52 protein-coding genes and 1 tRNA gene (1 of these 53 running past the window's edge) are annotated in these 57,671 nt (G+C 32.5%); 29 read left to right on the plus strand and 24 right to left on the minus strand.

The window, feature by feature from the left end; genetic code table 11:
* The 3 genes from Z053_RS29915 to Z053_RS0106825 form a co-directional block, all read right to left on the minus strand.
* A partial coding sequence (locus Z053_RS29915; protein ID WP_025664290.1) for a M43 family zinc metalloprotease occupies positions 1 to 1,971 on the minus strand: 1,971 nt, incomplete at its 3' end.
* A gap of 266 nt (positions 1,972 to 2,237) precedes the next feature.
* Positions 2,238 to 3,836, minus strand: a complete 1,599-nt coding sequence (locus Z053_RS0106820; RefSeq protein WP_025664291.1) for a hypothetical protein — start codon at positions 3,834 to 3,836, stop codon at positions 2,238 to 2,240.
* A gap of 420 nt (positions 3,837 to 4,256) precedes the next feature.
* The gene (locus tag Z053_RS0106825) at positions 4,257 to 5,645 is read right to left on the minus strand and encodes a dipeptidase (RefSeq protein WP_025664292.1); all 1,389 of its coding nucleotides are present in this window, start codon (positions 5,643 to 5,645) and stop codon (positions 4,257 to 4,259) included.
* Between the two features lie 78 nt (positions 5,646 to 5,723).
* On the opposite strand from Z053_RS0106825, the gene Z053_RS0106830 reads away from it, so the two are divergent.
* On the plus strand, positions 5,724 to 6,413 hold the full coding sequence (locus Z053_RS0106830) for an aspartyl/asparaginyl beta-hydroxylase domain-containing protein (protein ID WP_025664293.1): 690 nt from the start codon (positions 5,724 to 5,726) through the stop codon (positions 6,411 to 6,413).
* 171 nt (positions 6,414 to 6,584) lie between these two features.
* A tRNA-Leu gene (locus Z053_RS0106835) sits at positions 6,585 to 6,666 on the plus strand.
* Positions 6,667 to 6,818: 152 nt separating this feature from the next.
* Here Z053_RS0106835 and Z053_RS0106840 read toward each other — a convergent pair.
* Together Z053_RS0106840 and Z053_RS0106845 are read right to left on the minus strand one after the other, a co-directional pair.
* Positions 6,819 to 7,655, minus strand: a complete 837-nt coding sequence (locus Z053_RS0106840; RefSeq protein ID WP_025664294.1) for a tetratricopeptide repeat protein — start codon at positions 7,653 to 7,655, stop codon at positions 6,819 to 6,821.
* Positions 7,645 to 8,211, minus strand: a complete 567-nt coding sequence (locus Z053_RS0106845) for an RNA polymerase sigma factor (RefSeq protein ID WP_025664295.1) — start codon at positions 8,209 to 8,211, stop codon at positions 7,645 to 7,647. Before Z053_RS0106845 ends, Z053_RS0106840 begins: the two co-directional genes overlap by 11 nt.
* A gap of 246 nt (positions 8,212 to 8,457) precedes the next feature.
* Between Z053_RS0106845 and Z053_RS0106850 the strand changes: the two genes are divergently transcribed.
* Both Z053_RS0106850 and Z053_RS0106855 read left to right on the plus strand, forming a co-directional pair.
* Positions 8,458 to 9,669 (plus strand): S8 family peptidase, encoded by a 1,212-nt coding sequence (locus Z053_RS0106850; RefSeq protein WP_025664296.1) that lies wholly within the window; start codon positions 8,458 to 8,460, stop codon positions 9,667 to 9,669.
* Positions 9,670 to 9,803: 134 nt separating this feature from the next.
* The gene (locus Z053_RS0106855; protein WP_035095401.1) at positions 9,804 to 12,587 is read left to right on the plus strand and encodes a CHAT domain-containing protein; all 2,784 of its coding nucleotides are present in this window, start codon (positions 9,804 to 9,806) and stop codon (positions 12,585 to 12,587) included.
* 106 nt (positions 12,588 to 12,693) lie between these two features.
* Here the strand turns inward: Z053_RS0106855 and Z053_RS0106860 are convergent, their stop codons facing one another.
* Positions 12,694 to 14,025 (minus strand): T9SS type A sorting domain-containing protein, encoded by a 1,332-nt coding sequence (locus Z053_RS0106860; protein ID WP_025664298.1) that lies wholly within the window; start codon positions 14,023 to 14,025, stop codon positions 12,694 to 12,696.
* A gap of 278 nt (positions 14,026 to 14,303) precedes the next feature.
* Here Z053_RS0106860 and Z053_RS0106865 point away from each other — a divergent pair, with 278 nt between their 5' ends.
* The 6 genes from Z053_RS0106865 (at position 14,304) to Z053_RS0106890 (ending at position 22,944) form a co-directional block, all read left to right on the plus strand.
* Positions 14,304 to 14,651: a hypothetical protein gene (locus tag Z053_RS0106865; RefSeq protein WP_025664299.1), complete on the plus strand. Its 348-nt coding sequence runs from the start codon at positions 14,304 to 14,306 to the stop codon at positions 14,649 to 14,651.
* Between the two features lie 671 nt (positions 14,652 to 15,322).
* Entirely contained in the window at positions 15,323 to 16,228 is a 906-nt protein-coding gene (locus Z053_RS0106870) for a DUF6607 family protein (protein WP_025664300.1), read from the plus strand.
* Between the two features lie 48 nt (positions 16,229 to 16,276).
* Complete coding sequence (locus Z053_RS0106875; RefSeq protein ID WP_035095404.1) at positions 16,277 to 18,730, plus strand: TonB-dependent receptor; 2,454 nt, start codon at positions 16,277 to 16,279, stop codon at positions 18,728 to 18,730.
* Positions 18,731 to 18,740: 10 nt separating this feature from the next.
* Entirely contained in the window at positions 18,741 to 20,234 is a 1,494-nt protein-coding gene (locus Z053_RS0106880; protein WP_025664302.1) for an ankyrin repeat domain-containing protein, read from the plus strand.
* Between the two features lies 1 nt (position 20,235).
* A complete protein-coding gene (locus Z053_RS0106885; RefSeq protein WP_025664303.1) occupies positions 20,236 to 20,730 on the plus strand; it encodes a DUF2271 domain-containing protein in 495 nt (164 codons plus the stop codon).
* Between the two features lie 12 nt (positions 20,731 to 20,742).
* On the plus strand, positions 20,743 to 22,944 hold the full coding sequence (locus Z053_RS0106890) for a PepSY domain-containing protein (protein WP_025664304.1): 2,202 nt from the start codon (positions 20,743 to 20,745) through the stop codon (positions 22,942 to 22,944).
* A 181-nt stretch (positions 22,945 to 23,125) separates the two neighbouring features.
* Here the strand turns inward: Z053_RS0106890 and Z053_RS0106895 are convergent, their stop codons facing one another.
* Both Z053_RS0106895 and Z053_RS0106900 read right to left on the minus strand, forming a co-directional pair.
* The gene (locus tag Z053_RS0106895) at positions 23,126 to 23,581 is read right to left on the minus strand and encodes a DUF6438 domain-containing protein (RefSeq protein WP_025664305.1); all 456 of its coding nucleotides are present in this window, start codon (positions 23,579 to 23,581) and stop codon (positions 23,126 to 23,128) included.
* A 63-nt stretch (positions 23,582 to 23,644) separates the two neighbouring features.
* Entirely contained in the window at positions 23,645 to 24,637 is a 993-nt protein-coding gene (locus Z053_RS0106900) for a zinc-binding metallopeptidase (RefSeq protein WP_025664306.1), read from the minus strand.
* 267 nt (positions 24,638 to 24,904) lie between these two features.
* Here Z053_RS0106900 and Z053_RS0106905 point away from each other — a divergent pair, with 267 nt between their 5' ends.
* From Z053_RS0106905 to Z053_RS0106915, 3 genes are read left to right on the plus strand one after another with little or no spacing between them, the layout of a single operon-like run.
* Complete coding sequence (locus Z053_RS0106905) at positions 24,905 to 25,423, plus strand: RNA polymerase sigma factor (RefSeq protein WP_025664307.1); 519 nt, start codon at positions 24,905 to 24,907, stop codon at positions 25,421 to 25,423.
* 15 nt (positions 25,424 to 25,438) lie between these two features.
* The gene (locus Z053_RS0106910; RefSeq protein WP_025664308.1) at positions 25,439 to 26,347 is read left to right on the plus strand and encodes a FecR family protein; all 909 of its coding nucleotides are present in this window, start codon (positions 25,439 to 25,441) and stop codon (positions 26,345 to 26,347) included.
* Positions 26,348 to 28,906 carry a TonB-dependent receptor gene (locus tag Z053_RS0106915; protein ID WP_025664309.1) on the plus strand — a complete coding sequence of 853 codons (2,559 nt, stop codon included), beginning with the start codon at positions 26,348 to 26,350 and terminating at the stop codon, positions 28,904 to 28,906.
* Positions 28,907 to 29,016: 110 nt separating this feature from the next.
* On the opposite strand, the gene Z053_RS0106920 is transcribed toward Z053_RS0106915, so the two are convergent.
* From Z053_RS0106920 to Z053_RS31390, 5 genes are all read right to left on the minus strand, one after another.
* Entirely contained in the window at positions 29,017 to 29,634 is a 618-nt protein-coding gene (locus Z053_RS0106920; protein ID WP_025664310.1) for an HmuY family protein, read from the minus strand.
* Positions 29,635 to 29,653: 19 nt separating this feature from the next.
* Positions 29,654 to 31,738 (minus strand): TonB-dependent receptor plug domain-containing protein, encoded by a 2,085-nt coding sequence (locus Z053_RS0106925; protein ID WP_025664311.1) that lies wholly within the window; start codon positions 31,736 to 31,738, stop codon positions 29,654 to 29,656.
* A gap of 1,443 nt (positions 31,739 to 33,181) precedes the next feature.
* On the minus strand, positions 33,182 to 33,850 hold the full coding sequence (locus tag Z053_RS0106930; RefSeq protein WP_025664313.1) for a response regulator: 669 nt from the start codon (positions 33,848 to 33,850) through the stop codon (positions 33,182 to 33,184).
* Positions 33,851 to 33,866: 16 nt separating this feature from the next.
* Positions 33,867 to 35,822, minus strand: a complete 1,956-nt coding sequence (locus tag Z053_RS0106935) for an ATP-binding protein (RefSeq protein WP_025664314.1) — start codon at positions 35,820 to 35,822, stop codon at positions 33,867 to 33,869.
* Between the two features lie 90 nt (positions 35,823 to 35,912).
* The gene (locus Z053_RS31390; RefSeq protein WP_160170062.1) at positions 35,913 to 36,074 is read right to left on the minus strand and encodes a hypothetical protein; all 162 of its coding nucleotides are present in this window, start codon (positions 36,072 to 36,074) and stop codon (positions 35,913 to 35,915) included.
* 334 nt (positions 36,075 to 36,408) lie between these two features.
* Here Z053_RS31390 and Z053_RS29920 point away from each other — a divergent pair, with 334 nt between their 5' ends.
* From Z053_RS29920 to moaA, 9 genes are all read left to right on the plus strand, one after another.
* The gene (locus Z053_RS29920; protein WP_051476001.1) at positions 36,409 to 36,957 is read left to right on the plus strand and encodes a hypothetical protein; all 549 of its coding nucleotides are present in this window, start codon (positions 36,409 to 36,411) and stop codon (positions 36,955 to 36,957) included.
* A 484-nt stretch (positions 36,958 to 37,441) separates the two neighbouring features.
* On the plus strand, positions 37,442 to 38,617 hold the full coding sequence (locus tag Z053_RS0106950) for a molybdopterin molybdotransferase MoeA (RefSeq protein WP_025664316.1): 1,176 nt from the start codon (positions 37,442 to 37,444) through the stop codon (positions 38,615 to 38,617).
* Between the two features lie 159 nt (positions 38,618 to 38,776).
* A complete protein-coding gene (locus tag Z053_RS0106955; RefSeq protein WP_025664317.1) occupies positions 38,777 to 39,112 on the plus strand; it encodes a winged helix-turn-helix domain-containing protein in 336 nt (111 codons plus the stop codon).
* A 16-nt stretch (positions 39,113 to 39,128) separates the two neighbouring features.
* A complete protein-coding gene (gene mobA, locus Z053_RS28050) occupies positions 39,129 to 39,713 on the plus strand; it encodes a molybdenum cofactor guanylyltransferase (protein ID WP_025664318.1) in 585 nt (194 codons plus the stop codon).
* Entirely contained in the window at positions 39,697 to 39,933 is a 237-nt protein-coding gene (locus tag Z053_RS0106965) for a MoaD/ThiS family protein (protein WP_025664319.1), read from the plus strand. The genes mobA and Z053_RS0106965 overlap by 17 nt, the downstream gene beginning before the upstream one ends.
* A gap of 23 nt (positions 39,934 to 39,956) precedes the next feature.
* On the plus strand, positions 39,957 to 41,063 hold the full coding sequence (moeB, locus tag Z053_RS0106970) for a HesA/MoeB/ThiF family protein (RefSeq protein ID WP_035095409.1): 1,107 nt from the start codon (positions 39,957 to 39,959) through the stop codon (positions 41,061 to 41,063).
* 41 nt (positions 41,064 to 41,104) lie between these two features.
* Entirely contained in the window at positions 41,105 to 41,548 is a 444-nt protein-coding gene (locus tag Z053_RS0106975; protein ID WP_025664321.1) for a molybdenum cofactor biosynthesis protein MoaE, read from the plus strand.
* Between the two features lie 338 nt (positions 41,549 to 41,886).
* Positions 41,887 to 42,798, plus strand: coding sequence for a bifunctional molybdenum cofactor biosynthesis protein MoaC/MoaB (gene moaCB, locus Z053_RS0106980; protein ID WP_025664322.1), 912 nt, complete (start codon positions 41,887 to 41,889; stop codon positions 42,796 to 42,798).
* On the plus strand, positions 42,791 to 43,795 hold the full coding sequence (gene moaA / locus Z053_RS0106985; protein WP_025664323.1) for a GTP 3',8-cyclase MoaA: 1,005 nt from the start codon (positions 42,791 to 42,793) through the stop codon (positions 43,793 to 43,795). The genes moaCB and moaA overlap by 8 nt, the downstream gene beginning before the upstream one ends.
* Before the next feature lie 3 nt (positions 43,796 to 43,798).
* On the opposite strand, the gene Z053_RS0106990 is transcribed toward moaA, so the two are convergent.
* Complete coding sequence (locus Z053_RS0106990) at positions 43,799 to 44,764, minus strand: glycogen-binding domain-containing protein (RefSeq protein ID WP_025664324.1); 966 nt, start codon at positions 44,762 to 44,764, stop codon at positions 43,799 to 43,801.
* A complete protein-coding gene (locus tag Z053_RS0106995; RefSeq protein ID WP_025664326.1) occupies positions 44,761 to 45,744 on the minus strand; it encodes a hypothetical protein in 984 nt (327 codons plus the stop codon). Before Z053_RS0106995 ends, Z053_RS0106990 begins: the two co-directional genes overlap by 4 nt.
* Before the next feature lie 161 nt (positions 45,745 to 45,905).
* Between Z053_RS0106995 and Z053_RS0107000 the strand changes: the two genes are divergently transcribed.
* The 7 genes from Z053_RS0107000 to Z053_RS0107030 all read left to right on the plus strand — a co-directional run bounded on the left by Z053_RS0107000 (position 45,906) and on the right by Z053_RS0107030 (position 52,228).
* The gene (locus Z053_RS0107000; protein WP_025664327.1) at positions 45,906 to 46,742 is read left to right on the plus strand and encodes a universal stress protein; all 837 of its coding nucleotides are present in this window, start codon (positions 45,906 to 45,908) and stop codon (positions 46,740 to 46,742) included.
* Between the two features lie 26 nt (positions 46,743 to 46,768).
* Positions 46,769 to 48,190, plus strand: coding sequence for a cardiolipin synthase (gene cls / locus Z053_RS0107005; protein WP_025664328.1), 1,422 nt, complete (start codon positions 46,769 to 46,771; stop codon positions 48,188 to 48,190).
* Between the two features lie 14 nt (positions 48,191 to 48,204).
* Entirely contained in the window at positions 48,205 to 48,984 is a 780-nt protein-coding gene (locus tag Z053_RS0107010) for a patatin-like phospholipase family protein (RefSeq protein ID WP_035095413.1), read from the plus strand.
* The gene (locus Z053_RS0107015) at positions 48,981 to 49,613 is read left to right on the plus strand and encodes a Crp/Fnr family transcriptional regulator (RefSeq protein WP_025664330.1); all 633 of its coding nucleotides are present in this window, start codon (positions 48,981 to 48,983) and stop codon (positions 49,611 to 49,613) included. Before Z053_RS0107010 ends, Z053_RS0107015 begins: the two co-directional genes overlap by 4 nt.
* Before the next feature lie 152 nt (positions 49,614 to 49,765).
* Positions 49,766 to 51,178, plus strand: coding sequence for an MBL fold metallo-hydrolase (locus tag Z053_RS0107020; RefSeq protein ID WP_025664331.1), 1,413 nt, complete (start codon positions 49,766 to 49,768; stop codon positions 51,176 to 51,178).
* A 74-nt stretch (positions 51,179 to 51,252) separates the two neighbouring features.
* Positions 51,253 to 51,810 carry a YeeE/YedE family protein gene (locus Z053_RS0107025; protein WP_025664333.1) on the plus strand — a complete coding sequence of 186 codons (558 nt, stop codon included), beginning with the start codon at positions 51,253 to 51,255 and terminating at the stop codon, positions 51,808 to 51,810.
* Between the two features lie 4 nt (positions 51,811 to 51,814).
* Positions 51,815 to 52,228, plus strand: a complete 414-nt coding sequence (locus Z053_RS0107030; protein WP_025664334.1) for a DUF6691 family protein — start codon at positions 51,815 to 51,817, stop codon at positions 52,226 to 52,228.
* On the opposite strand, the gene Z053_RS0107035 is transcribed toward Z053_RS0107030, so the two are convergent.
* From Z053_RS0107035 to Z053_RS0107075, 9 genes are all read right to left on the minus strand, one after another.
* Positions 52,217 to 53,221, minus strand: a complete 1,005-nt coding sequence (locus tag Z053_RS0107035; RefSeq protein ID WP_025664335.1) for a 2-hydroxyacid dehydrogenase — start codon at positions 53,219 to 53,221, stop codon at positions 52,217 to 52,219. The genes Z053_RS0107030 and Z053_RS0107035 overlap by 12 nt on opposite strands.
* Complete coding sequence (locus Z053_RS0107040; RefSeq protein ID WP_025664336.1) at positions 53,202 to 53,867, minus strand: hypothetical protein; 666 nt, start codon at positions 53,865 to 53,867, stop codon at positions 53,202 to 53,204. The genes Z053_RS0107035 and Z053_RS0107040 overlap by 20 nt, the downstream gene beginning before the upstream one ends.
* A 19-nt stretch (positions 53,868 to 53,886) precedes the next feature.
* Positions 53,887 to 54,408 carry a hypothetical protein gene (locus tag Z053_RS0107045; protein WP_035095417.1) on the minus strand — a complete coding sequence of 174 codons (522 nt, stop codon included), beginning with the start codon at positions 54,406 to 54,408 and terminating at the stop codon, positions 53,887 to 53,889.
* Between the two features lie 42 nt (positions 54,409 to 54,450).
* Positions 54,451 to 54,894: a hypothetical protein gene (locus tag Z053_RS0107050; RefSeq protein ID WP_025664339.1), complete on the minus strand. Its 444-nt coding sequence runs from the start codon at positions 54,892 to 54,894 to the stop codon at positions 54,451 to 54,453.
* Positions 54,895 to 54,976: 82 nt separating this feature from the next.
* Positions 54,977 to 55,420 carry an Hsp20/alpha crystallin family protein gene (locus Z053_RS0107055; RefSeq protein ID WP_025664340.1) on the minus strand — a complete coding sequence of 148 codons (444 nt, stop codon included), beginning with the start codon at positions 55,418 to 55,420 and terminating at the stop codon, positions 54,977 to 54,979.
* A 105-nt stretch (positions 55,421 to 55,525) separates the two neighbouring features.
* A complete protein-coding gene (locus Z053_RS0107060) occupies positions 55,526 to 55,942 on the minus strand; it encodes a hypothetical protein (protein ID WP_025664341.1) in 417 nt (138 codons plus the stop codon).
* A gap of 25 nt (positions 55,943 to 55,967) precedes the next feature.
* Positions 55,968 to 56,387, minus strand: a complete 420-nt coding sequence (locus tag Z053_RS0107065; protein WP_025664342.1) for a hypothetical protein — start codon at positions 56,385 to 56,387, stop codon at positions 55,968 to 55,970.
* A 74-nt stretch (positions 56,388 to 56,461) separates the two neighbouring features.
* Positions 56,462 to 57,313: a universal stress protein gene (locus Z053_RS0107070; RefSeq protein WP_025664343.1), complete on the minus strand. Its 852-nt coding sequence runs from the start codon at positions 57,311 to 57,313 to the stop codon at positions 56,462 to 56,464.
* Positions 57,314 to 57,379: 66 nt separating this feature from the next.
* Positions 57,380 to 57,671, minus strand: partial view of a universal stress protein gene (locus Z053_RS0107075; protein ID WP_025664345.1) — the 3' portion only. Its footprint extends 557 nt past the window's final position; 292 of the gene's 849 nt are visible here — the last part of the coding sequence; its start codon lies off the right edge, out of view; the stop codon is at positions 57,380 to 57,382.

Here is a 57,671-nt window from a genome sequence, read left to right on the forward strand (position 1 = left end):
ATATTCGTCTGATACACTTTTTCCGTTAGAATCACAGTATGTTATCGGTGTACTACAAGGCTCACATGATCCACCACAATCTACTCCCGTCTCATCTCCATTTTGGATACCATCATTACAGGTAGGGGTTGCTCCTAATTCTTTACTTCCTGCCTTAATAGTACCATAAGGCTCTGTACTATATGCATAATCTAATAATGAATATGAGTTTCCGCTAGCATTTACCTGAAATCGAAGCCAACCGTGGTATTCTTTAGCATTTTTAATAAATCTAAATCCTGCATACCCAATTTGCCCATCCCAATTGGTATATGAATTTGTTCTAATCTCATGTAAATCAGGGTATGCTCCTCCATCTACCCAATTACTAGTAGTACTAATTGGTGTATCTGCTGGTAAATTTGCAACCCTTTTTGTACTTCCTACAGTAATCATTGCAGCTTTATAGGTTTCGAACTGTAACGCAGGTTGACCACTTGGGTGCCCAGAAGCATTGTAAAATAATCCTCCGTAATTTGTTCCTCCACCCAAGGATGGAATATTAGCATCTGTAAATGGTTTCCATACCGTATTAGCATCAACTGTAAGATCACTATTATCTACATAAACTACTTTAAAAGGATCATAAAATGAGAAATTAAACACTACTTTATCAGAATTTAATGTACTTGTCCCTCCTGAAATAATAGCATTTTTAAGAGTAATTGTACCTGAAGTATTATCAGCAGATCCATGATTATTAGTGCTTCCACTATATTTTACTCTTAATTTCTTATTGTTTATTACCGTTATACTAGCTGAAAATCCTTGAGGAAGGCTTGATGTAAAGTGCGTTCCTGGTGTTAATGTTCCAGAACTTAATGAAAAAGTACCTCCTTGTATATCTATATCATAAGAATCATCTACTAAGGTTCCATTATTAGATAATGATTCTTCAACCGTATTATTATTTACCACTAATGAAGCCCCAGTAAGATTTACCCCTGTAGCTGTCAGGTTAGCTGGTTGCCATAATGGTTTTCTTGTTGGGTGTTGTAATGCCGCGAGCATTCTGTCAATCTGTCCTTGTGTATACATTTTTGCACAACCTGCTGCTGCATCATACCCCATATAATTTTCATAGTTAATCAAATTTCCACAATCACTGGCTCCGACAACGCATCCATCGTCCCCAGAATCCGTATCTTCTTTTGGTGTATCACTAACATAATCTCCATTAGGGTCATCACATCCACCTTCAAAAGTATGTATTAAATTAAGCCAATGCCCAAACTCATGTGTAAATACAGATGCAAACTCTTTATTAGTATTACCATGTAAATATTGTCCGTTATAAACTACTCTTGCAATATTTGCATCAGACATTGTTGTATTTGGATACCATGCTACCCCAGAATTGTTCGAAACTCCATCACCATACAAATCACCTGTGATATACACATTCATATATTTATAATTGTCCCATCCATCTGAAGCAACAACAGGACTACTATAATTTCCCATTCCAGAAGCTACAGGATGAATAATTACTCCATTGGTACTACCTCCATCAGGATCAATTTTAGCCAATGCAAATCGTATACTTAGTGTTGATTTACGACCATCAAAAACGGGGTCAATTGAATTAAAATCATCATTGAGTCCGTTAAAATCTTTATTTAACGCATCAAGAGCTCCTTTTATCTTATCATAATCAACGGTCTTCCCATGTTGAGTAGTACCATATACATGAACCACTACAGGTATAGTATACGTTTCTGCTGCTTTTTGAGAAAAAGCTTTACTCTGAACATAATTTTTGGTAAACTTATTGAAGTTTTCATATTCGGCTTTTGCTTTAGGATTTGCCGAAAAAATATACGCATTGGCATTACTTGCCTCACATCTTTTTGCATCTACTGGTTGTTGCGCCAGAAGAGACGAAACATAAGTAAATAGCATAGCTGCTAAAATAATAATTTTAGTTTTCATAATCGTATTGATTTTGTGTTATAGTTAATTACGAAAATTAAAACTATTGAAGCATTTAGGGTTATACTATTATAACCAAACACTATACTATGTTATCTGTTTCACACTATTTTAACATTTATACTGTCAAAAATACAAGGCTAAAGCATAATTACTGTTGATTTTTAACAAAAAAAAAGAATGTAAATAGGCACCCAATAATAAAGGTGCCTATTTGTTTTATTAGCTTGCTAATTATTGATAAAGTGAATCTAATTTGTAATAAATCATTGTGAAATAACCGAGCTATTACCATTTCCTTCTTGAATTATCGTTACCGATAACGAAGTACCTTCTTGAGAAGCAGTTAAGCTATTAGCATCGCCAATTTGTTTTGTATTAAGAGTATTAGAATTTCCGATCTGAGTAGCATATGTAGTATTAAATGATCCATCCTGAGCAGAAATTACTCCATTCTCTTTTCCTTGTTGTAATTGGGATAAGAAATTTTGTTCACCATCTTGAGTGGCAATAGCACTGTTAAAGTGTCCCCCATCCAGAGTTTGCTCTACAGTATTAAAAAAACCATTTTGTGTACTCGTCATTTCATGAGCACCTCCCCAATTATTAGCAGTAGCTATGACACTATTTCCTTCTCCTTTCTGGGTTTGGGTGCTCCTAATACCATCTCCTTCTATTAGCACTTCACCCCTATTAAAAGCCCCTTCTTGATATTGCTCAACGTTGGATTCATACTCACCATATACGGTAGCGGTAGACTTGTTATAATTTCCCGTTTGTCGTTGGGATACGGTAGTGTTAAAACTATAAACAATAGTAGTAGAAGCATCATTTCCTATACCTTCTTGCCTTTGATTCACATAGCTTCTAATCTCCAGATTTGCATAAACATAATTACTTTCTCCTACCTGATTCTGAGAAATACTGCCGGGGATTGCACCTCCTTCAGGCATTCCATCATTAAAAGCCTGTGCTATATTTCCTATCCCATTCTGATGTTGACGAATAATCGTGGGTTTTGTATTTCCTTGATAAGCAAAAGCTTGATTAAATTCTCCCGTTTGACTTTGCTCAATACGATATATATTATATTGGATTGCGGTGGCTGTATTGTAATTACCATTTTGAAACTGAGTGATTTTACGTTCTCCAAAACTGAAACTCGAAGATTGGTGATTAGCAATCAATGTATTTCCTAATCCAATTTGTTCTTGAAAAATACTATTTTGACTAAAATCTTCTTCTTGAGTTGCTATAGCACTATTATTCTCTCCATATTGGTACTGCTCAATACTATTTTGACCAAAACCTTCTTTTTGAGTTGCTATAGCATTATTTAATATCCCTTGTTGATCTTGTATAATCTGGCCACCTTCAGTTTGAGATTGATTTGCCTGTGCTATATTATAGTTTCCATTCTGGGATTGAGTAATAGTACTGTTTACACCATATCCATTTTTTCCTATAGATGCGATCACCATGTTATTATTCCCTATCTGTATTTGTTCGATTCTACTTTCTGAAGAATAACTACCTATTTCTGCTTCTGCATTATTTGATACCCCTAATTGATTTTGATACACTTCATTAAAGTCTCCTTGCTCAATAGCATATGCCTTATTTTGATCGCCGGTTTGGATTTGACGAATAATACCATTACCCATTATTTCATTTTCTATACCTTGCTCTACTCTTGCACTATTATAATTACCATCCTGAACTATTGTTAAAGTATTGTTTACTCCTTTTTGGGAAATTTCTGTTTCATTTCCTTTTCCTGTTTGATCGACATCTATAACATTGTTTTGAGCAAAAGTGAATGCTACACTTAATAAAGCCGAAAAACCTAATATTGTTTTTTTCATCGTACTATTTTTTAATATTAAAAATTGATTTTAAGAATCTGTATTAATCAAATCAATGTTTACGATAAAACTTTAAAAATAGAAGTTAAGGGGATTTTGTTACCTTAAATTTACGATTAAAAAAAAGTAGAAAAAACAGATATTTTATGTTTTCGACAAAAGGTGTTAAAACATGAAGGTTATAATTTTTGCGTAAGTTATTTCATTCATTATCATTAACTTACAAAATATCAAAGATTACATAATTTGGATTTAACAGGACCTTCTTTTACACGTTAGGGATAGTAGTGGCATCCTTTTTTGTTATCCTTAAATCTCTAAAAAAAACACTCTAGTGATTACAAAAAAGATATAACGAATAGCCCGACCCTGATTAAAAACCAGGGTAACGCCATCATTATTTTAATATATGCAAGAACCTTACTTACTTAGTTCTGTAAAATATTTATAGAAATACGGAATCGTTTCTATTCCTTTTAGGTAATTCCATACTCCAAAATGTTCATTAGGAGAATGTATTGCATCACTATCTAAGCCAAATCCCATTAGGATTGTTTTACTTTTTAATTCTTTTTCGAATAAAGAAACAATAGGAATACTACCCCCGCTACGTTGTGGTATTGGTGTTTTACCAAAGGTATCCTGATATGCTTTACTAGCTGCTTTATATCCAGTGTTATCTATTGGGGTTACATATCCTTGCCCACCATGATGCGGAGTTACTTTTACTGTTACTGCGTCTGGTGCTATGTTTTCAAAATGATTTTTAAACAATTCTGTAATTTCTTCCCAATCTTGATTAGGAACCAAACGCATAGAAATTTTGGCATAGGCTTTACTGGCAATTACTGTCTTTGCTCCTTCTCCTGTATAGCCACCCCAGATTCCGTTTACATCTAATGTAGGTCGAATAGAATTGCGTTCATTGGTTGTATATCCTTCTTCTCCATACACTGCATTGATATCTAATGATTTTTTATAGGCATCAAGAGAAAAAGGTGCTTTTGCCATTTCGGCTCTTTCTTCTGTAGAAAGATTTTCGACTTTATCATAAAAGCCAGGAATGGTAATATGATTATTTTCATCATGCAAAGAAGCAATCATTTTGGTTAATATATTGATTGGATTTGCTACTGCGCCACCATATAAACCACTATGTAAATCTCTATTGGGTCCTGTTACTTCGACTTCGACATAACTTAACCCTCTTAATCCGGTAGTAATAGAAGGAACATCTTTGGCGATCATTCCTGTATCACTAATTAAGATTACATCATTAGCTAGTTTATCCTGATTACGTTCTACAAACCAACTTAAACTTTTACTTCCTACTTCTTCTTCTCCTTCGATCATAAATTTTACATTACACGGCAACTGATTCGTCTTGGTCATAATTTCTAATGCCTTTACGTGCATATACATCTGCCCTTTATCATCACAAGATCCTCTGGCAAAAATGGCTCCCTCGGGATGGATCTCTGTCTTTTTAATTACTGGCTCGAAAGGAGGATTATCCCATAAATCTATCGGGTCTGGTGGTTGTACATCATAATGCCCATAAACCAATACTGTCGGAAGGTTTTTATCTATAATTTTTTCTCCATACACTATCGGATATCCAGGAGTTTCGCATATTTCTACAGCATCACATCCAGCATCTTTAAGGCTTTTGCTAATTTCTGATGCTGTTTTGATCACATCATCTTTATATGCTGTATCTGCACTAACAGATGGAATTTTAAGTAGCTCGAAAAGCTCATTTATAAATCGATCTTTATGTTCTTGAACGTAAGATTGTATGTTTTGCATGAATCTGAGTTTATTTTCGCCTAAAAGTAGTAAAAATGAAGTAAATTAGTTGTTCTCTATTTAAGTATATCTGCTAATATGAATGCATTTTTGAAGCTTCCCTTTTTATTTTCTGAAAATCGCCTTCTGAAAGACTTAAAACATTGTCAATCCTATTCTTTTACTTCTCATTTCAATACTGATGATTATTCTGGTAATTGGAAATCTATTGCTCTTAGATCTCTTAATGGGGATATGAATCAAATTTACGCGCACTCGTCTGGTGCTCATAATTACAAAAACACTCCTCTATTGGATCATTGTCCTTATTTTAAGGAAATAACTACGCTTTTTGAGTGCGAAAAAGAATCTATTCGTCTACTCAATCTTTCACCTAATAGTAACATAAAAGAACATACAGATCATAATTTGGGATATGAAGATAGAAGTTTTAGAGTTCATATTCCGATCACAACAAATCGGGATGTTCATTTTTATATACATCATCAAGAAGTAACTATGGCTGTTGGCGAATGTTGGTACGGAAACTTTAATCTACCACATCGGGTAGAAAACAAAGGAGCAACCGATCGTATTCATTTAATTATAGATTGCATTCGTAATAAATGGTCGGATCAATTATTTGCTGAAGCTGGTTATGATTTTACGGCAGAAAATCAACCTCATCAATATTCTAAAGCAACTAAACTGAAAATGATCGAAGAATTAAAAACCATGAATACCGAAAGATCAAAAGCATTGATCGATCACCTAAAATCAGAATTGTAGAGATCAAAAAAGTGAGAAGATTTTAAAGAAAACATCCTGGTTTCTTAAATTGTTACTTATTACTTTTCATATTCTTCAAAAAAAATAATTTAAGTTCTTTGAGATTTATAAGGAATATGTATATTTGCACTCGCTTTTACAGAAAGTCCTAAGTGTTGTAAAAGTTTTAATGCGGGCGTGGTGGAATTGGTAGACACGCTAGACTTAGGATCTAGTGCCGCGAGGTGTGAGAGTTCGAGTCTCTCCGCCCGCACAGCAAAAAAAGCTTCTCTTAATCGAGAAGCTTTTTTATTTGAGCACAATTTTTTTGCTGCTTTTTGACCCTTAATTGGAATTGCAATCAAATATTATCTCATGATTTTTAGTTGAATTAAATAATTAGCTATTTCTTCTAAAATTTACTTTCTATAATAACTTTTCCAAAACCTCTTTTGCCTTCTCATAATTATAGTTTTTATCATCTTTGAGAATTAATATTAACTGTTCTTTTGCTTTTAAAACATCTGATTTTTTAATGTACAACAATGCCTTATACCAATATGCTCTAGAATAATCAACCATTCCGCTTTGCTGCAACTGGTCGAAGTACTCTAATGCTTTTTGATAATTTTCTAATTCGAGATGCGAAATCCCTAGATAAGAAAAAACATAAGGATTCATTTCGGTATTACCTTGTCTTTTAGTTTGTTCTATACTTCTATTAAATGCAGAAATTGCTTCTTCATATTTTTGATCTTCAAATAACAATGTCGCTTTTGCCAGCTCTTGATCGGTATCGCTCTGAACGATTAAAGAAGGTAGTTGGTCCCAATCACTATAAACCGAATATAGTTTTTTGAGGTCCTGATTTCCTGTGAATTTCATAATTAAAAAAATCAAGAAAACAGCTGCAATAGTACTTGCATAATAGATCCACTTTCTGTTATTTGTTTTCGGTTTAGAATACTTTTTATCAAAAAATTGATCTGCAGATTCCTGAATTGTATTTTTCATCGTCATAAATTCAGAACTTCTACGATACGAACTAATTTTAGAAATGTCTTCTTTTAGAAATGTCTTAGAATTCATTAAAACCCATTCTTCAGCATTAATTGATGCTTTAACCGATTTATTAAGTTCAACTTCTTCTTTTAATAGATCATTAGATTGCATCTTTTTTTCAAATAGAAGTTTTTCGTCTTCATTCATTGCTCCCTTCACATAAGCATCAATCTGATCATATATTTCTTTATCAAACTTCATAATAACTCTTAATTACTTTAGTAAATCGCTTATCTGATTTAATCATTGCCAGAAGTTTGCTTCTACACTTAAAAACACGTTGTCTGGCAGTATTTACATTAGCATACTCTAATTCTTTTATAATTTCTTCGTACGACATATCATTAAAAAAAAGAGAAAGAATCTCTTTACAATTTTCAGATAAGGTGTTAAATTTTTCTCTGTATAATTCCATTTGTTCTTGTTCTAACATGAACATTACAGGGTTCATTTCTTTATCTACTAGTGTATGTACTTGTTGATTCATTACCTGTCTTTTTTGTAATTCTAGTTCTCTTCGCCACATATTCTTACTAATTGTAAATAAATATGCTTCAAAACAGTCTATCTTTAGCCTTCTCTGTTGTACGCCTACAATAATGTACAATAATGATTCCTGAAAAATATCTTTGGCCTGATCTATTGTTCCTTTATTTTGATTAACAAATCTCAATGTCTTCGGAAAAAATCGTTCATATATTTCGGATATGATCTTATTATCTTGTTCTAACAAGGCATTAATAAATCGTTTACTCATCCCATTGATATTTGATAATATAATATTAAACTTACAAAAACTAAAGAATATACACCCGACCTTATCCTCAACACATCCTATATTACTTACTCTCAAATAGATATATATTGATAATGACCTGCTAAATAGAGTTCATATAATTTGGGTAATAAATTCTTAATTTACACACTATAGTATATATACTATTAAAAACCCAATACCATGAAAAGCGCTAAATCATTTTTAAAACTTATAATACTATGTTTCATGATCACAAGTTGCAAGGATGATAATGGAGCTTTTTTATATGAAGACGCCAGCAAAAATCAAGATGCTATTGATAAAAACAAATCAAATATACATCCTATAAAAATACCTGAACAATTAAAAAATGAACTCATCGTTGAATTTACCGATACAACGACTGAAGCAGATCAAAATGCTTTAAGACAAAAATATAATGTTATTGACTATAAGGCGTGTAGCTGTAATAATAAACGTGTGCAAAAATGGGTATTTGATCAAAATTCTTATACTGAAGGAAGAAAAGATGATATTGCCCAAGAAGGTGGTGTAGAAGGTACCGATTATCAATTTTATTATTATAATGAAAACATAACTCCTAACCTTATCGCAACAAATCAACCTGTAGGGCTAATAAATTCTTCTATCAGACCTGTTAATGATATAAACCCGGTAACCATAGCCATCATAGATACAGGAATTGACTTGAACATGCTACAGAATACACAACCTTTCTTATATAATAATGGATCCCATGGATCTTCATGCAATACCAACTACGAGGTTTCTGGATGGGATTTTGTTAACCATGATAACAATATGTTTGATGATAATGGTCATGGAACTATTGTAGCTGATATTATTATGAAAAAACTAAAAGATAATAATATAAATGATTATCAAATACTTGCTATAAAAGCGTTTGATAAGGATGGCGCAGGAACCACCTTTGATATTCTTTGTAGTTATTTATATGCTGTTAGCAAACCCGAAGTCTCTGTTATTAATATGAGTTTTGGCTGGTATCAATACCCAAGTGATCTACTTTCTAAGTTCATTGATGCAAACACAAATATCTTACATCTTACTTCTGCTGGCAATAGTGATAATGACAATGACAATTTAGATCATTTTCCATCTTCAATTTATCATAATAATGTATTATCTATAGGAAGTTATCATGAACACAATGATCATTTTAAAAAATCTAACTTCTCTAATTATGGTATACTTAGTGTAGATTTTTTATCAAAAGGCGAAAAGGTGTCTTTCTACAATCATACTGTAGAAGGAACTTCCTTTGCAACTCCATTTGTAGCAGTAAAAGCTATGAAATATTACATGCAAGGCTATAGAACACCACAACAGATTATTGATCAATTAAGAATTAATGCTTATATACTTAATAACGAAAATCTATTATCTGTCTATTTCAAAGACAGAGTAATTAAATAATTTCTATAGGCCATACTTTATCTGTGTATTTCTTTCGGTAGCGGTTTCAGTGATTCTTATAAAATTACCTGGATAGCTTTTCTATTCTATATTAAAAGTTAACTATTTTTAGTTTTTACTTAACAATTTTATTCATGAATAACAACTTATGTTTACGGCCTACGGATTATTTCATTTTTAGCTTTATATGTATGTTGTGTTATTTCGGAAATGCACAAACCTCAAAAACTCTTGTCGTAGAACATTATGAAAAAATAGAAAAATCTAATCATTCGTATCTATCTAAGATTGAAAGAATTAATCAATTATTAGAATTAGAAAAAATGAGTATAGATTCTTTAACATTAAGTGATCTATATCATAGATATAGCAAACTCAATTTTAGGAATAAAGATTACAAACATGCAATTATACATGGTAAAAAAGCTTTGGAAATCCAAAAAGAATTTACAGATTCTCTCCCGCAATTAATCAATAACACTTATAATAATCTTGCTTACTACTACTGGTATTCTGAAGATAAAACCAATGCTATCAAAACTTTTAAAACGCTTATCAAACAGCCTTTCAAGGATAAATTTACGATTAGAGCATATGCCATAAATTTAGCTAAACTGCTTATTGAAAGAGGAGATTATTATACATTATTAGATTATTTGCAAGAAGCAGAACATACCATCATGAAACAAAATAACTCATTGCTCAATAGAGAACTGTATAGCGTATACTTGAGTTTCTCCAATGTATATTCCAGAACCAACAAAATTGAACATTATTATAAAGCTATTGAATATCTAAAAAAAACTGAAAAAACAATTTCTCATTTACCAGATCAAAAATTAATCAAAACAAAAATCATTATCAATAATCGATATGGTAGTATTTATGATGAACTAAAAGAATACAATAAGGCCATAAGTTATTACGGCAAGGCCTTATCTCTAAGCCTGAAAACCCAAAAAAAAGACTCATTAAATATTGCTAAAATATATAATAATCTGGGATACATTTATATTGGTATAAATAAACCTGAAATTGCATTTAAGTATTATCAAAACTCATTAATATACAACCCATACCACACTTCGGCATTTGATAACCTGGGAGATTATTACTTGAATCAAGGAAGTTTCGAGCAAGCATTAATCCATTATCAAAAAGCTATAAGTTTCAATTGTTATGAATATGACAAACTCAATTTTTATGAACTCCCTTCTATAGAAGTTCTTCAACAATCTGATAACAAAATAGAATTAGTCAATGATTTAACAGATAAAGCTAAAGCCTGGTTACAATTCTATACTAAAACTAAAAACAAAGAATACTTAGAGTATGCCCTAACAACAATATTCAGAGCAGATGAATTAATTGACATTATACGGTCTGCAAGCTATGAGCAACAATCCAAATTCTTTTGGCGTAAAAGAGGAGTGGATCTTTATATGTTAGCTACTTCTATTAGCTATCAACTTAATCAACCAGAAAATGCTTTTTATTTTATAGAAAAAAGTAAATCTTTATCATTATTAGAAAACCTGACACATGAAGAAGCTAAGAAATTAGGTGGGCTACCAGAAGTATTACAAGAAAAAGAACACGTATTAAAACACGAAATATTACTGGCTAGCCAAAAAATAATTGATGAAATTTCTTTCACCAAAAAAGACAGGCAATCATTGGTTTTTAAGAAAAAAAGAAATTACGAAGAGTTTCTAAAATCTTTAGAAAAAGAATACCCTAATTATTATAATTACAAAAAGAAAATCGACTTAGTTTCTTATAAAGAAACACAACAAAAAGTTACTGAAACTAATACTGTAATAATTCAATATATTCTTTCTGATGAGGAAGGATATGGTATGTATATCGCTTCTGATACCCCCCATCTGTTTACGATTCCTAATGTTCGAGTTTTACAAAAAGAAATCCTTGATCTACGTAAACTTCTACAGCGACCTTTATTTTCTATTAAGGACCAAAATTTATATAAAGCACTATCCTTTAGTATTTTTAAAAAATTGTTTCCATTTATAGATACCTTAAAATTGTATAAGAAGAATAAAAAAATAATCATTATTCCGGATCATACACTTCAATACCTTCCATTTGAAACCTTAATCACGAATAATGACAATACCAATATTGTAGACAACTACTTTATCAACGATTTCGAAATTAGTTATTTATACTCTATATCCTTATCTAAAAGCGCTGAACATATTAATAAATCTCCTACTCAAAACCTTATTGGTTTTGCTCCTATACATTTTGAGAAACACAAACTTGTTGATTTAAAAAAGAGTGAGGAGAAAATGAAAAAAATCCAGCGTTTATTTGGAGGAAATATGTTAACAAAAAAAAATGCATCTAAAAGTAATTTCATAAAAGAATCCTCTACTTATAAAACCATCCATCTATCTACCCATGCGAGTTCTATGGGTAATCAAGATCCATGGATCGCTTTTTATGATGAAAAATTATATCTCAATGAATTATATTTTATTAAAACACAAGCAGAATTAGTCATTCTGGATGCATGTAAGACTGGCATCGGAGCATTACAACCCGGAGAAGGAACTATGAGTATTACTAGGGGGTTTTTTCATGCAGGGGCCAAAAGTGTTGTTTCTTCCCTATGGAATACCAATGAAAAATCTAATAATGAAATTATTCTTAATTTCTATAACTATTTAAAAAAAGGAATATCTAAATCATCTGCACTACGCAATGCTAAACTTGACTACCTAAAAACTCATCAAGGATCTGAGGTTTCTCCCTATTTTTGGGGACCTCTAATAGTCCAGGGCAATATAGATTCAATACAATTATCTGCTAATTCGCAAACATCTTTGTGGATATACATTCTTCTTTCTGGAGTATTGTTGTTGATCACACTATATCTAAGAAGGAAATTTTAATATTGTATAGTTATTTATAGTGTTTTGTTTTATGGTAAAAAATCCATTTTTTTAATAGAAAAGCCTATCCAAAAAAGGATAGGCTTTATTGATATTATTTCATATTCTAAAATATTATTTTCTGTGTCTTTTGATCAACTCCATTTGATATCTTAACAAAATACAACCCTCTTGAATAAGTTGATAAATCCAATTTTGATTGATTTGCTTCTAAAGTTTTTTCTATAATATATTTTCCGGATATGTCATATACTTGTATTTTTTTAGTTCCCTCTAAGCCTAAAGTATTTATATTAAATACACCCGAGCTACTAGGGTTAGGGTATATATTCATATCAAATAAATCAGCCTGAGATTTACCCTGCCCTCCCGATAAACTGCTTATGCTACCAATAGGGTTGCAGTTACTATAAGAAACGTAAACCATACCTGTAGAGACTGGAGCTGACCATGGGTTACACCCGCTACGTCCTTGTAGTTTTATTCTATACTTAACAACTGTACCTGCACTTGAAGGATTTCCTGAACCAAAATCAGGAGTGATTTCATTCATTTCAAAACCCATCTCTTTCGTTAAAAGACCTGGTTGCGGTCCAAACGAATAGTAGCGCTCAATAGTCCATTTATATTCTGTTCCCGGCATTGGATTAGAAACCCTAAAAGTGTTAGATTTCCCTGAACAATATTTTACTGGTTTTATAATACCTTTTACTAAAGGTGTGAATGGTGGAGCTGGGGTAATCACTTTATTATATGTAGGCCCATCTCCACAAATACTATTAACCGGTGTTACAAAAACCTGTATAGGATCTATACCAAAATAATTATTTGGTACAGTAACTAAAAATGGTTGTATTCCATTAGATGTTCCTACTATTGGTATTGGTACCCCTCCAAAATGAATTTCCCATTTATATGGCTTATCATTTTTAATAGAATGGTGTAATATTGTAAACGCCACATTGTTGCTTTTACAAAAAGATCCTATAGATGTGACTTCAGTAATCGGGGTTGCTCCACGAATTATTTCAATAGGAAGTGTGGTCCAATATCCTTTGCAATAATTAGCAGGATCATTTTTGACCCCATGAATACTACGCACTCTTATTTGAGTAACCGCATAGTTATCGAGGTATAAAGTTGCATACGAATATTTATTAGTACCTCTTTTTAAAGGAGTATTATGCTTATCTAATAATTCCCATTCATATTCTAAAAAATTAGCCCAGTTAGGTCCAGTATGTAGCCATGTAAATGTATATTTATTATTCAAACACAGTAGACCAGGGCCTGATATTTGTGGAATATATGCTGCACAGTGCATATCCAATCTATTGTCTTCGGCCTCTATTTTTATTAGTGAATCGTTGTTTTTACTCATACCCATAAAGGAAATACAAGCAAACAAAAATGTAAAAAGTAGTTTATTGGTTTTCATAATTAAAAGTTTAATGTGTTTTAAGAATACCTACTCTTTTAAAGGCTTTTCGGTTTCCGCCTCTTTAGTATTTCTATACTAAAGGGGGAGAAAGAAGATTTCATTACCCAGTTTTTTGAAAAAAAAGTTATTTTTTTCAACTTAAATTAGTGCTTGCATTCCTAGCAGAAAGGTATATTCTAATAATATACCCCTAAAGAGTTTTTTGTTGGAATTATTAGTGACTTTGTTTATCTTTTGGTGTCTCAATATATACAACAACAAAATCATATTATAAAATGAAAAAGATTCTTTTAATTTTAACGGTAGTATTAACAGCTAGTTTTACCTCTATAAATAATAATGATATCGTAGAAGCACAGGTAACCTATAGTGGACAATCTGATAAAGCGTATTATTTTACTAATAAGGATACAGGAAAGGTGCTCGAATTTACTTTTGTAAGTAAAAAAGCAATCTCTAAGTACGATTTAAGTACAAAAAAACTTACAGGAAAAGAGTTTATAATTACTTATGAAATTGATAACATAGAAATTGTAAGCAAGGATACACAAGTGAAACAATACAAAAAACGTTTAATTCTTATCGATATAAAGATGACAGACAGCGAAGTAGTTAATAACTAACAAAATCTTAGGTGAGAGAGTTTGAGTCTCTCTGCCCGTATAAAAAAAATAAGAAACCTGTAAATAATTGATTTACAGGTTTCTTATTTTTTACCCAAATCTTTCACTTATATTATTATCAGCACTTTATAGTTTTTTTGATTATGAATAATTATGCTTATCTATTTATGAGGCAAAAAACGGACTAATTACTAGTGTACGGTTTGTAAGCGAATGATGGTATAAAAATTAAGCTAAAACTCAGACAATATGATTTATTGATAATTACCTCTACATAAGCGCTACAGCTTAAGTTTTTACTGCTATTTGTATCCCTAAGGACAAAAAAACTCTCCATACCAAAGGATATGGAGAGTTTACATTAACACTATGGTCATAAAACAAAAAACACGCTTTATTAATTTTAATAAAGTATACTCTAATTTCTGATTTCCTCTTTAGATACTCTTATCAACACCCTATAAAACGAGGTTTATGATACGTACCTGTATATTTTAAAAAATCGATTATCGATTATTTTTTTGCGTGAATATCAAATTGTAGCAAAAAAATGAAAAATAAAACAAAAATCTATTCCTATTTAGATTCGTTCTTAATAAATTTGCAACAAATATATATCTTATTTTAATTCAATCTAAATAAGGATTAATAATTTTTTAAAATATTCAAAAATGAAACAATTAACACTTACATCACTTTTATTATTAGTTGCAGTATGTACTATAAATGCTCAGGGTAAGAAAAAGCAAGATAAAAATGCTATAAAAAAAATGTGTGGTTGCTACGAAGTAACTTTCAATTTTGCAGAAACCTTTCAATATAGTAATGATTCTCTTTACAAACCTTCAAAAACAAAAATTGCCAAAGGGTTAGAATGGGCTCAATTGGTTGAAGAGGATAAAAACAAAGTTTCTATTCAGCATCTGTTACAAGTAGGGGATCCTTCAAAACCTCATATTGTAAAACATTGGCGACAAGATTGGATATATGAAAACACCGATTTCTATATGTTTAACGGTAATAATTCCTGGAACTATGAAAGTAAGCCTGAATCTGAGGTAAAAGGGCAATGGACTCAAAAAGTATTTCAGGTAGACGATAGTCCTCGCTATGAAGGTTCTGCAACCTGGGTACATGTAGATGGAAAAAGTTTTTGGGAAAACAGAACAGATGCTCCACTACCAAGACGAGAATACACTAAAAGAAGTGATTATAATGTAACTGTTAGAGGGAACAGACATGAGATTACTAAAGACGGTTGGATCCACGATCAAAATAATGATAAAGTAATACGCGAAGCAGGCAAAGCCGATGTTATTTTAGCTAAGGAAAAAGGCTATAATACTTATGTAAAAGTAGACGATAGCCGATGTAAAGCTGCGGCAAACTGGTGGAAAGAAAACAACCAAAAATGGGCTTTGGTTCGTAATAAATGGGAAAAGGTCTTTAGTAGAAATGCCAATTTAGTACTAGAAGCTAAAGTCGATAATAAACCACTATACAAGCATTTATTTTCTGATGAATACACAAAAGAACAAGATATTAATAAAGTCATTGAATCTTTTGTAGTTCAATAAGAATAATCATGACCGCAACCACAACCACAATAAATAAATAATATAATCATGTCAGTCATTAAAAAATTACCCCTATTGCTACTTCTATGTAGTTTAAATTTAATGTATAGTCAAGCCACCATACAAGGTGTTGTAAAAAGTGAATCTAATGAAGCGATTCCTTATGCAAATGTTTTTATTAAAGGATCTAGTCTAGGTGCACAAGCACAAGAAGATGGTACTTTTACGATTACCAATGTTCCTTTTGCCACTCATGAGATAGTAGCCAGTGCTGTTGGATATACCGAACTTAGTCAAAAGAAAGATGTATCAGGAGATATCTCGAATCTTATTTTTGTATTGCAAAATGATACCCAGTTAGAAGAGGTTGAACTTTTTGGTTCTAGAAATAAAAGAGCAGAAAAATTAGAAACACTCACCAGGCTACCTTTACAGCCCAATGAGCAATTACAGAGTATTTCTATACTGTCTCATAAACTTATTGATCAGCAAAATGCTTTAACGCTAAGCGAGGTTACCAAAAATGTTGCTGGTGTGTATACATTTGCCACATACGGAAATATAAGAGAAAGTATGTCTTTAAGAGGATATAGAGGTATTCCCTTATTAAAAAATGGAGTTAGAATTAATTCAGATTTCAGAGGAGTTGGTGTTATTACCGATATGGCAGGTGTCGATAATATTCAGGTACTAAAAGGAATTTCTGCAATTAGTCAAGGTTTAGGAGGTGATTTGGGTTCTGTAGGAGGAGTCATAAATGTTGTAACCAAAACTCCTAAGTTTTATAGCGGAGGCGAAATAAGTTTAAGACTTGGTAGTTTTGGCAAAGTACGCCCCACATTTGATTTTTATGGTCCTTTAGACAAAAAGGAAACCATTGCTTTTAGAGTAGCAGGTTCATATGATAGAGCAGATAGTTATAGAGTAAAAGTGAATTCGGAGCGTTTTTATATAAACCCTTCTCTTGCATGGCAACCTAATGAAAAGACCTCTATAGTTCTCGAAATGGATTACATGGATGATAGTAGAACTCCGGATCAAGGAACTATTAATTTAGGAGATTATGCAACAAATAACATTTTAAAATTACCAAATGATAAATTTTTAGGTTTCGAATCAGATAGAAATAATTCTGTAAATACCACTTATGCAGTACGTTTTGAGCGAGAAATAAATGATGACCTAAGCATAAAAGCTGGATATTTTGCTTCAGATTTAGAAACGTATGCAGAGACTTCTTATGCTTTTCAGGGAGGCGGAAGATCTGGATTACCAGAGCTACTTAATACACAAAGATATCGAGAGTATTATGCTCAGGGAAGAAGTGATAAAAATAGTGTTTTACAAATAGATTTGGTTGGTAAAGACATTAAAACAGGTTTTTTAACACATACATTTCAGGCAGGGATAGATTATAGAAATACTACTTTTGACAATACGGCTTATACGGCTAACTATCCCGATAATGATAATGACCCCGATAACGATCCTCCTACGTATATAGATATTATCGATGTCACCCAACCTATCAATAATATTTTACCTGATGGGGTTACGGTAACACCAAACCCTGCAAGAGCTACAGGATCTAAAACAAAGTCATATGGATTTACTGTCCAGGATAAGATTTCTGTTACAAAATGGGTAGATCTCTTTTTAGGTTTACGATATACCTCATTAGAAAGAACCAAAGGTAATTTTATAGGAAGAAGTTTGACTGGAGCAAAACGAGATGATGCCTTTAATCCTTTAGTAGGATTAAATATCAAACCTACAGAAAATATTATTATTTTTGGTTCCTATGCCAGTAGCTCTAATCCTATGACTTCTTTTTACCGGGATATTAATGGCAAAGAGTTAGGCACAGAACGTTGGGATCAATTTGAAACAGGTATTAAATCGGTATGGTTAGACAAAGCTTTACGTTTTAACGTAACTTATTTTTCGACCTACAGCAAAAATTTAAACTTGCAAGCAATTGACCCGGCAGGTAATTTCTTAGGATATTATTTACAAGGAGGAGAAGATACCAGAAGTGGTGTTGAAATAGAATTAATAGGTAGAGTATTGCCCAATTTAGAAATAATAGGGGGTTATTCTTATTTAGATGCCAAATATAAAAATCATGTATCATATTATTTTAATTCTAGTCCTATAAATACACCTAGTCATACAGCAAATTTTTGGGTACGTTATAACTTCCAAAAATATGTAAAAGGTCTGTCTTTAGGTGCTGGAGCTTACTATTTAGGAGAACGCCCACATAATGTATGGTCTAGAAATTACACACATACCGGAGTCGTTCCTGGTGTTAGGCCTTTTGACTTAAAAGCATATACTACGGTAAATGTACAAGCATCATATAAATTTAATAGTAAATTAAGTTTAGATGTTTTCGGAAATAATGTTTTTAATGAAATTGGATATAATGCGTATCGTACTGTATATCTTAACAGGATTCAACCTGCTAGTTTTGGGACGGTATTGCGATATAAATTTTAAATTTAAAAAAATGAATACTATAAAATTATTAGCCGCATTTCTTTTGTTTGTTAATGTTATACAAGCTCAGACAAAAAATGTTTTTTTAGAAAGAGAATTCTGGAAGACTAATCCTTCAATAGAAGTTATAGACCAGAAAATTACAGAAGGTAATAGTGCAACAGTATTAAACAAAAATGGATTTGATGCTGTAGTATATGCTATTTTAGAAAACGCAGATAATGCAATAATAAAACACTTGCTTTCTAAAAAAGGGAATGGCGTTAACAAGTTAACCCATGATAAACGAACCTATGTATTTTGGGCAGCTTATAAAGGAAATCTTGAATTGGTAAAACATCTCATTAATAATAATGCCAGATTAGATTTAAAAGATTCACACAATTTTTCACCATTAACTTTTGCTGCCGTCGCAGGACAAACTAATACAGAAATCTACGATGTGTTTATAAAAAACGGGATTGATGTTAAAAGTGATTTAGATGAAAAAGGAGCCAATGCTTTATTACTATTAATTGGTCATTTAAAAGATTTTGAACTTGTAGATTATTTTGTAGGCAAAGGACTTAATCTTGATAGTATAGACAACCATGGAAACGGAGCTTTTAACTATACAGCTTATAAGGGCAACAAAACCATGTTGGAGTTATTAATAAAAAAGGGATTGCCTTATAAAAATCCAAGTGCCAACGGGGATAACGCTATTTTGGCAGCTACTATAGGCTCACGTAGCGGTTATAATCCATTGAGTTTTATCAAGTACTTAGAAGGTTTAGGCATTAACCCGAACATTACTAATAAAGATGGAATAACACCACTGCATAACATCGCTTATGGTAATAAAGACTTAAACACATTCAACTACTTTTTAGATAAAGGGGTAAATAGTAATCAAAAGGATGATAAAGGTAATACTCCTTTGTTAAATGCATCTCATAGCAATACCTTAGAGGTAGTAAAATTATTGGTAAAAAAGACAAATGATGTAAATACCACTAATAAAGAGGGGCATTCTGCGTTAACCAATGCTATAAAAAACAACACAATAGATGTAGTTGATTTTTTAATAAGTCAAAAAGCCGATGTAAATGTTATCGATTCTAAAGGAAATAATTTGGTATACTACACACTAAAATCGTATAATCCCAACAAGGTTGATCAATTCAAAAAGAAAATAGTCGCTTTGACTAAAAAAGGATTTGATATTGCCAAGCCTCAAAAAAATGGAAATACATTATATCATTTAGCTATAGAGAAAAACGATCTGGAGTTATTAAAAATGATTCCTGATTATAATATCGATATCAATGCTAAGAATAAAGAGGGAATTACAGTCTTACATAAAGCAGCAATGAGTGCTAAGAATAATAAAATCTTAACATATTTATTATCTATTGGAGCCGATAAGACCATTAAAACTGATTTTGAAGAATCTGTATTTGATTTGGCAAGTGAAAATGAAGTATTAAAGGGAAACAACGTAGATTTAAATTTCTTAAAATAAAATGAAAAAAATAGTAACATTTAAACTGTTTCCGATAATAGCATTTGCCATTTTTACAGTATTTGGGTTTAAAAGTACTACAGATAGTAATACTTATAAATGCATGATACAAATGACAAATTATACGGGAGAAGGTGCATATATCGTTATTTCTTTATTAGACCCGAACGGAAACTACGAAAAAACACTATTTGTACAAGGTGATGATGAAGAATGGTACCATGATATTACAGATTGGTGGAAATTCTATGGAAAAAAACGTCAAGACATTGATGCGATCACAGGAGCAACTGTAAGTGGCGGTGGACGATCTATCAATATTATTGAAATTGAAAACGATAAGATAGACTCTGGCTATAAGATACGTTTTGAATCCGCTGTAGAAGATCAAGAGTATTATAAAGATGATGTAGAGTTTGAGTTAACATCTGAAACTGTAAAAAGTAAAGTTGAAGGAAAAGGATTTATACGATATATTCGTATGATGCCACAATAACAATACGATTAAATGACAATTTCAATTTGGAGATATAGCCACCTTGCTTTGGCTATATCTTCATTTGCTTTTATACTTATAGCCTCTTTAACAGGGATTATTTTAGCATTCGAACCTATATCGAATCAGCTAGAGCCTTATGCTGCAAACAACACAAAAAATCTCACTCTTGCACAAACCATAACAGTATTGCAAAAACATTATGATGAAATAATTGAAATTGAAATTGATAATAATGATTTTGTATCAGCCTCGGTAATTACCAAAGAAGGAAAAAACAAAACCTTTTATGTCGACCCGCTAACTGGTAAAAAAGTAGGTGATATTATCGAAAAAGCTCCCGTCTTTAAGTTTGCGACCAATCTACATCGTTCTTTATTTCTAAAAAGTACTGGTCGTTTTTTTGTGGGACTAGTTTCTTTTATATTATTTTTAATTGCAACAACCGGAGTTCTTTTAATTATTAAAAGACAACAAGGTATACGTCGTTTTTTTTCTAAAGTTATAAAGGAGAATTTTGAACAATATTACCACATACAAATAGGCCGATTAACATTAATTCCTATCATTATAATAGCCCTAACTGGTGTATACTTGTCACTAGAAAAATTTTCACTGCTACCATCCAATATCGTTAAACATCAAATAGATTTTGAGAATATAAAAGAAATTCCCAAACAGCAAATCAAAGATTTTGAAGTTTTTAATCAAATGCAGTTAAAACATGTTAGAAAAGTAGAATTCCCTTTTTCTGATGATCCCGAGGATTATTTTCATATAAAACTATCTGATAGAGAATTGAATATTAATCAATTTACAGGCGATGTATTAAGCGAAGTAGAGTATCCTTTTAATACATTACTATCACATTGGAGCTTGGTGTTACATACAGGTCAAGGAAGTATCCTATGGTCTGTCATCCTACTTATTTCTAGCTGCTCTATTTTGTTCTTTATGTATTCAGGTTTTTTAATGACTCTAAAACGAAGAAAGAAAAGTCTGGTACTAAAAAATGTTTATCATAAAGACAAATCTGAATACATCATCTTGGTTGGGTCAGAAACCGGAAACACATTTGATTATGCAAGACTCTTCTATGATGCTTTAATTGATTTGGGAAAAACGGTCTTTATTTCAGAATTAAACAAGTATTCCTCCTATAAAAAAGCAGAGCATTTAGTCGTATTTACAGCAACTTATGGTAAGGGAGAACCTCCTACAAATGCAAAGAGCTTTGAGCAATCTTTTAAAAAAATCGAACCTAAAAAAGAAATGAAATTTTCGGTTGTCGGTTTCGGTTCATTAGCGTATCCTGATTTTTGTAAGTACGCGATAGACATTGACAAAATGTTACAATCTCATCCAAAATTTAAATCGATTGCAGAACTATACTCTATACATAACCAATCTTATGAATCTTTTAAAAACTGGTCTTTAAAATGGGGAGAAAAGATTGATTTACCCATACAAGTAAAACAGTTACAAAAGACCACAAAATCTAAAAACAATAAACGGTTCTCTATTGTTCATAGATCGCCACTCAATAATGATAACACCTTCATACTTCGTTTACGTCCAGAAGAAAAAATACGGTTTACATCAGGAGATTTACTAGCTTTTTATCCAGAAGGCAATGCTGTCGAACGCCTGTACTCTATTGGTAAAATTGATGACGATATTCTTTTGAGTATTAAAAAGCATGAATTCGGAATATGTTCGACTTATTTTAGTAAGCTTAGTAAAAATGATAGCATTACGGCATCAATAAAGCGAAATCCTGATTTTAATTTCCCAACCTATGCAAAAGAGGTTATTATGATTGCAAACGGAACAGGAATAGCTCCTTTTTTAGGAATGATTAGTAAAAACAATAAGAAAATAAAAACACATCTATTTTGGGGAGGAAGAAATAAACAATCTAATGAATTGTATAACGAAATAATTCAGGACAGTTTAAAAGACAATAATTTAACTACTTTTTATCCTGCCTATTCTAGAGCTCAACCAGAAAAAATATATGTACAACATGTACTAAAAAGAAATGGTAATCTAATTACAAAAACATTAGACAAAAACGGAGTTATACTAATTTGTGGATCTGTTATCATGCAAAAAGAGGTTATTAATCTCTTAGATAAAATATGTAGAGAATTTAATAATAAACCAATAAGTCATTATCAAAATAAAGGACAGCTTAAAATGGATTGTTACTAATTTTTAGAACTCTTAATATATTCTAATCAAAAAAAAACCTGACAAGTTAAACTCATCAGGTTTATAAATAGACACTAAATTAAGGGCAACCTTTACAAATCAAATCATTACTACTTATTATTATTAACCCCTTAATTTCCTCTATTTTTAAAGACATCTAGTTCAAGGCCTACCCAAAAAACTATCCCTCTTTATTTTCACCACTTTCGTAACCCATTGTGATGTTATCTATTGCATTTTTTAATGTAGTATCAATTTCTTTTAGGGCACCATCAATTTTGGAAGAATAATATTTATATTCTCTACCATTAAAACGCAATGTAGTAATTGGCTTATCTCTCACTTTTTTAAAAGTCAAATCTTCGTATGAACCTTTATTTAGCATCGTTTGTAACGCTCTAAGTTCCTGTTCTTCTAGTTTAGCTTTTATATTTCCTTTTACAGAAACGTGGTGTATTCCCGAGTAAGAGACCGAGCCATCTTCATATATCCATACATCATACACCGGGCATTTTCCCATACAAGATCCTTTTGAATAATATACCAGCGCTTTATCTTTTGATGTATTTACAGCAGCATTTTTGGTGGATTGACAAGAGAAACTTACCATTATTAATATTATCATTACATATTTCATACACTATCTTTTTTAAGTAGTAGTGGTTTGAATGACCAAATCACTGCTACAATTTTTATCATTCTAATGCTTGTGAATACTACAGTGTGTTTTATTTTTATTACCGAAAGTATTTGCATTTTTCCATGATCCGGGCAATGGTAGGAAGCTTCTACTACTTTTTGCGATATTTCCTCTTATATAATTTCGCAGTTTTATCATTTCTGCATTATCATACATCATCTGGATCTTTTTTTCTGCTCTACTGCTTCCATTTACTCCTCCTGCTCTGGTCACAAACGTTGCAAAGATCTCTGCGATATCTTCTCCGGGATTGGTAGAAGCATATTGCGTTACATAGCGTTCTTTGTATTTATCATAAAATTTTTGTGCATCATTTTGATTATTCACTTTTCGAAATTCTTCCCAGATATCGGCCCAATGATTTTGATATAGTTTATTGATATTAGAATTATCTCTGGAGCATCCTTCTCCTGTAAAGAAATTTTTGCAATCGCCTTGAGATACAGAAGAATCAACCTGTACTTTATCCAAAGTGATGATATGTCCAAATTCGTGCACTATAGTATAGGCCAGTTCTCCTCTTGCATTAAATCCTCCTTGATATGCAAAATCTATCGCGATACCCATCTGCCATTTCGAGAGGTCCTGTGTTCTTTCTACTACATATCCAGCGGTTCCATCATTCTCGCCAGCAAAAATTACAAATTCACTCATTTTTGATCTATAATCGGGCGGAACAATTTTTTTTACCAAGTCCCATATTTCCTCATGCTTTTTAGTATCTTTTTGAAACTCTAACAGTTTCCCAGTTACTTTATAATCTTTTTCTTTTATGATTTTATCGCCATCAACTTTATAAAGAGTTATACTTCCACCATCACCACTAGTCCCACTGTCAGTTCCTGTATCGCCACCAGTAGTACCTTGGGTATCTGTATTCGAATTCGGCTGTGGGCCGGCTGCATCATCATCTTTGCTGCAGGATTGAATAGAAATTGTCGCTATACTCAGAAAAATGATCAGTATATAATTCCATTTTTTCACGTTCTTCATGGTTTATTTTGGGTTAAAAATTAAACGTCCTTTCTTACACAACAGTGAACTTCTAAAACACCCTATTTTTTTATTTACTTTTTTTTAAAATCTTCTAAAAAAAATTTAGAAATAGGGTAAAAGCAAAATATACTGTTGTTATAGTATATGGAGATATCATTACAATAAAAGCTTAAGTAAAAGGCATTAGTAGAAAGAAAAAACAACATCTTTCTATACTTTTTCTTTAAATACCGTAGTTTTGAAAAAAAGCTAAGTATTTCTAAGATGTCAGAAAAACAAAAGTCTGTTTGTGATGAAAAAAACTTTAGAATAATTTTTGATAATCATTCTGAAGTGATCCTGAATTTCATTTATTATAAGTGTGGAGATATGAAACAGGCAGAAGACATAACGCAGGATGCTTTTGTAAAACTTTGGAAAAATTGCAAGAAAGTACTTTTTGGTAAAGCAAAATCATTTTTAATGAAAGTAGCTCAAAACGCTTTTTTTAATGAGCTGAATCATGAAAAAGTAATCCTAAAATACAATCAGCAAAGCTTCTCTTCTATTCAATATGATTATAGTCCCGAGTTTTTAATGGAAGAAAAAGAGTTCATGGTAAAATTACAACGTAGTATTTCTGAACTCCCGCCAAAGCAAAGAGAAGTCTTTCTATTAAGCAGAAAAGACAAGAAAACCTATAAAGAAATTGCCGAGATTATTGGGTTAACCCAAAAAGCAGTAGAGCGAAGAATGCATTTAGCATTATTAGAATTAAGAGAAAAATTAGGGCGCGCGGTTTAACAAGAGAATAAAAAAATGGAAAAGTCAGATAACATAGATGTTTTTTTAGCCAAATGGGCCAGCGGTGAATTATCCGAAGAAGAAATCAATGCTTTCAAAAAATCTAAGGATTATATTTTATACGAAACTATTCTAGAAGGAACAAAGTTACTCGAAGTCCCAACGGTAGATAGAGAAAAACTTTTTGATCGTATTCAAGAAGATATCTCTAAAGAGAAAAAAGTAATCTCTTTAATTCCTGGGTGGGCATATGCAATTGCTGCAAGTATTGCACTTATTCTGGGCTACACTTTATTTTTTAATCAAAACATTACACATCAATCCGGATTTGGAGAACGACTAGCAATAACACTTCCTGATGGTTCTGAAGCAATTTTGAATGCCAAATCAAAACTATACTATAAAAAAGGAAGCTGGGAAAATACAGAACGAATCGTATTTTTAGATGGAGAAGCCTTTTTTAAAGTGAAAAAAGGAAATACATTTACCGTAAAATCTGATAACAACTCTGTATCGGTATTAGGCACACAATTTAACGTTAATGCTTCTTCTAAATTTTTTGAGGTAATCTGTTACGAAGGTAAAGTGAAAGTAGAAAATGGAATTTCTTCGAAAATTATTACCAAAGGACAAGCAGTAAGAAGTATTGATTCATCATTCGAAGAATGGGAATTAAATGATACTGCTCCTTCATGGACTGCAGGAGAAAGTAGCTTTGTCAACACCCCATTACAACAGGTGATATCTGCTCTCGAAAAACAATATAAAATTACTATTAAAAGTGAGCGTATTGGTATCGATCAGCGATACAGTGGTGGGTTTGCCCATGATAATTTGCAAAATGCTTTGCATACTATTTTTGATGCAATGGATATTAAGTTTATTTTTATAGACAAGAATACTGTAGAATTGTCTAAAGAATAAATGAAATACCACTTTTTATTGCTTATTTTTCTTTTTTTTCTAACTGCAAATGCTCAAGAAAAAAAGAAAGACATACATTATATTGACCTCTCATTAGACGGTTTTCTAACCGAAATGGAAGGGCTTTTTGATGTAAAATTTTCTTATAACACCTCGTCATTCACAGACATAACGATCACCGTAGATCAAGATGCTATATCTTTAGACGAAATTATAGCAATAATATCTAGTCAATTTCCCATACATTTTACGCAAGTTGATGAACGGTACTACGTTGTTAAACTTAATAAAACAACTTCTTTTTGTGGATATCTAACCGATGAAACCCACACCCCTATTGAGGGAGCAACTATACTTAACGAAGTAAAAAAAACAGGGACCTCATCTGATGATAAAGGTTTTTTTTCTTTAAAAGATAATAGCATATCAGATACTTTAACTATTTCATATCTTGGATATAAAACCATTGCTATCCCTCTTAAAAAAGTAATCAACAAAAAATGTGACACCTACATTCTGTCTCCCGAAGATTTTGTGTTAAACGAAGTCATAATAAAAGAATATCTAACCTCTGGAATAGTAAAAACCAGAGATGGCTCGGTTAAAATTCAACCAAATAATTTAAATATAATTTCGGGATTATCTGAGCCCGATATTTTGCAAAATATTCAACTATTACCTGGGATCGAAAGTCCGCTCGAAACCGCTTCGGGGATTTATATAAGAGGTGGTACTCCCGATCAAAACCTAATTCTATGGGACGGTATTAAAATGTATAATTCTGATCACTTTTTTGGGCTTATTTCTGCTTTCAATCCATACATCACCAAAGATATTACCATATACAAAAGTGGAACCCAACCTATTTATGGAGATCGGGTCTCGGGAGTTATTGACATCAAAACAGATCAAACTGTACCCGATACAACACAAGGAGGTATAGGAATTAATATGACTCATGCCGATGGGTATTTAAAACTTCCTATTTCTAAAAAAACTGCTGTTTTACTATCGGCCAGAAGATCTATTACCGATGTTATTGATACTCCAACAATTAACACTTACTCTAACCGGGCTTTTCAGAATACAAGTATTACTGATAACAGATCTATTTTTGATCCTGAATCTTCAGAAAATAAAGAGCTATTTTATTTTACCGATGTAACCCTAAAATTAATTGCCAATCTTTCTAAAAAACACGATATCTCTATTTCTAATTTGTTTACTCAAAACAAACTTGATTATTCTTTTAAGGATTCTCAATTTGCAGATATGTCACAAGATAAGCTGGCTATTAAAAATTTTGGAACAAATATTTCCTGGGATAGCAAGTGGGGTTCTCGATTCTCTACAAAAACACAATTTTCATATTCTGAATATGTACTCGAATACCAGGGGAGAAATCTCTTTATTAATCAAGATCTAACTATCGAAAAAGAAAATGCCATCGAAGAATACGGAGTGTTATTTCATTCTGACTGGACTATTAATCCTCATTTCACTTTTTCTAATGGATATCAATTCTACCATAATCAGGTAGCATTTTATCTAAAAGAAAATGATGCTGAAGTTGGAAATTATCAAGAGAATCCTACTCATAGTTTTTATTCTCAATTACAATATAGTTCTCCCAAAACATGGTTGATTAGTCTTGGGGTAAGAGGAAATTATTACGCTGCATTACAATCTACTTTTATCGAACCCAGATTCTATGTAGAACGAAAAATAGGAAAGCATTTTAGGGTTAAAGGATCTGCAGAAGTCAAAAATCAATCTATTAGCCAGGTGATTGAGTTTGCTACTTTTAATTTTGGTCTCGAAAATCAGTTATGGGTCGCAGCGCAAGAAGATGATATCCCATTGTTGAGAAGTCAACAATACACGCTGGGCACTCTTTTTCATAAAAAAAATTGGAACATTGAGATAGACACCTATTACAAAAAGATAAAAGGACTTACTTCGCTAACCAGAGGGTTTGAGTCTACTTCTGGTGATCTGTCTGAAGGAGAAAGTATCTCTACGGGAATAGATCTATTAATTAAAAAGAAAGCAGGTAAGTACTCTACCTGGCTTGGGTATTCATTTTCTGATACCGAGTTCATATTTAATACCCTTAATCAGGGTAAAGCGTTTAAAGGAAATAATAATATCACGCATTCTGTTTCTTGGTCTCATGCTTATCAGTGGAAGAAATTTCAGTTTTCTTTGGGGTGGAAATATCGTACCGGTACCCCATATACTCCTGCATTAGGATTTACAATAGTAGATAATCAACCCATTGTTCAATACGGTGCTATAAATTCTAAGTCACTACCCGATTATCACAGACTGGATTTTTCTGTAGTATATGATTTTAACTGGTCATCAAAAAATGATAGAATAAAAAGCCGCCTGGGCTTCTCTTTATTAAACCTATATGGGAGAAAAAATATTTTAGATCGAAGTTATCCACTCTATCAATTAACCGATAGTGAAAATAATATTTCTTACGAATTAAGAGAAATCAATAAATCTTCTCTTAATATTACTCCTAATGTTACATTTAGACTAAGTTTTTAAATCATTGTTTCTTTATATATAAAAAACTCCTCAAGTTTTGAGGAGTTTTTATCATGAGTATAAAGAATTAGTTTAAATAGGCTAGTTCATAATTTTTTGCATCAATAGCATTACTCAAAAGATGTTTCTCCTTTGTTAGGATTATACACATAATTAAATGTATAATATTGTGACTTTTTAGAAGTATCCTCATCCTGATAATAACTCAGTATTTCTACTTTTGCATAGTTACCGTTACGAGTTTTAAAAACAAGTATTTTTCCAGGAATTGGAGAGATCAAATGACTTGGAGGTCCAGCATAATTATACCAACCTTTATCACTTCCTGTAGGGATCGCAAATGCAGCATCTGCATCTTGACTAAAAGTTACATCTTTTGCACTGGTTACACCTGCAAATGTACCAGTAACTACTGCTGCTCCTACAGTACCATTACGTGCGGGTTCTTCTGCAACACCAGTAACTGTTCCTCCATTAATTGCTATGGTAGTACCTCTAAATGCAACATCCCAATCGGTATCACTGGTAGTTATTTTTCCTGTCTCAAAATCAAATTTGGTAAATGCCCCTCCTATAGGGTTTCCAGTTCCCTGACCACCTGTTTGTATAGCTTCAAGGTTAGAAATTTTCTCAGATTTAACAGGTACTGGAGTAGGTGCATCATCATCGCTGCTACACGAAATAAGTACTGTACTAAGTACTAAAAATAATATTGATAATTTTTTCATTGTCATGACATTTAAAATATTAAAATTGATAGTTAAGTTTTGCATATAATTGTATCCCAGGTAAAGTGGGAATGTTATCTTCGGTATAATCAAAAAGATTGTTTGCACCTATTTGTAGTGTAAATTTTTCATAAAAGGTCTTACTGGCTGCAATATTTGCTGTCACAAATCCATCAACAAAGCTGGTGTCATAATCATCTATAAGATCATTACCGTTAGTATCAAACAAGGCATATTTACTTCTATATAAAAGCCTTAGGTTTATATTCGCTTTCGCGGAAACGATATCATAAAAAACTTTAAAGTTTGCATTATGTCTCGAGCGATTCACAAGTCCAAAATATTCTGATCTCGAGACTACAACTGTTTGGTTAGTTTCGGGATCACGAGCAAATACTTCGCCATTTTTCACTTGTTTTTCTTTTTCTTTATCAAAGGCATAGAGTAGTTGGTAACCTGCACTCAATCTTACATTATCAGTTATCCTGTAATTAGTATTAAATTCTAGACCTGTAGTGTATATTTTATCAAAATTGAAATAGCTAAACACGTTTTGCCCATTGGTTTTACGAGCAATAACACGAGTATCGATAAGGTTTTTAAAATCGTTTCTAAAGAAATTGAGTTCTGCATTCCATCGCTTTTCTTTATAAGTTAATCCTGCATTATATCCTATAGAACTCTCTGCTTCAAGGGGATCTTGTAGCGATGATTCGGGAACAACTACATCAAGAATTTGACCCTGCGCCTGTAGTTCGTTTAATTTTTCTAAAGCCACATTATACCCCAATACAGTATAGCCGACAGCAGAGTTTGTAAAGTCAAAATAAAGCTGTCTAAAATCCGGAGCTTTAAAACCATATCCTACAGAAGCTTTAGCAGCCAACGCATCTGTGATTTTATACCGTAATGCAAGCTTAGGACTAAACTGGTTGCTATATTCTGAATGATTATCAAAACGTGCTCCCGCAATGATGTTTAATCGCTCAATAAGATGCAAATCATATTGAGCATACGCATATTGAGAATTAAAATCTACTTGCATATCAAAAAAAGTACGATCCAACTGGTCGTATTGAAAGCCCACCCCGAGGGTAAGTTTACTTCTATCTTTAAAAGCGTAGGTAGTTCGTATTTCTGGACGTAATAAACGCTGATCAAAATCACTATCACTTACTATATCGCCAGAACTAGAGTCTGCCAGTTCTTCTTTGGCATTGTAATTCGTATAATAAAACTCGTATTGAGTAGTTAGATGATCACTCCATTTGTGATCGAGACGTATGTGGCTATTCCATTCCTGTTCTTCGCTGTCTCCTTCAAAACTTGTAGTATTGGTGGTAAATCCAGCATCCTGGTATTGCGTATATAAACGACCAGACAGAAATAACGAAAACTGATCAGAAAAATCATAATATAACCTGCCGTTAAATGTATAATTCTCGAATGGGTTTACAGTCTGTCCCGCAGTATCAGGAGTAAGATCATAACCTTCACTAGAAAATCGATTTGCAAAAACACCATAACCAAGTTTCTTAATACGTTGCTTAATATCTACATTAATATCCTGCTGGATATAACTGCCTATTCGATAAGAAGCATTACCCGATAACACATCGCTTTTTGGTTTCTCGGTAATGATATTAATTACACCTCCCAAAGCTTCAGAACCATAAAGACTACTTGATGGCCCTTTAACCACTTCTACTTGTTTTATATTACCAACGGTTAATCTGTTTACATCAAAATTTCCTGCTTTTCTACCCACCAGAGGAACACCATCTATAAGAATTAAAATATAATCTGAAGCAATACCTTGTATTTGTACTCCTTCGAAACCGCTTTCATCGGCAACAGTTATAATTCCTGTTTGCTCATTTAGGATTTCATTAAGTCTAATGGTTCCCGATTGCTTAATGGTTTCCTGAGAAACAATAGTAACTGGTAAAGGCAGAGAAGAAAGCTGTCTTTTTGTTCGGGTAGCTGTAAGAACTACTTCTTGTAGCTCATTAACCAAAGTAGTATCTATAGTTTTTTCTTGCGTATATCCATTTACAACAACAAAACCTGCTAAAACACAGATTATCAGATTCTCAAACTTCATTTTTATTTAGAATGTTTCTTAATAGAGTGCAAATATATATTTATTTTTATTTATTCTAAATAAACTTAACTATTTTTGTTATTAAATTACAGAAATAACCTACAAATGATGAAAACGACATTTTGTACATTTTTGGGAATAGCATTACGATCTATAGCAATTACTTAAGTAGAAAAAAGCAATTAGAATGTAATCCCATTAAAGAGATATGTGGTTGTTACAAAGTTATATTTAGAAATCCCGAAACATTTGCTACCCTAATCGATTATAAAAAACAAGGATATCCAGAGAGCTTTTTTGTTATTGGTACATGTAACAAAATATATGATTACCCGATTACCCCACCTTCGGACCTCACTGAGATGCTGAAACAAGTTCAAATAAGCTCGTGAGGTCTGATAAAAAAGACGATTATCAATAAAACTTAATCTTTGGTTTATGCTAACAAAAAATCCTTAAAAATAGATCTCTAAACAAATTTCAACAAGCCATTCCTATATTTACCTCTATACCGTAACTTCTTACAACCAACCTTATAAAACATGCAATATAAATCACTGAATTATAGATTTTTATACTAGCATTATGGGATTTAATATGGAAATAGTGCAAAAAATATTTAAAAAAAAGGAGAAATATCTTACGGGAAACCGTAATTATTTGAAAGCTTCTTACTATATTGTGCTTTAGGAAAATAGAACTACTAAAAAAGATAAAATAGTTCGTTTTATATTTTTTAGACACAAATTATCGAATAGAAATTATATATAAGGATTTAGGGTTAAATCATTCAGAAATCATATCCTTTTTTGAGCTATTTACTCTAAAAACATCCTTATAATGGTTGGTTTACATTAAATCAATCGTTATTCAGACCCTGCTTTTGTTGGCTCGCCAAAGTTTTACAATTGCGGGGTTGTTTCTGTTTTATAACTACCTATTCAGTAGTTTTTTACGATTGATCAAAGCTGTAATTGCTGCTCTTTCTAAGTCAACAATCTCAGTTATTTTAAGTATTACCTCAAATTTAAAGCTAATAAACGACAATTCCTTGTGGATTTCCGTAATAAAAGCGTTAAACTAATGTGAATCTGGTATTTAAAAAATTTAAATATCTGATTTTGAGATTTTTACATTTAAAACATCTCATCGCATTATCTGGTAGGTAATATTTCCCCATTAGCTAGAGACTTCAGCATAGTCCCTAATACCCAAGAATTAAGGATGCCAAAGGGTATTAGTATTTTTAATATGAGTTAGCTTATCATTCAGAACTTGATCCAGAATCTACAATTGGAGTAACGTTTTAGTGCTCCTTCGACAAGCTCAGGGTGACAAAGGATAATAAATATCGAATACTGAATAACGAATGTCGAATAATAAATGTAAAAGTAACTCTCTGTCACCCTGAGCTTGTCGAAGGGTAAACTTCTATCAAAAAACCTATAAAAGACCTAAATCTTTGGTCATTGCCACCAGGTGAATGGCATTTTTTGCTTTAAAATTATATTTTAATTTATTAAGTCGCTTCTCTATAGAGCTTGTACTATTAGGTGAAATTTGATTTTTCTTAAAATGATTCCCTATCTCTTCCTGGGTAAGGCCATCAGACAAATGCTTTAATAACAAAATATCATAATCCTGGAGTTCGAAAACATTATTCTTACTCATTGCACTTTCTAATTGTGGGGATACGTATCGAATGTTGTTAAACACATCGGTAACCGATTTTACCAATTCGTTTAGTCCATAGCGTCCTTTGCATACATAACCATCTATGTGCTGTTCTGCAAAAAACGATTTAATTTTACCGGGTCTATCTTCCATAGAATATATAATAACTTTAACATTAGGTTGGATCTCTCGTATGGCTTCTACAAGTTCAATCCCCGAAGCCAATTTTCGTTCTCTGTGGCTCTCTTTAAACGAAAGATCTGTGATCAACAGATCAAAAGGGGCATGATCACTAATTGCTCTTCTAAATTTTAAAAGAGCATCATCACAATATTGTGCTTGTTGTATTTCATCAATCCCAGTTCTTTCTCGAAGAATATGTGCGATACCATGGCTAATACTACCAAGATCTTCTGTGACTAAAACTTTCTTAAACATAAGCTCTATATTATAATTAATTCGGAAAATTTATCTTCGCTTTAAAGCCTTTTCCTTTTGCTGAATCAAAGATAAATGATCCTCCGATCGTTTTTATACGGTTTTCCGTATTTTGGAGTCCGTTACTATATATTATTTCTTCTGAAGCTACGCCAACACCGGTGTCAGCATACGTTATTACTACACCTTTGGGTGTTTTCTTAAATGTGATCGCCACCAGTTCGGCATGACTATGTTTTTTCATATTTACCATTAATTCTTGCAAAGTACGGTGTACAATGATCTTTTTTTCTGGATTTATCGCCTGCCAGTTGATCTCATCTATATCTTTAATAATAATCTTGGTACCATTGGTACTATAACTACTTAACATACCATTAAGTTCGGTAGCATATTCTTCTCCTGTTTTAAAACTATTATGCTCCCTAGAGATATCCCGGGTGGTATTGTATATTTCTTCTAATTTATCTAAGACCCCAGGGTCATTTTGATCATTTTGCATCTGCATCATCACCTGGTATACATCATTGGCCAACTCATCATGCAATTTTTTAGAGATACGTGCTTCTGCATTATATACCTCCCGTATTTTTTCTCGGCGTAGTCGTTGCCTGTATAAATAAAACAACAGCCCTCCTATTAAAAAAACAAACAGTGTACTAAACACATAAATCACCTGTTGCCGTTCTTTTCTGGCCGTTTCTGCTTTTAGAATCAGGTTTTCGTTGGTGAGTTTATCGTTTTCATAGCGGGTTACCGCATAGATCTCCCGGTTGCTTTGGTTTACCTCTTGTATTTTTTTATGAATTCGATCATACTCTTTTGCCTCTTCATTGGTTTTCTCTTTTAGCTTAAATATAAATCCTAAGGACTCAAGAATTAATGCTAAACTATGCTGTTGTTTTGAGTCTTTATAAGCAGTTTCTGCATATTTTAAAGCTTGTATTTTATCTTTATCCAAATAATATGTAGCAAGGTAAATACTATTAGCTATAACTCCTTGAACATCTTGTATTTCTTTTCGCATTTCTAAAGCCTTGAGGAGGAGTTTTTCAGAACCCTCATTGTCTTTATTTTCTAACCATTGTATATATCCTAAATTACTTAACACTCTTGCATGTTCTCTTTGATCTTGTTGTACTACAGTATTACTCACCAATGTTTTTAATATCGATATTGCTTGTTTATATTTCCCTTGATCAGCCAATATATTGGCTTTTGTATTTTTAAAAATTAAAATATTTTTAATTCCTATAGTTTTTACTGATATACTATCATTCCCAAGAGCCATAGCCTTTGAATTATATTTTATAGCTTCTCTATAGTTTTTTTGTTCTCTATTCGCTACTGAAATAATATGATAGAGCCCTGCAAGATTTCTTAAGTCTGAGGTACGTTCTAAATAAGTTACTCCGTCCACTGCTGTCGTTTTACTTCCTGAATGATCTCCTAAAGAGGTTTGGATATTTGCCATATTCAATAAACTTCTACCAGCTCCAATTGTATCCTCTATTATCCTGTATAATTTAAATTTTTCATTGTAGTAGTTAAAAGCCTCTGCCAACTGATTATCATTTTTATAGTATATACTAAGTTTATTCAAGGCATTTATTATATACATAGTATCTTGATTATACTTTGCCATAGTATAAAATTGATGGGCATATGTAATAGCACTATCATACTGTCTAACTTTACCTAACAACCATGTTTTTTGCATTAACCCATCATAAATTAAAGAATCTTGTTTAGATAATAGTATTCCTTTTAAGTATGAACTAACATGCTGTAAACGTTCTGGTATGGATAAAGAATCTGCCTTACTAAGGTTATAATATCGAGCAAGACTATCTAACTGAGATTGTGAAAAAGAAGTTTTTGCTTCTGCCTGGCCAAAAACAGGTATACTACTGCATAAAAGTAGTAGTATAATCGTTATAATATAGAAGGAATCGACACGCCAAAGTTTCATTCCCCTAAAATACTAAATATATTGGGTGTACAATAGTATAAAATCTACTACATACACCCAATTTAATAATTATTATTCAATAAGGAATCATTAATTCCCTCCATTATCTTCATCATTATTAACTTGTCCATCATCACCTGTAGCAACTGTCTCAACAGAGATGTCTTCTGTATCGTTAATATTATCTGCAGTACAAGATGCAAGGTTTGCCGTGATAAAAAGGGTCATAAGTAGGTATAAAAAAGTTCTCATAATATTTTATTTTTTTAAGATTTAACATGGGGATTGCTGCCTGGTTCTATACCAGGGATTTGGGATAGCAATCAAATAGTGCGGGAATATTCCCTCATTTTTTCGGAAAGTTGAAATCCGGTGCGGTAGTGTTTAGCCACTTTCCTTTTGAGCTTTTACCATCGCGCTACGGATTTCCGTAACATCTAAATCCATACATTTACTATGTTAGCAAAATGAAACTGGAACTAATTGTTGAAGCGAATTTATAAAGACCCCAAGTCTATTTCCGTAAACAATTCCAAGGATTCCAAAGATTCCATTGAAATCCTAAAGATTCCAATAACCTATGCCTATGAGAACAAAAACAAGTGTGACGTACAAGAATGAGATTCTTGAAAAGTACAAAAGGGAAAAAGGTGGAGAAATGAACTGTTATCTCCAAGAACCAACCCGAAAACAAATTAAAGAAGCCTGCTTATGGCTGTTAAACCGTAGAAATGAGAAGTATGATGAAAGTATTCTAAATCGTTTTTTTCAATTTGAAGAAGGAGAAAACAAAGCATACGCTATCGAACGTGTTCACGGTGACAAATTCAAACCCATTGTAAATTTTTTAACAGGAGAAACAAAATCAACCACTCCTGCTAACCTAGAGTTAATCGCATGGCTTATCGATTTTAAGCCAAGACCCTTATCTATTTACTTAAAATCAAATACCGAGAATGAAGTAACATTAAGTGAGTCATTTCAGAAAGAAGAAAATGCCTACTATCTTAAAAATGAAAACCAAGTTGTAGACATTATTCCTGAGACCAAAGTGATCGAAAAAACAGATAAGAGTATTACCATTATCTCTCAGATCAATCCCACGCTTAGGATTACGACTATCGTATCCTTATGATGAGGAATCCCGTAAAAGACCCGTTAAACTTGTACTAAATCAAGTCTAGTATAAGTCGAACAAGTCAACAATAACCAGTGTAGTCATAGAGTGTCTGTCAAAATGTAATTGGAAAAACATGATTTTATAATCATTGACAAGACCCTGACTAACATTTTTTAACAGAGTTTATTCAAGGAATAGGATCAACTCAACCCTAAGTGTAAGACTCCATAGGTACATACTGAACATGATTCGGTATTCCTGTGGGGTCTTTTTTAATGATGAATACTGGTTATCGGTATAGTATATACATCCTATTTAACCAGACCTCACAGGTCTCTAAGATCTGTGAGGTCTAAAATCCTACCAGATACCAAAACACGTCAATACACAACATTATAAATTCAACTATCTGTTTTGAGCATATTTATACAAAACTTTTCAAAATAGAGTTTTGCTAATCAAATTTCGCTGTATCTTTGTGTACACAACGAAATTACCTATGATAGCTGTAGAAAAAGCCCTTGAACTCATCAATAATAGCATCAAAAAAACAGATGTTATCACTACAACACCGATATCAAAAGCATTGGGATATGTACTGGCAAAAGATATTAAGTCTCCCATCAATATGCCACCTTTTAGACAATCTGCAATGGACGGATATGCATTGGGATCTGTCGAAGAGAAAAAATTTGATCTAATCGGTGAAGTAAAAGCCGGCGACGATACCGATCCTAATCTCGAGCAAGGTAAAGCAATTAGAATTTTTACCGGTGCCCCTGTACCATCGGGAGCAAAGGCCGTTATCATGCAAGAAAAGGTAGAAATACAAAATAACCAGGTACTACTACAAGAGGTTGTACCGTCTAATGCTAATATTCGCCCTCTTGGCGAGCAAATAAAAAAAGACGATATCGCACTCTTAGAAGGAACTACAATTACCGCTGCCGGTGTAGGATATCTAGCGTCTTTGGGAATCACTCATGTACAGGTCTATCAAAAACCTTCTATAGCAATCATCGCTACAGGAAATGAATTAGTACCACCAGGGCAAACTCTTAAATATGGACAAATCTATGAGAGTAATTCGATCATGCTATCGACTGCTTTGACTAAGGTAGGATTTGCCGATATATCTTATTTTAAGGTAGAAGATGAATATGATATTACTCTTGCTCTTTTAGAAAATACAATAGCTCATTATGATGCGGTTTTAATTTCTGGCGGAATATCGGTTGGGGATTATGATTTTGTAGGTAAAGCACTAAGAGCATTAGATGTCGATGAAATTTTTTATAAAGTAAAGCAAAAGCCAGGAAAGCCACTTTATTTTGCCAAAAAACAAGGTACAACCATATTTGCGTTACCCGGTAACCCTGCTTCTTCACTAAGTTGTTTTTATATCTATGTATTACCTGCATTGCTCAAAATCTCAGGATATAAAGAGTATAGTTTAAAACGAACTACCGCTAGTTCTAATCTCAAATACACAAAAAAAGGCCAAAGAGCAGAGTTTTTAAAAGCATATTCCCAAAAAGACAAAGTAACTATCCTTGATGGACAGGCATCTTCTATGCTACGATCTTTTGCCCAGGCCAATGCCTTGGTTTATCTTCCCGAAAACGTAACAGAAGTTAATATTGGTGATATAGTACAGGTAATTAATTTGCCATAAAATCCTCGAGTATATAAGGTAATTAGAATTAGACCTCACAGGTCTTAGAGACCTGTGAGGTCTGGTTAAGCTTATACCATTTTTGATCTAAAAAATCTTTTAAAAGAAAAAAACTCTAAAAAAATCGTTGTATCTTTGAAAACCTAACGGTTTTATGATATGGATTATGTAATAAAAAGTAGAATTTGGATAGAATCTGAGCACGGTGTGTTTTTAGGTGAAGGAAGAGTAAAATTATTAAAAGCGATCGCACAAACAGGTTCATTAAGCAAGGCAGCCAGTGCGTTAGAAATGTCATATAAAAAAGCCTGGAACTTATTAGACAGCATGAACAAATCTACCAAAGAACCTTTGGTGATTACTTCTACTGGTGGTAAAGGCGGTGGCGGAGCCAATCTTACTCCGTATGGTGAGAAAGTCATTGAAACATTTGATAACATTAATCAAAAATGCTGGGAGTTTCTGGATAAAGAGTTAAAACAAATCTCACTATAACCATTTTAACGTTTATATGATTGACCCAAAAAATATAACAGGAATTATCCTTGCCGGAGGAAAGAGTTCTCGAATGGGACGAGAAAAAGGATTGATCCTACTCGATGGCAAACCTTTTATTCAGCATAGTATTGATGTATTGAGCCCATTGGTTAATACCATACTTATTGTTAGTAGTAATTCTGATTATGATGCTTTTGGGGTCAAAAGAGTTGAAGATATTATAGTTGAATCTGGGCCGTTAGCAGGGCTACACTCTGGATTAATGCATAGTAATACAGAACATAATTTGGTTATTAGCTGTGATGTTCCTTTAGTAACGACCGAATTCTTAAAAAAGCTGCTATCTCATGAAAAAGAAGATTACGATATCGTTCAATTTGAAGCCGACGGAAAAAGTATTCCACTAATCGCATTATATAAAAAACAATGTGCAGATCGATGTCAAGAATTACTAGCGAATGGAGAGCGACGTTTACGTAAACTTATTTCAGTAGTAAAAACAAAAACCATTACCGTACTTGAAAAAGAGCGTCTTTTGGTAACTAATATGAATACCATTGAGGATTTAAAAACAATTACAAATGCAATTGACCATTAAATATTTTGGTATGCTGGCCGAGGCCACAACAACTAATGAAGAATACTTACAAACCGAGGTTTGTTCGGTTTCTCAATTAGTAAAAAAGCTAAAAAATCAATACCCAAAATTAGATAATACTGATTTTAAAGTGGCTATTGATCAACAATTAGTTGACCAAAGTCATATTATTAACTCAGAAGTAGAAGTAGCTTTGTTGCCGCCATTCGCTGGTGGATAATTTAATTATTCAAAATATAGATCATGAATTCTTTTAATCCCAGATATCATAGACAAATCATCTTGCCCGAGATCGGCACCGCTGGTCAGGAAAAACTAGATACTGCAAAAGTATTAGTTATCGGGGCGGGTGGACTGGGGTGTCCTGTACTACAATATCTTACAGCAGCAGGAGTAGGCACAATTGGTATTGTTGATTTTGATACCGTAGATATCTCTAACTTACATCGCCAGATTCTATATGGCACCGATTCTTTGGGAACAAATAAGGCCGTAGCAGCAAAACAGCGCCTTACAGATCTTAATCCTACAGTAACTATTAATACATATACAGAAAAACTAACTCCAAAAAATGCCATATCTCTTTTTTCTGAATATAATATTATTGTTGATGGGACTGATAATTTCTCTACCCGATACCTAGTTAATGATGCTTGTATTATCACCGATAAACCGTTGGTATATGGAGCTATTTTTAAGTATGAAGGGCAAGTATCTGTATTTAATTATCAAAATGGTCCTTCTTATCGATGCTTATTCCCTGAACCTCCAAAAGCAGGAAGTGTTCCTTCTTGCTCAGAGATAGGAGTTCTGGGAGTATTACCAGGTATTATTGGTAGTATGCAAGCCAACGAGGTTCTTAAAATTATTTTAGACCTGGGTGATGTACTTAACGGAAAACTGTTAATGTACAATTGCTTAACTACACAATTCTCATCTTTTACTATTAATCGAGTTACAGCAGAAGTATCCAAAGTACTCGATTCTGCAAATCGATTTGAAACTAATGATTATGACCTTTTTTGTGGTGTGAAGCAAATTTCAGAAATCACTGCCCAAGAAGCTTTTTTAGTAAAAAACGCCCAATTTATAGATGTTCGTGAGACTCATGAGCAACCAAAAATTGAATATTTAAACCCTATTTATATCCCATTAGGTAGTCTTAAACAAAAATTAGATACTATTTCTAAGCAAAAAGAAACGATAGTTTTTTGTCAATCCGGTATTCGAAGTAAAAAAGCTTTAGATGTCTTACTTCAGAATGGATTCAGAAACATATCTCATATAAAAGGAGGGGCTATTGCTTTACATGAAATCATACCAGACCTCACAGGTCTTAGAGACCTGTGAGGTCTAAAGACATTTGGATTAAAAAGATCTAAAAAATAACTATGGAAAAAAAGAAACCAAAAAATGTATTTGTACAAGGTCCTATTTCGTCAGAATTTATAGGAACATCTATTGCAAAACATCAAACTAAAACCAGTATAGGAGCCCATAACATATTTCTGGGGCAGGTTCGTGCAGATGAAATTGATGGTAAGATCGTTACGGCTATTGACTATACTGCTTATGAAGAAATGGCAAATCAAAAGTTTTATGAAATACGAGAGGCCACTTTCGAAAAATTTGACCTTACTTGTATGCATATTTACCATAGCTTAGGGACAGTAAATGCCGGAGAGATTTGTCTTTTTGTGTTTGTGTCTTCCCCGAGAAGAAAAGTAGTTTTTAAAGCTCTAGAATACGTGGTTGAAGCTATTAAAGCTGATGTTCCTGTTTTTGGAAAAGAAATTTTTGAAGATCAAACACATCAATGGAAACAGAATAGTTAGTCCTGTTTTATGAATTCTAAAAAAACAAGAATCGAAAAAGAAATGACGAATGAAACAAAATAACTTATGGTTTGTCATTCCAGCGTAGGCTGGAATCCAAAATAAAACTGAATGTTAAAACCGCAAAGATTAATATTCTTTCGGTTCATACTAATTAAGAAGAATTGAATGGATTTAGTTTCTGATTGCCATGATTAGATCACGTTATGGATCCCAGCCTACGCTGGGATAACAAAGTAAGATAGAAAATAATATGTTTGCCATTCTGATGTATCCCAGATTGGCATTCCAATATAGTTAGTATAGAAATGCTAATTATAAAAATTGAAATATAAAACATGGTAGACATCACTCATAAAACATCTACATTAAGAATTGCAACAGCTCAAGCAATTGTAAAGGTTAGTAAACCCGAAACTATAGAGGCAATAGAACAAGGCACTGTTCCAAAGGGAGACGTATTTGCAATGAGTAAAGCAGCTGGATTGCTTGGTGTAAAAAAGACTCCGGATTTACTTCCAGATTGTCATCCATTACCAATTGAATATACTGGAATTGAGTATACCATTGAAGGATTAGAAATCACAGTTTTGGTTACTATAAAAACGATTTATAAAACCGGTGTAGAGGTAGAAGCTATGCATGGAGCAAGTATTGTAGCTCTAAATATGTATGATATGCTTAAACCTATTGATAAAGGTGTCGAGATTCATCATATCAAATTGCTCAATAAAAAAGGAGGGAAATCTGATTATAAAGATAAATTTAGAAGAGATCTTAAAGCTGCTGTTATTGTTTGTTCTGATACTATTTCTGAAGGAAAGAAAGAGGACAAAGCTGGTAAAGCTATCATTGCAAAATTAGAGCAATGCGAAGTTGATATTTTAGATTATGTAATCATTCCCGATGAGGCCGAAATCATACAGGAAAATGCAAAACAGTATCAACAGCAAGGAGCAGATCTCATTATTTATACCGGGGGTACCGGCCTCTCTAAACGAGATGTTACTCCGGATGCTTTACGACCGCTTTTAGATCGAACCATTCCTGGTATCGAAGAGGCCGTACGCAAATATGGGCAAGATCGTATGCCCTACTCTATGTTATCTAGAAGTGTAGCAGGAACGATTAAAAACACCCTGGTATTAGCATTACCAGGCTCTACTAATGGAGCAAAAGAGTCTATGGACGCTATTTTTCCTGAAGTATTACATGTGTTTAGAATTTTAAAAGGAGCGAGACATGACTAAGTCAAACATACTTACCGATACCTTTGGCAGAAAACACAATTACCTGCGTATTTCGCTCACAGAGCGATGTAATCTTCGATGTACATACTGTATGCCAGCAGATGGCATTCAATTATCCCCTAAAGATCACCTTATGACCTATGAGGAAATTTATACCATCGCCAAAGAATTTGTAAGTATGGGTGTTACCAAAATTCGGTTAACAGGAGGAGAACCTTTGATACGCAAAGATGCTGCTCTTATTATGGAAAAACTCTCCTCGCTTCCTGTTCAATTAACATTAACTACTAATGGCGTGATTGTAGATAAATTTATAGATCACTTCAAAAAATGTGGTATTAAAACTCTTAATGTTAGCCTGGATTCTCTCGATACTCAAAAAAATAAAGAAATTACCCGTAGATCATATTTCGAAAAAGTGTATCAGAATATCATTTTATTAGTTAAAGAAGGTTTTCTGGTAAAAGTGAATTGTGTCTTGATGAAAGGTTTTAATGATGATGAAGTTATTGATTTTATTAATTTGAGTAAAAACCTACCTGTACATGTTCGATTTATCGAGTTTATGCCTTTTGATGGAAATCAATGGAATATGGAGAGACTGGTTTCCTTACAAGAGATTCTCTCTAAAGTACATTCTAATTTCGAAAAGAATGATATTGTAAAACTCCAAGACGCCCCTAATGACACCACAAAAAGTTATCAAATAAAAGGATATCAAGGCACTTTTGCTATCATAAGCTCTGTGACCAATCCATTTTGTGATGGTTGCAACAGAATTCGTCTAACTGCAAACGGGCAGATAAAAAACTGTTTATTCTCTTCAAAAGAATCAGATCTTTTGACCAAACTAAGAGCAGGAGAATCAATAATCCCTATCATTCAAAATGCAGTACAAACCAAATTTAAAGTACGCAATGGGATGGATACATTGGAGAAATTTAACCAATCAGATATGCATTCTAATAATCGTAGCATGATTGCCATTGGAGGGTAGTATTTATCTAACCATACAAACAGAGTTTATGTTTCCATGAAAATCATATTCTTTTACAGGATTGTCGGGGTCAATAATCCATTTTCCATCTACTATAAACTTGTATTGATGCTTACCTCCCGAAAGCATTAAGGTATCTATCCATCCTTTTTTGGTTCGGGTCATTCTATACTTCTTTTTTGACCAATCATTAAATGATCCAGATATGATTACTTGTTTGGCGTTTAAAAACCCATTAAGAGTAAATTTTACAGGAACTTTAATATTAATTACCGAATTAAACCCATTAAATTCGTTCCTTTTCTTTTTGGGGTTATTGGGATCAACAATCCATTTTCCGTCAACTATAAATTTATATTGATACTCTCCTGGTTTTATTTTTAATGTTAACTCCCAACAATCTTCGGTTTTTGTCATCGTAAACAGATCTTCATTCCATTTATTAAAACTCCCACTCAAGACTATCTTTTTTGCATTTTCATATCCATTAAGTGTAAAGGTTACATTACCTTCTTTATTAGGATAAGCTGTATACATTTTTAGATTATAAGAAGGTAAAACATATCCATTTTTTCTTACTCTAACTATATTACCATCTTTTCTCGAAGGTTCTGCCCAATATGCATTATTAATTACAAATTTAAATTCCCATGAGAATTCATCAGTAAAATCGCTTATTTTTTTCTTGAGTTCGTATCGATTCTCATCAATTTGAATCATACTCCATTTCCTTTTTGACCAATTATTAAACTCACCAGATACTACAACATTTTTTATATCAAGATCTTCAAAATCAAGTATACTTCCATATTCGTCTGTAGTTACTTTTTTATAATCTCTTTTGTCAAAAGAAAATATTAATGTATCTCCTTCTATTCTATATCCTTTAAAAGGTTCGGTTTGGGCATAGGAGCTCTCTCCTGCAATAGCAAGAATTAAAAAAATAATATATAGTATACTTTTTTTCAATTTCTTATAATTGGGTACTTCACAAAGTACAGTTTTTCTTTTTGATAATTAATTATAGTTCTTTTTTGTCGAAAAAACTCGTATCCCAAAACTCCATCGAGATCAGTTCCAAAAGCTTCGTTCATCTTATTTAAATTAGTTAAAATTGTATTCATAGGACCAAAATAAATAGTTTCACTTAGTTTTACCTGAAACAATTTTCCTGCCATAACCTCTATGCTATGATTACCTGCGCCGGTTAATAGTAGTCTCTTTTTAGGATAAAAATATTTAAGTACTTTTCTTCCTATCTTTTTATTTATCTGGTTAAACTCTGCAGCACTATCTAATCCAAATCGAACCTTTATTTCATCAATAAACCCATCTAGCAGAATAGTATGTTTTTTTAATCTAAAATCTATACTATCTATAATTTTCTCTGCATATACATTTTTATCAAATCTAGATCCATACTTATCTACTTTGGTTAATGTAATTTGATTAAGATACATATCAATAAACACTTCATAATCTTTTAAAATACTATATCCAATTATGCCTAATAAATTTATTTTTTTGGTTTTCTCTATATGAGCCAAATCAACTATATCAGAAACCCTATTCTTTAAACTTAAGTTTTGTAGTATAAATTCTTTAACATTCTGTTCGAATGTATCATCTATAACTGCAATCACCCCAGAAGTTTGTTTTCTTTTACTAAAATACTGATCTCGATCAGAAAAATGTACTTTATTTAAGATCAATGCTTCAGATCCCGTATCGATAATAAAATTACCTTTCTTGTTTTGTATTTCTGCTTCGACTACTATTAGGTGATCAACAAGCTTAAAAGGAATCCTTGCTGTATATTCGTTTAAAATTTCAGCTTTAGAAAAAATGATGTTATCATCTTCAGAGAAAAACTCGGGCTTATTATCGTATGCAAAAATTACAATAACATTAATAAAATATAATAGTATGCCGACTAGGGTTCTCTTCATAAAAAATAAGACCCTAAATTCAAATACTTGTTACACTTTTTGAAGCTTCAACACTAATTTTATTTCAATATTTAAGAAGGCTTCCTTATAGATATTCATGACGGATATCATAGTTGTTTTATGCTATCTACTTTATTTTTAGAACTATAAATCTTTTACACATGAAAAATATCCTTCTCCCTACCGACTTTTCAGACAATGCTAGAAATGCAATACATTATGCTTTAGAGTTTTTTAAAAATGAACTTTGCACTTTTCACCTCTTTAATGTACAGAAAGCATCTAAGTATACTACAGATGATCTTATGGCTGCTCCAGCTAATACCACAATACACCAATCGGTAATTAGCGATGCTAAAAAGAAACTTAGTCAAATAGTCGAAGAATTAACCGACCAATATCCAGACGAAAACTATACATTTAATACCATTACTGATTATGATGTCTTTATAGATGCCATACGACAAGTGGTTAAATCTAAGAATATCGATATAATCATTATGGGAACAAATGGTGCTACAGGAGCATCAGAGGTTGTGTTTGGGAGTAATACACTTAATGTTATTCGCAAAATAGACTGCCCTATAATTGCCATTCCTCAAGGACATAAATTTAAAGATCCAAAAACCATTTTATATGCGATAGACTACTGGGATCATTTTAATACAGAAGGTATCGAGCCTTTAATGGATACTATCATAAAACATAAATCTTCTTTACGGGTTCTTAAAATTAAAGAAGATGATACTGTAACTGTAGCCGATTTTGATGACAAAAAACACATGAAAGAGTTTTTTAAAGAAATAAATCATACATTTCACTCTATTATTAATGTACCAACTGCTTTAGCTATTAATAGTTTTGTGCAAATCATGGGTATTGATATGACGGCTATGTTTATCAAAAGAGAAACATTTTTAGATCGATTTTTTAAGGGGTCAGAAACGTCTAAAATAAGTTATGGAACACGAGTACCTCTCTTAATTATGCATAGTTGATATGTTTATAAAACTCATACAATAAAATGTTATTATATATTGCTACTACGCTTTATATCCTGTTAGGAATTTTTATTGTTATACGACTCCTTTTAAATGGAATGCGGCCTACAAAAACATTGGCCTGGCTTCTTACTATTTTTACGATTCCTGTTGGTGGGATCTTTTTGTACTTAATGCTTGGTAGAAATCGTAGAAAAAATAAATTATTCCGATTAAAACATACATCAAAAGTAACTTCATACATCGCAAAAGCATTGGATCAATATTCTTCAATAACAGAAGAAGAATATGCAGAACACCACAAAATCATTTCTCTAATTACCAAAAACTCTTACTTCGCTCCCTGCACAGGAAATGACGTGAAATTGCTTAAAAATGGCGAAGCTACTTTTCAAGCTATATTTGACGCTTTAGAAAGTGCAGAGCATTTTATTCATTTAGAATATTACATTTTTGAAGAAGGTAAATTAACATCTGATCTTTTCGAGCTTTTTCAGAAAAAAGTAAAAAACGGAGTAAAAGTACGTGTATTATATGATGGTATAGGTAGTATGTCTTTGAGTAAAAAGTATATCAAAAAACTACAAAACATCGGGGTCGAAATCCATAAATTCTTGCCTATAAAATTTGGTAAATTTTTATCATCGATAAACTATAGAAACCATCGTAAGATCATAGTAATAGACGGTAAGATTGCATTTACAGGAGGTATCAATGTATCTGATAAATACGTAAAAGGTGATGCTAACTTAGGGGTTTGGCATGATATGCATTTACAACTCAACGGACCCGTTGTTCATAGTCTTCAGGCTATTTTTGCAATGGATTGGTATATGATAAGTGCTAATGATGAAGTTCTGGACACTTCATATTTTCATACATATAAAAAGACAGAAGGTTCTACAGCTCAAATCGTACATAGTGGCCCGGATTCTGATTTTTCGGCAACCCAACAGATGTATTTTTCTATAATTAATGAAGCCAAAGACTATATCTATATTACAAACCCCTATATTATCCCCGGAGAATCCATTCTGGATGCACTAAAAGTAGCTTCAATGAGCGGAATTGATGTAAGGGTACTGCTTTCAGAAAAATCGGATAATGTTATAGTCAAATGGTGTATTCGTTCCTATTTTGAAGATCTGCTACAGGCGGGAGTAAAAATACACCTATTCTCAGAAGGCTTTTTACATAGTAAAACCATTGTCGCCGACAGTACCATATCATCTGTAGGAACAACTAATTTGGATGTTAGAAGTTTTGAACAAAACTATGAGGTAAATGCAGTAATCTACGACGATAATTTTGCTATAGAATTAAGAGATGATTTTTTGAGAGATATTAAAAATAGTAAGCAATTAGATTTTAACACTTTTATACAACGCCCCTGGAGTGAAAAATTAAAAGAAGGTTTTGCCAAAATCTTTAGTCCGGTTTTGTAAATTTATTGATGAAAATGAAAGCATTTAAAAACATAGGAATAGTACTCTCTGGTGGAGGATTTAAAGGTGTTGCTCACATAGGAGTTATACATGCCCTTGAAGAAGCCGGAATGACTGTCGATTTTGTTTCGGGTGCCAGTGCAGGAGCTATTGTAGGATCATTATATGCTGGTGGTTATGCTCCAGAGGAAATAAAAAACTTCTTTACCAAAACCCCTTTATTCAAATTAAATCGGTTCTCTCGAAAAAAAGCTGGTTTTTTAGATTCTGAAAAATTTTATAACGACCTGCTTACTTATTTCCCCGAAAACTCCTTTGAATCCCTACATAAAAAATTATTCGTTACAGCTACTAATCTTATTGAGGGAACGACAAAAGTATTTAACACAGGAGAGTTGATAAAACCTTTGTTGGCATCTGCTGCATTTCCTGGTGTTTTTACTCCCGTAACCATTAATAATGAATTATATGCCGATGGTGGGATCTTGGTTAATTTCCCGGTATCATCGCTCAAAAAACATTGTGACCTGATTATTGGTGTAGATGTATCCCCGATCAGAAAACCAAAAATTTCTGATTTTAAGCATTCATACAACGTTATGCAACGCGCCTATTACCTTAGAGCTATGCCAAATGCCGAAGTTAAGTTTAACCTATGCGATATTATAATTCAACCTAAGAAATTGGTTAATCACGGTATTTTTAGCAGTAGTAGCTTGGATAAAATATATGATCTTGGATATCAGGAAGCAAAATTACAATTAGGATTATTCCTAAAAAATCTAGGAGGATGATTAAAGAAATAAAAAATAAATACGGTCACCTTTTTGAAGACGAATTGCTCGAAGAAATTAATCAGGTAGGAACTTTTAAAGAAATCCCCGAAGGTTTTGAGCTCATCAAACCCGGAAGCTATATTAAGTCTATGCCTTTGATCATTAGTGGTGCTATAAAAGTGCTTAGAGAAGATAATGATGGCGACGAATTATTATTATATTTTTTAGAACAAGGAGATACCTGTGCAATGACATTATCTTGCTGCCTGGGACATCATAAAAGTGAAATTAAAGCCATTGCCGAGACAGATACCAAATTAGTAATGATTCCTATCGAAAAAATGGAGGAATGGACAACAAAATACAAATCCTGGAGAACCTTTGTTTTTAGTAGTTATCATAAACGATTAGTAGAAACCATTGAAACCATAGACAGCATTGCTTTTCTAAATATGGATGATCGTTTATTAAAATACCTTAAGGACAAAACCAAAATCAGTCATGCTAAAATTATCAATACTACACATCAGCAAATTGCATATGATCTTCATACGTCTAGAGTAGTAATTTCCCGGTTGCTTAAAAAACTTGAGAAAAAAAGTGTTGTTAAACTTAACAGAAACAATATCGAAGTATTAGAAATGTAAGCTGTTGGTATTCTTAGTAAAGAATCCCTTTTAAACAAGCTTTGTAACAATTGTTACTGTATTGCAATAATAATTGCATTATTTTTGAAAAATAAATAATAAATGCATAGCTTCTCTTCCTAAAATCAAGAAAAGCTTAAAAAATAGAATACATGAAGATAGAACAAATATATACAGGATGTCTCGCTCAGGGAGCTTATTATATAGAAAGTAACGGTGAAGTAGCAATTATAGATCCTCTACGAGAAATTAAACCTTATATAGAAAAAGCGGATGAAGATAATGCAAAAATCAAGTATATTTTTGAAACTCATTTTCATGCAGATTTTGTAAGTGGTCATGTAACACTGGCCAAAGAAACTGGTGCTGATATTATATTCGGGCCTAGTGCTAACCCTTCTTTTGAAGCAACAATTGCTAAAGATGGGCAAGAATTTCGACTAGGAGAAATTACCATAATTGCACTACATACTCCAGGGCATACTATGGAGAGTACGACTTATCTTCTTAAAGATGCTACAGGTAAAGATCATGCAATTTTTAGTGGAGACACCTTATTTCTTGGTGATGTTGGTCGCCCCGATCTCGCTCAAAAAGCAGCACATATGACTCAGGAAGAGTTGGCAGCAACACTTTATGACAGTTTACGCACCAAAATTATGCCTCTTGCAGATGATGTTATCGTATATCCTGCACACGGTGCTGGTTCTGCCTGTGGTAAAAACATGATGAAAGAGACAGTAGATACTTTGGGGAATCAAAAGAAAATGAATTATGCGCTTAGAGCAGATATGACTAAGGAAGAATTCGTAAAAGAAGTAACCGATGGGTTACTGCCTCCTCCTTTATATTTTCCACTTAATGTAAAAATGAATAAAGAAGGTTATACTGATATAGAAGAAGTAATTCAAAAAGGGACAAGACCGTTTTCTCCAAATGATTTTGAAGCTCTCGCCAATGAAACCGGAGCTATAGTTCTAGATGTAAGGCATCAGACCGAATATGTAAAAGGGCATATCCCCCGATCAATATTTATTGGTATCGATGGTGGATTTGCACCTTGGGTTGGAGCCTTAATTGCAGATGTACAACAACCTATTTTATTAGTAACACCAGAAGGAAGAGTAGAAGAAACAATTACTCGGTTATCACGAGTAGGGTTTGATAATACCCTGGGATATCTCGAAGGTGGTTTCGAAGCCTGGAAAAAAGCAAGTAAAGACTATGACACCTTAACTTCAATCTCTGCATTAGAATTTAAAAATGCTTTAGAAGAAGAAGGTACTCCTGTTTTTGATGTACGTAAAGAAAGTGAATTTACTGCAGAACATATTGATGATGCACATAATACACCATTGGACTTTATTAATGATTATTTAGCTGAATTTCCTACCGATAAAACTTTCTATGTACATTGTGCGGGAGGATATCGCTCTGTAATTGCTGCATCTATACTAAAAAGTCGTGGTATTCATAACCTTATAGATATAGCCGGAGGTTTTAAGGACATAAAAGAAGTAGGCATTAAAACTACAGATTATGTGTGCCCATCTACAGTAAAGTAAAATATAACAGTTTTGTAACCAAGGTTACAGACAACTCGTTTTCAATTTAATTACTTTGCCAAAAAATTAATATAATGAATTGGATTTACAATCCCTGGCCGTGGTATGTATCGGGACCACTAATCGCATTAGTATTATTTTTGTTACTAATGGTTGGGAAAAGATTTGGTATGTCATCTAATCTAAGAACGATATGCACTATCTGTGGAGCAGGAAAAACATCAGATTTTTTTAGATTCGACTGGAAGGCTCAACAATGGAACCTGATTGTGGTACTTGGTGTAATTATAGGAGGATTCATTGCCAATACTTTTTTATCGGTAGATAATTCTGTATCTATTGATCCAAAAGTAGTTTCGGACCTTCAATCCAAGGGGTTTAATAGTGCCGGAATAGAATACATGCCTGATATGTTATTTTCTAATGAAGCTTTAACAGATCCTAAAATACTCTTTTTACTCATAATCGGTGGACTATTTGTAGGTTTTGGAGCCAGATATGCTGGCGGGTGTACTTCGGGACATGCTATCTCTGGATTAAGCAATTTGCAACTACCTTCTCTTATTGCTGTGATTGGATTTTTTATTGGAGGACTAACTATGATACATTTTATTTTTCCTTTAATTTTTTAAACATATGCGTTCAATTATATATTTAGGTATTGGTATTTTCTTCGGAATTGTTTTATTCAAATCAGAAGCAGCATCGTGGTTTAGAATCTATGAAATGTTTCAGTTTGGATCCTTTCATATGTACGGAATCATTGGTTCTGCGGTAGGATTAGGTATTATCATTACTCAAACTATAAAAAGATTTAAAATAAAGTCATTTTATGGCACCCCTATAACTTTTGCTCCTAAAGACAGAAGTTTCAAAAGATATATATATGGTGGTATCTTCTTTGGATTAGGGTGGGCTCTGGCAGGGGCATGTCCCGGACCTATGTTTGCTCTTTTGGGAGCTGGGTATTTACCAATTTTAATCGTACTTATCTCTTCTATACTGGGTACTTTACTATACGGAGTAGTTAAAAACAAACTACCCCACTAACTCCAGGGTTAATTCGTTTTTACCAGGCTCATTTTGTTGCCAGCAATTAATATTATAAATAGTTGTTTCTGCAATAGTAGTAAGTGCTTCTTTGGTAGCAAACGCCTGATGAGGCGTAAGAATTACATTAGGTAAATCAAGAAGTTGTTGTAGTGTTTTATCCTTAGGTTTATTTTCAGAATGATCATAAAAAAAGATTCCGCTTTCATGTTCATACACATCTGCGCCATATCCAGCTATACTTTTTGATGCTAAAGCTTGCAATACATCTTGTGTATGCACTAATGCACCCCTTGCAATATTGATAAGTATCGCTTCTTTTTTCATTTGCTGAATTCGGTCCATATCTATAAGGTGATGCGTCTGAGAATTGAGTGGCGTACATAAAAAGATAATATCGGATTGCTTACATAAATTGTCAAGAGTCGCATATGATACTTGATACTTTTCTTCTAATTTTTTATCTTCATATATATCATGGCCTATGATCTCACAATTAAACCCGTACATGATTCTGGCAATTGTTTTTCCTATTCTACCGGTTCCAATAATACCAACAGTTTTTTTATTGATATCAAAACCTACAAGGTGACTCAACGAAAAATTATATGTACTTACTTGGTGATTAGAAGATATGAGTTTACGGCTAAGCGCTAACAATAATGCTATTGCATGTTCTGCTATGGTTTGCGGAGAATATCCGGCTGCATTAGCCACTTTGATCCCTAACTTTTTAGCTGTATTAATATTGACATTATCATATCCTGTAGAACGAAGTGCTATATATTTAACTCCAAACTCTTTTAATCTTTCTAAAACCATAGAAGATCCATCATCTGCAGAGAAAATAGATATGGCATCAAAACCCAACGCGAGCTCAGCAGTTTTTGGAGTTAGTCGTTCTGGCACATATTTAATTTGATGCTTTTCATTATTTGCCTTTTCAAGAAAGGGAATTTCAAAGTCCTTGGCGCTATATATCAATATCTTCATTAGTAAGTTCTTCTATAATTAATAATTGTTGTCCCTTTAGTGCCCAAACCAGTACTTTAACATAGTCGGTTACTGCTTTTTTAATATTTTCGGGCTCTGTGATATCTATTGATCCTTTCCAAATTAATTCTCTTTCTTTATCTGGGCAAATGCAATAAAGTGAAGATTCTGCATGAAAAATTTGATATTCTTCATAATAATCTTCATCATAATATATATCTTGATTTTCGTAATAGTCATCTCTAAAACTGTCAAATGTTTTATCTAGATTTCTATATGCTTTTACAACAGTTACTTTATCTTCGACTCCTAATACTTTAGAAAGTAAAATTGCATCAAAGCCGTTTTCTATAAGCTGAGACTCAAGAGCCATCATTTCTTTTTCGGTTTTTGGAGAAGTTGTAAAAGAACTCTCAAAATAATCCAAACTCCTTACAGCATTAACACCACTTTTCTTCAGTTCTGTTGCTAATTTCTTTTCGAATACTTTTCGGGCGCTTTCATCTGGAGTGATTCCGATAACCAGGACTTTTTGAGCTTCAAATGTATCAATATCAGGGCTTTTCCAGTTTTCGACTAATTCACTAGATGAACAACTGTATAGTAATCCACTAATAATTAAAAGATATATATATAATTTGTTCATATTTTCTTGGTATAGGTTATTAAAATTTATGTAAGGTTTTCGGTTTTATAATTTTATCTAATCGTTCTACTACTATGCTGGTATATTCTGGTGCTTTTTCGATAATAGATTCGCCAGATATCACATCAACATCTTCTAAGGCTATATTACTACTTCCTACAGTTGATAGAATAATGAGCTTATCTAATTGACTTCGGTGATTTTTGATAAACTTTTTTACGTTTCTCGGTGGGCTCCCATACTCCCATGAATTAATAATAACCAAAGCATCCCACTTATCGATATCTACAGTAAACATCGTATACACATCTATTATCTTAAAATAAACTACATCATTTTGATAATGCCTAATGATACCCTGAACCAAAGAATCTTTAAATCTGCTTCCTTGTGAAGCTATTAAGACTTTAGTTTCCAGATTAGCATCATTAACTTCAAAAGGGATTACGGTATCCATAGAATAAGTATACTCATACCACACCCAAAACCCAGCAAAGAGTATCAAAACAGAAAATACTATAATCTTCAGTATACGTTTCATCTACTTATAATTGATTGTTTTTTTGATTCTTATTATATCACCTTAATTCAATAGACGTTTTTGTTTGCCTTCTTTCATTATGGTTTTTATCAAATCAAAAACCTTTCTTTTTGTTTCTTTATAATTGTTTAGGTATTTACTTACTGCCATTGTTAATTCCCAATGATCTTCTTTGTATTGTTTTTCCTCTACAGGTTGATCAACTCCGTCTAACAATATGGTAAGTTCATTATGGTGATTAATTATTTTTTTTAGTAATGGGTCGAGGCCTTTCCTGCTAAGAGATAGTTCTTGTAATATCTTCCTACTTTTCTCAAAAATCTTTTTTGAAATTAGTTGTATTGTATGATTTTCTATAAGTTCATCTAAAAAGTGTTGTTCATCTTTGACAAATTTAAGTTCTGATACCCAGTTTAGAGAAATTTCATGTAATTCTTCTGGGCTTCGCCATTCTACATATTTTACATTTGGTTGCTTTGCTTTCATGATTTCTATTTTAAGGTGATCATTTTAGATAAAAAGACAGAGAATAATGTCCCAAATCTATTCTCTGTCTTTCTTGTATAGATTAATCTATTTCAATTATCTTTTTGGGTTGCTCTTTTGCTTCTTCCTTTTTTAAAAGATTGAGAGTAAGCACTCCATTTTTGTAGATAGCTTTAACCTTTTCATTCTGGTTTACGCTTGTAGGTAACTGTAATTTTCTATCGAACTCATTATAACTAAATTCTCTACGTGTATACTCTGTTTCCTCTTCTATTTCTTCTTTACTTTTTTGAGCCCAAATGTGTAACACATCGTCTTCCATAGTCACTTCAATATCTTTCTTTGAAAAACCAGGAACTGCGAGTTCAATTTCAAAATTATCCTTGTTTTCTTTGACATTCATTGCAGGAAGATTTCTGTCTTTTACAAAAAAATCGTCTGCAAAAAAATCATCTGTATCTAACCATGTAGAAACACGGTCATTGATCCAGGGAAATCTGTTTTTGTTAAATTTAATTAATGACATAACGTTAAGGTTTATTAGAGTTATTATTACATTAAAATTAAACTGATAACGGGCATTTTAAAATGACAATTATCAGTTTATTAGCATTTTAACCTGTATTTAACGTTACTTCTTGTTCTTTTTTAAAACTCCGCCTGCATACAGAAAAACTTCAGATTTTAACCTGCTGAAATTTTTATAGAAGTCATCAAAAGTGCGCCTTACCAGAATATGATTTTTATAGTAAAAATTGTCACAAGAAATAGTATCGCATTCTAGCATACCTCCCAATTCGCTTTCATGTGTTCTGATACCTTGACTTATCTCTTGTATTTCTTTCTCTATATCTACGATTTGCTGTTTAAACTCTTGTAATCGTTCAAAAAGATTCGGAGTAGTGGGTTCAAAAACATAAGAATTTAATAATTGATTGATAAAATGTATTTCACCTTCGATAAATCGAAGACTTGATTTCCATTTTAGGATATCAAAATGGATCTCTTTTAATTCTTTATCAGAGGTATTATCTGTTGCTGCCATCATTTTTTCTAGGTTTTAAATAAAAGCTTTAATGGGGGTACAAATCTTTTTTGAAATATGATCTTATCAAAGCTTTGGTTTGATTATCGGTCATACTATCTGCTTTGAGCACATCTTTTACCTTTTCACCAATATCTTTATAGTTGGTTATTAATTCTTTATTGAATTTTTCTCCTGTCTCTGCAGGCCCATAAATCACAATCCTATCTGCATCTTTTATAAGAGGGACAATCTTCTTAAAATAGGCTTTAAATTGGTGTTTCTCTCGTTCGAGATATTTACTATCCTGAACTACATCCTGTGGCCCGCCTTTAAGTCGTGTTCCCGAACCACCATGAATACGAAAGTTTTCAATTTCTGATAGTATGGTTGTCATATCCTCACTATCTTCTTTAACAGAAATGACATGAGCCTTTTCTTTATCTATCCAAATTCCTATATGTTTCATCTGTTTATTTTTTATGGTTAAAGAGTATTCACAGCAATTACGAAATGTAAACTGCCTGATTATAGTATATCTACTTAATTTGCTAAATCATGCAAGGCTAGTACAGGTACTTGCGAATGCTGTCCCAAATTTTTCACCATTGGTCTTGAAAATATACTTCCAAAAAAACTGTGTTTTCTATTGATAAAAGTAATCATATCACTCTCCCGGCTTTCTACAAAACTGCTAAGGCCTCCTTTTACATCTATATTATGCAGTGTATGAAAAGTATATTTTATACCATCTAGGTATTCTACGAGCAATCTCTTGTTGTTTTCTTGTTCTTCATCTAGATCATCATCATTAGTAACATGAAGAATTCTTATTTCAGCATTTGTGATTCGTGCTATTTCAATTAGATATTGAAGTTCTCTGCGCTTAATCTGAGTTCTATAATCTGTTGGAAATACAATTTCTTTTGGCTCCTTATAATTGGTGTTTTCTGGTATTGCCATAACGGGGCAATTTCTTACTTTTTCCATCACCAAAACTGTATTGCTACCGTAAATCAGATCTCCAGCATTAGTCGTCCCTTTGGTTCCCATAACGATCATTTCGATATCCTTTTTCTCTACAGTATCTTTGATCGCACTCAATACATTATTGAATTGAGATATCATAAAAAACTTATGATTAGGATTATCATCTCTAAAACTCAACCTTTCTTCAATTTTACTTAAGCCCTTTTCTGATTTCTCTTTGGCCTCTTCATAAAATCGTTCTCCTGGTTCGGGAATCATCATACTTTCTAACGCATAACCAGTTGCATTAAACACATTAAGTACATAAAAATCACATGTTTCGTTTTTATATAGCTCTATAGCATATAGTATAGCATTCCACGCGTTTTTTGAAAAATCCGTGGGTAACAAAATCTTTTTTTTCATCACTTAGGTCTTTAGGATTAGTCTTATAAATGTATGGGTATAACCTTGTAAAAACTATGATAATTATCAGCTTAACTCAGGAATAACTAAGAAAGGAATAGTTGTATGAAATCCTATTTTTTTTATAACGGGTTCGTGTGTGATATTTTCTATAAGACTATGTTTATATTTTGACATGCATAGCATATCAACATTCATCTCATCAATAAATTCATTAATAAGTTTTGCCTTTTGAGTAAATCGAGGAATCCAATGAATACAATAATTATAGTCTTTAAAATTTTCTTTAAGATTCTTAAGATTATGTTCTTGTATTTCGTCTAATTTTTCTTTTTCATGAATATGCATTATTCTAATA

Source organism: Aquimarina megaterium XH134, assembly GCF_000520975.1.
Lineage (GTDB): Bacteria > Bacteroidota > Bacteroidia > Flavobacteriales > Flavobacteriaceae > Aquimarina > Aquimarina megaterium.

Coding starts and splice junctions, on each gene's coding strand:
- Z053_RS0106820 (WP_025664291.1), bottom strand. CDS start 3,836: ATGAAAAAAACAATATTAGGTTTTTCGGCTTTATTAAGTGTAGCATTC.
- Z053_RS0106825 (WP_025664292.1), bottom strand. CDS start 5,645: ATGCAAAACATACAATCTTACGTTCAAGAACATAAAGATCGATTTATA.
- Z053_RS0106830 (WP_025664293.1), top strand. CDS start 5,724: ATGAATGCATTTTTGAAGCTTCCCTTTTTATTTTCTGAAAATCGCCTT.
- Z053_RS0106840 (WP_025664294.1), bottom strand. CDS start 7,655: ATGAAGTTTGATAAAGAAATATATGATCAGATTGATGCTTATGTGAAG.
- Z053_RS0106845 (WP_025664295.1), bottom strand. CDS start 8,211: ATGAGTAAACGATTTATTAATGCCTTGTTAGAACAAGATAATAAGATC.
- Z053_RS0106850 (WP_025664296.1), top strand. CDS start 8,458: ATGATCACAAGTTGCAAGGATGATAATGGAGCTTTTTTATATGAAGAC.
- Z053_RS0106855 (WP_035095401.1), top strand. CDS start 9,804: ATGAATAACAACTTATGTTTACGGCCTACGGATTATTTCATTTTTAGC.
- Z053_RS0106860 (WP_025664298.1), bottom strand. CDS start 14,025: ATGAAAACCAATAAACTACTTTTTACATTTTTGTTTGCTTGTATTTCC.
- Z053_RS0106865 (WP_025664299.1), top strand. CDS start 14,304: ATGAAAAAGATTCTTTTAATTTTAACGGTAGTATTAACAGCTAGTTTT.
- Z053_RS0106870 (WP_025664300.1), top strand. CDS start 15,323: ATGAAACAATTAACACTTACATCACTTTTATTATTAGTTGCAGTATGT.
- Z053_RS0106875 (WP_035095404.1), top strand. CDS start 16,277: ATGTCAGTCATTAAAAAATTACCCCTATTGCTACTTCTATGTAGTTTA.
- Z053_RS0106880 (WP_025664302.1), top strand. CDS start 18,741: ATGAATACTATAAAATTATTAGCCGCATTTCTTTTGTTTGTTAATGTT.
- Z053_RS0106885 (WP_025664303.1), top strand. CDS start 20,236: ATGAAAAAAATAGTAACATTTAAACTGTTTCCGATAATAGCATTTGCC.
- Z053_RS0106890 (WP_025664304.1), top strand. CDS start 20,743: ATGACAATTTCAATTTGGAGATATAGCCACCTTGCTTTGGCTATATCT.
- Z053_RS0106895 (WP_025664305.1), bottom strand. CDS start 23,581: ATGAAATATGTAATGATAATATTAATAATGGTAAGTTTCTCTTGTCAA.
- Z053_RS0106900 (WP_025664306.1), bottom strand. CDS start 24,637: ATGAAGAACGTGAAAAAATGGAATTATATACTGATCATTTTTCTGAGT.
- Z053_RS0106905 (WP_025664307.1), top strand. CDS start 24,905: ATGTCAGAAAAACAAAAGTCTGTTTGTGATGAAAAAAACTTTAGAATA.
- Z053_RS0106910 (WP_025664308.1), top strand. CDS start 25,439: ATGGAAAAGTCAGATAACATAGATGTTTTTTTAGCCAAATGGGCCAGC.
- Z053_RS0106915 (WP_025664309.1), top strand. CDS start 26,348: ATGAAATACCACTTTTTATTGCTTATTTTTCTTTTTTTTCTAACTGCA.
- Z053_RS0106920 (WP_025664310.1), bottom strand. CDS start 29,634: ATGAAAAAATTATCAATATTATTTTTAGTACTTAGTACAGTACTTATT.
- Z053_RS0106925 (WP_025664311.1), bottom strand. CDS start 31,738: ATGAAGTTTGAGAATCTGATAATCTGTGTTTTAGCAGGTTTTGTTGTT.
- Z053_RS0106930 (WP_025664313.1), bottom strand. CDS start 33,850: ATGTTTAAGAAAGTTTTAGTCACAGAAGATCTTGGTAGTATTAGCCAT.
- Z053_RS0106935 (WP_025664314.1), bottom strand. CDS start 35,822: ATGAAACTTTGGCGTGTCGATTCCTTCTATATTATAACGATTATACTA.
- Z053_RS31390 (WP_160170062.1), bottom strand. CDS start 36,074: ATGAGAACTTTTTTATACCTACTTATGACCCTTTTTATCACGGCAAAC.
- Z053_RS29920 (WP_051476001.1), top strand. CDS start 36,409: ATGAGAACAAAAACAAGTGTGACGTACAAGAATGAGATTCTTGAAAAG.
- Z053_RS0106950 (WP_025664316.1), top strand. CDS start 37,442: ATGATAGCTGTAGAAAAAGCCCTTGAACTCATCAATAATAGCATCAAA.
- Z053_RS0106955 (WP_025664317.1), top strand. CDS start 38,777: ATGGATTATGTAATAAAAAGTAGAATTTGGATAGAATCTGAGCACGGT.
- mobA (WP_025664318.1), top strand. CDS start 39,129: ATGATTGACCCAAAAAATATAACAGGAATTATCCTTGCCGGAGGAAAG.
- Z053_RS0106965 (WP_025664319.1), top strand. CDS start 39,697: ATGCAATTGACCATTAAATATTTTGGTATGCTGGCCGAGGCCACAACA.
- moeB (WP_035095409.1), top strand. CDS start 39,957: ATGAATTCTTTTAATCCCAGATATCATAGACAAATCATCTTGCCCGAG.
- Z053_RS0106975 (WP_025664321.1), top strand. CDS start 41,105: ATGGAAAAAAAGAAACCAAAAAATGTATTTGTACAAGGTCCTATTTCG.
- moaCB (WP_025664322.1), top strand. CDS start 41,887: ATGGTAGACATCACTCATAAAACATCTACATTAAGAATTGCAACAGCT.
- moaA (WP_025664323.1), top strand. CDS start 42,791: ATGACTAAGTCAAACATACTTACCGATACCTTTGGCAGAAAACACAAT.
- Z053_RS0106995 (WP_025664326.1), bottom strand. CDS start 45,744: ATGAAGAGAACCCTAGTCGGCATACTATTATATTTTATTAATGTTATT.
- Z053_RS0107000 (WP_025664327.1), top strand. CDS start 45,906: ATGAAAAATATCCTTCTCCCTACCGACTTTTCAGACAATGCTAGAAAT.
- cls (WP_025664328.1), top strand. CDS start 46,769: ATGTTATTATATATTGCTACTACGCTTTATATCCTGTTAGGAATTTTT.
- Z053_RS0107010 (WP_035095413.1), top strand. CDS start 48,205: ATGAAAGCATTTAAAAACATAGGAATAGTACTCTCTGGTGGAGGATTT.
- Z053_RS0107015 (WP_025664330.1), top strand. CDS start 48,981: ATGATTAAAGAAATAAAAAATAAATACGGTCACCTTTTTGAAGACGAA.
- Z053_RS0107020 (WP_025664331.1), top strand. CDS start 49,766: ATGAAGATAGAACAAATATATACAGGATGTCTCGCTCAGGGAGCTTAT.
- Z053_RS0107025 (WP_025664333.1), top strand. CDS start 51,253: ATGAATTGGATTTACAATCCCTGGCCGTGGTATGTATCGGGACCACTA.
- Z053_RS0107030 (WP_025664334.1), top strand. CDS start 51,815: ATGCGTTCAATTATATATTTAGGTATTGGTATTTTCTTCGGAATTGTT.
- Z053_RS0107035 (WP_025664335.1), bottom strand. CDS start 53,221: ATGAAGATATTGATATATAGCGCCAAGGACTTTGAAATTCCCTTTCTT.
- Z053_RS0107040 (WP_025664336.1), bottom strand. CDS start 53,867: ATGAACAAATTATATATATATCTTTTAATTATTAGTGGATTACTATAC.
- Z053_RS0107045 (WP_035095417.1), bottom strand. CDS start 54,408: ATGAAACGTATACTGAAGATTATAGTATTTTCTGTTTTGATACTCTTT.
- Z053_RS0107050 (WP_025664339.1), bottom strand. CDS start 54,894: ATGAAAGCAAAGCAACCAAATGTAAAATATGTAGAATGGCGAAGCCCA.
- Z053_RS0107055 (WP_025664340.1), bottom strand. CDS start 55,420: ATGTCATTAATTAAATTTAACAAAAACAGATTTCCCTGGATCAATGAC.
- Z053_RS0107060 (WP_025664341.1), bottom strand. CDS start 55,942: ATGATGGCAGCAACAGATAATACCTCTGATAAAGAATTAAAAGAGATC.
- Z053_RS0107065 (WP_025664342.1), bottom strand. CDS start 56,387: ATGAAACATATAGGAATTTGGATAGATAAAGAAAAGGCTCATGTCATT.
- Z053_RS0107070 (WP_025664343.1), bottom strand. CDS start 57,313: ATGAAAAAAAAGATTTTGTTACCCACGGATTTTTCAAAAAACGCGTGG.